This window comes from Haloechinothrix alba, assembly GCF_900188115.1.
Lineage (GTDB): Bacteria > Actinomycetota > Actinomycetes > Mycobacteriales > Pseudonocardiaceae > Haloechinothrix > Haloechinothrix alba.
Window position 1 is genome coordinate 1 of sequence record NZ_FZNW01000001.1, and the last position, 57,671, is coordinate 57,671.

Below are 57,671 nucleotides of genomic sequence, written 5' to 3' on the forward strand. Positions count from 1 at the left end.
AATATAGGTGACCTCGTGACCCGCCTCCAACAAAGCACGAATCTGCCGATACCGAATCCGCGCATCCCGCGGGTTGTGAACCACCGTCACGACCACGACGTGCACCGGAAGGCCTCCTAGGAGTTCTCGTCGAGATAGGCCTGGACGACGGACTCGGCCTCGCCATCCATGCGGATCACGCCTTCGTCCACCCATATCGCCCGGTTACACGTCCGCGTGATCTGCTTCATGCTGTGGCTGACCAGGAACACGGTTCCGGCCTCCTTGCGCAGCTCCTGGATGCGCTTCTCGCTCTTCTGCCGGAAGTCCCTGTCACCGGTGGCCAGCGCCTCGTCGACGATCAGCACGTCGTGGCTCTTGGCGGCGGCGATCGCGAACCGCAGGCGCGCCCCCATACCGGTCGAGTAGGTGCGCATCGGCATCTTGATGGACTCGTCCAGCCCGGAGAACTCCACGATGTCGTCGTGGCGTTCGCGGGCCTCCTCGCGGCTCATCCCCATCGCCAGGCATCCCAGCTCGACGTTGCGCTCCCCGGACAGCCCGCTCATCAGCGCGGCGTTGACGCCGAGGAAGGACGGCTGACCCAGGGCGTACACGGCGCCCTGGCTGGCCGGAAGCAGGCCCGCGATGGCCCGCATCAGGGTGCTCTTGCCGGAGCCGTTCCGGCCGACCACCCCGATGGCATCGCCCTCGTAGGCCGTGAACGAGATCCCGCGGATGGCGTGCACTTCCTTGACCGAGGGCCGCTGCTGGCGGAGCAGGAGGCGTTTCAGCGCGTTCGCCGAGTTGCCCTTGTCCTGGCCGTTGGCGGCCCCGATGACCCGGTAGACGACATGCAGGTCGTCGACGATGACGGTGGGCTGGCCGGTCGCAGGGGTCGCCTCGGTCTCGCTGAGCTCAGCCACGTCCGTACACCTCCTCCTTGCGCCAGAAGAAGATGAAACCACCCACCAGGAACAGCAGGGCCCATCCCGTCGCAGCCTCCCACACGTTCAGACCGAGCGGCAGGTTCAGCGGTTCGTGGCTCTCGATCAGCACCGTGCGGTACAGGTCGAGGAAGACTGCTCCCGGGTTGAGCTTGATGATCGGGAACAGGATCTCTTGCAACCACTGCGGTTCGATCCGCTCGCCGAAGTACTTGATGTTGTAGAACACCCCGGAGCTGTAGAACCAGATCCGGGTCAACACCGGCAGCAGCTGGTTGATGTCCTGGCTAACCGCCCCGATGCGCGCCATGACCAGGCTGATGCCGACGTTGAACAGCATGTGCAGCCCGACAACCGGCACCACGAGGACCCAGCTCCACATGATCGTGTCGCCGGTCCCCTTGATGATCCCGGTCAGCGGGATGATGAGGAACAGCGCGCACATCGAGATCATGATCTGGCGGAGCTCGACGAACACCGAGGACAGCGGCAGCATCGCGCGGGGGAAGTGCAGCGCGCGCACCAGCGCCAGGTTGTCGCCGATGGCCTTCGCGCCGTTGTTCAGCGAGCGCTGCATGAACGTGAACGCGAACACCCCGGTGACCAGGTACGCCGGGAAGTTCGCGATCCCGCGGTCGAGCTGCAGCAGGACACCGAACAGGATGAAGTACACGCCCGCGTTCAGCAGCGGGGTGACGATCTGCCACAGCTGGCCGAGCCGGGACGCGGAGTACTGCGCCGTGGCACGTGCCGAGGAATAGGCTCGGATGAAGTCCCGCCGCTGCCACAGCTGCTGGAGGTAGCCGAGCAGGCTGGGCCGTGCCGTGGTACGGGCGAGCCCGTACCGCGCGGCGAGCTCGGCCGGGTCCGGTTCGCCCGGCTGCTCACCTGTTGTCGAACTGGGCATACCTGCTCCACGAGAACCGTTCACTCGCGATGTCACCGGCTCGGCCCGGCTTCTCGCCCGGCTTGCTCATAGTGCGCACCTTACGGGGTTGATTGGCAAGGTGTGTGCCCACCCGATACTCGTCATGTCACGTCACACACCTCGTAGTAGCGGCGCGCGATGCGCACCCGTTCATCCCGGTACCCTGCACTGGCGCCGCTGATCATGTGCTCGACGGGGTCACCCGCACGGAGCAACTCGCCGTCCAGCCTGTCGGACAGCACCAGCGGCGGCGGCATACCACCGGCCCGATCGGGATCCACGTCACTCTGCTCGACCAGTCGCACCGGCATGGGTCGCGCCGGGCCGGAGCCCGGCCCCCGCCGCAACACGGTGCGTGCCACGGCCGTACCGCGCGGCCCGAGACGGCGCATCGCCGCCATCCGCGCCCGGACCTCCCACTCGCGAACACGCGAACGCGGGCGCGCGTGGCCCCGTACAAGCTCAGCGCCGAGCAGCTCACCGAGATGCTCGGCAGCCGCGGCACCCCCGCCGGGCCTGCCGAGCCCGGCACACGCCGCGGCGAGGTCGGCACGTACCGCTCCGTCCCGCAACCGGCGCACCTGCGCGCGCACACCGTCGAGGTCGCCCTCCTCGGCGTGCAGCGCCATCCCGGCGTCGGCCAGCCACCGCGCGCGTGCTGCCTGGTCATCGGTCCCCGCGGACGGGTTCGGCACGAGCAGGGTCGGCACCCCGGCACAGAGCAGCTCGTGCACCGAATTGTAGCCCGCGGCCGACACGGCCACATCCACGGCACCGAGGTACTTCGCCAGCGGGTACACCCCGGACAGCTCGACACACCGTGAGGTGTCGCCGAGCTCGAGGCCTTCCCGGCTGAGCGCGCTCCGGGTGACGACGACCTGCCACTCGGGGTCCTCCAGCACCGCGCGCACCGCGGCGGATCCGGGCGCGACCACGTCGTTGATCACCCCGCCCGCCAGCGTCACCAGCGCGGTCGGCCGGTCGGGGTCGACGCCGAGGTGGCGCGCTGCCTCCTCCCTCGGCACCGGGTCGATATGTTCCAGCAGCGACACCGGCGGAAGGCGGATCGCGTCGCCTGCGGTCGCGGTCGGCCCGGTATCCCCGGCCGAGGCGATGTCGCCCGGCTCCAGCACCCGGTCGAACAGCGCGGCGGAGCGCAACGGGGCGGTGCGCACCCCCTGCCGCCAGAACCCCCTGCGCATCCAGACGAACGCCACATCGGGCAGGTCGATCCGCGCGCGCAGCAACCCGAGGTAGGGCACGACCCCGTCGAAGACAACGGCGGACGCCCCGGTCTCGGCCACGAACGCGCGCAGCCGGTCGGCGAGGTAGTCGTGCCACCGCACCTCGGGCATCCAGCCACGTTCCCTGCTCGGGCAGTACTCGCCGCGGAAGTCGTAACGACCGAGCACGCCCGCCGCGGCGGACAGCGAGAAGAACACCGGCGCGCTCTCGGTGCGCATCGCCAGCGCGACACACAGCTGCCGGGTCAGGTGCCCCATCCCGGTGCCGTTGCTCGTGGCCAGCACGACCCGGTCGCTCGGGCGCTCAGCACCCACCGCGAGCTCGCTCCTCCGCGCTACAGACGGGCGACGTCACTGTGCTCAACCTTGCCCCTCGTATCGAAAAGCAGCCTCGCCTTCCCCGCGATATCGGCGAGGTCGTACTCGCTGTGCGGCTGCAGCAGCACCGAGATGTCCGCAAAGGCGAGCTCCGCGTCGACATCCTCGGCCCTGCGCACCATCGTGCCGTTCACCGACCACTCCGGCACGTACGGGTCGTGGAACACGACGTCGGCGCCCCACTCCACGAGGTGCCGCGCCACGTGCGCGGCAGGCGACTCGCGCTGGTCGTGCACGTCGGGCTTGTAGGTCACGCCGAGCAGCAGCACCGTTGAGCCGCGCAGTGGCTTGCTGTGCTCGTTGAGCAGGTCCTGGATACGCCGCACGACATAACCGGGCATGCTCTGGTTGATCTCCTGGGCGAGCTCGACGAACCGGAACGAGTAGCCGAGCGTGCGCACCTTGTACGACAGGTAGTTCGGGTCGATCGGGATGCAGTGCCCGCCGACCCCGGGGCCGGGGTAGAAGGCCTGGAACCCGAACGGCTTCGTCGCCGCGCACCGGATGACGTCCCAGATGTCCACGCCGAGCTCCTGGCAGAACTTCGCCATCTCGTTGACCAGGGCGATGTTGACGTGCCGGTAGGTGTTCTCCAGCAGTTTCGCCATCTCGGCCTCACGGGTGCCACGCGCGGTCACGACCGTGTCCACGAACCCGCGGTAGAAGTCGGCGCAGCGCTCGGCACAGGCCCCGGTGTGCCCGCCGACGACCTTCGGGGTGTTCTTCAGGCCGTAGGTGGGGTTGCCCGGGTCGATCCGCTCCGGGGAGAAGGCGAGGTTGAAATCACTGCCCGCGCGCAGCCCGCGACGCTCGAGGATCGGGCGCACGACCTCGTCGGTGGTGCCCGGGTAGGTGGTCGACTCCAGCACGACCAGCGTGCCGGGCCGCAGGTGCTCGGCCATGGACCGCATCGCGGACTCGACCGCGCCGAGGTCGGGGCCGCCGTCGTCGGCCAGCGGCGTGGGCACGCACACCACGACCGTGCCGGCCTCGCCGAGCACGGCTGGATCCGTCGTGGCCCGGAAGCCCTTGGCGACCGCGCTCGCGATGTCGGCATGGGTGATGCCGTCGATGTGCGAGCTGCCCCCGTTGAGCGCGTCGACCGTACCGGCGTCGGAGTCCAGGCCGGTCACCGCGTAGCCGGCGTCGACAGCGCCCATCACCAACGGCAGGCCGACATAGCCGAGACCGATGACGACAACGTCTGTGGATGGCGTGAAAGGCACGGCCGGATACTACCGGTGCCCCGGCAAGCGACGTAGGCGCCAGGGGATGTCTCGCACCGCGCCGTTACTCTGGCGTGTCGTGACCGACCCGGACCGACCCCGCGTGATCCTCGCGACCAGCAACGGCACCGGCATGGGACACCTGGCCCGTGCCGCGGCGACGGCGCTGGCCTGCGAGGACGTGGAACCGATCGTTTTCTCGCTGTCCCAGGCCCTGCCGCTCGTCGGGCGTTTCGGGATCCGCGGCGAGTACTGCCCCGGCCGCCGGCGTACCGGGATGGCCGACTCCCCGTGGCAGCACTACCTCGCCGCGCGGATCCAGGCGCTGGTGACCGAGACCGGCGCCCGCGCGTTCGCCTTCGACGGCGCATGGCCGTACGCGGGCGTTCAGGTCGCGCGGGCACGCCTGCCGCACGTGGCGTTCACCTGGATGCGCCGCGGGATGTGGCAACCGGGCGTCAACCGCGCCGCGCTGGACCAGCGTTCCCTCTTCGACCACGTACTGGAGCCGGGCGAGCTGGCGCATCCGGCCGACAGGGGTGCGACGAGGGAGCTCGGCGACGCGACGCGCGTGAGCCCGATAACGCTGCTGGAGCAGGTCGACCGGCTGCCGAGGGAGGCCGCCGCCGGCCGGCTCGGGCTCGACCCCGACATGCCGACCGCGCTGGTCACGCTGCGAACCACCGAGCCCGGCTCGGCGGAGGCGCGGGCCGAGGCCGACGCGGCGGGCGCGGCGGTGCGCGCGGTACTGGCCGATCCCGACTGGCAGGTCGCGGTGACCAGCACCACGATCTCGCCAGGGGAGCTCGGTGTGCGCAGCGACCGGCTGACGACGCTGCGCGGGGTGTTCCCACTGGCCCGCTATCTCGCCGCAGTCGATGCCGCCGTGGTCGAGGCCGGCTACAACTCCTTCCACGAGGTGCTGCTCGCGGGGCTGCCCGCGGTGATCGTGCCGACCCGCGCCGCCGTCACCGACGACCAGACGGGCCGGGCACGCTGGGCCGCCGAGGAGGGGTTCGCGCTGCACGCCCGCGAGGACGACCCAGACCAGGTCTCGGCGCTGACCGGGGAGCTGCTGCGGCCCGGCACGCGCGAGCGACTGGCCGAGCGGTGCGCCGAGCTGCCCGCGCCACGCGGAGCATCGGAAACCGCCACGGCGCTTGCCGGGCTCGCGGGCACGTTCACCCGGCACCGGCCCGGCCTCGGCGAGCGGGCGCGCACCGCGCGCCTGCACCTGCGGCCAGCCGTGACGCGCGCGGCCTCGCTGCTGCCTGGGGGCCTCGGTGCCCGGCTGACCGGCACCCCGCCGGAGGCGCCGGAGGTCACCGAGGACCTCGAGCGGATCGACACGGACATCGAGCACATCCTGCCCGGCACCTCCGATCGGTACCGCCGCGCCCGCCTGCGCATCGTGGCACGCTTCTACCGCGACGGCGCCTGAGCCACCCCGCCGGGTCCGTGGCCGGGCGCGGCGGGGTGGGCGGCAGAATGACGGCGTGGACAGTGACCCGGCGCAGCGGCACCCGGCGCGGGTGGAGCCAGTACAGCGGGATCCGTCGCCGCACGACCAGGCGCGGGTGCGCGTGTGCGGCAGCCTCGGGCACGCCGCCGACGAGCGGGTCACGGCCATGTCGACGTTGCTCGGCGACCCGCCGACCGTGCTGGACCGCCCGACCGCCGCGCTGCGCGGCACCGCCACCATCCGGTGGAACTCGCCCGGCGCGGAGGCTGCCTCGTGGTCGCCCACTCCGCTGCCGGAGAAGCTGCCGGCCGACGCGCGGCACATCGCCGCGCAACACGACGCGTTCTCCCTGGTCGTCCCCGACTCCGGTGACCCGTACCTGCACGCCGGTATCTCCGGGGCGGCGCCGGTGTACGTGGACACGGCGGGCGAGCCCACCGGCGGCGCGCACGGCACCTACCTGTGCTCGCACGTCGAGCCGCTCGCCCGCACGCGACGCGGGCCGCTGCGCCCCGACTGGGACGCCTGGGCCCAGATCCTCGCCATGGGCGGCCCCCTCGAGGGACGCACGCCGTTCGCCGGGATACGGCGCCTGCCGCCCTACGCGCGGCTGACCGCCACTGCCGGCGGCGCGTGCGAGCTCAGCACGACCGGCTGGCCGTGGCCGGAGGTCACCAGCAGCTCCGAGGCGTCCCTTGACACCGTCCGGGACGCCCTGACCGCCTCGGTCGGCGCGCTGGGTGAGCGCGCGCGGTTCGCTCCGCTGCTCAGCGGCGGCTGGGACTCGCGGATCCTGACGACGCTGGCCGCGCGCACCGAGTGCGCGGGCCTCACGGCGTGGACGACGTCCTCCGACACCGGCACGGTGCTCGAGGAACTGGTCTCCGCACAGGTCGCCGGGACGCTGGGAATCGAGCACGCCATCGTGCCCGCACGCCGCGACCGCTTCTCGCACGACCTCGCGTACTTCACCGAGGCTGTGGAGCACCAGACCTCGTTCCACGTGTGGCTCGTTCCGCTGGCCACCGCGCTCGCGGGCAACGGCGCCACGGTTCTCGACGGGCTGGGCGGTGGCGTGTTCCTCGGCGGCGCCTTCCCCGACTCCGGCGGCGACGGGCCGGTGCTCGACAGGCGGTTCAGCCGGATGGCCAAGTACCTGGACGCGGTGGGCGATGTACTGCACCCGAACGTTGCCGGGCAGGTCGCCGAACGCACGCGCGCGAGCTTCGACACGGTCGCCGAGCCGCTGGCCGACCACCCTTACGGCAACACGTTCACCGCCTACCTGACGCGGACGCTGCCCGGTATCAGTCTCTCGCCGTTCGGGCTGCTCTCCCGAGGCAACCCGGTCGCCACCCCGTTCCTGGACGACTCGGTGGTGCGTGCCGCGCTCGCGATACCGCACGCCGAACACGCGGAAGGGTCCCTGTACGCGCCGCTGCTCCGCCCGCTGGCACCGGAGCTGGCCGAGCTGCCGACCGCCGCGGAGATCCCGCAGGCCCGCCGACACCACCGCAGGCGTGTGGCATCGCCCGAAGCCGCCGAACGGTTCCGCGAGCTGCTGAGCCGCGAGCCGGTGCGTGGCCTGCTCGCACCCGGCTTTGCTGCGGCGAGCACCGAGACCTGGCGGCGCATGCTCGACCGAACCAACCAGCAGCACCTGATCCGGAGCCTGGCCACGATGTCGTTGTGGTTCCAGCGATACGAGGACCTGCTCGGTGACGTGCCGCCCGACGAGCTGCGCGAGCCGGTGACATGACGATGCAGCTATGGCTACGCCCTGCCCACCACTACACCCGGCTGCGGATCGGCGCGCTCGGACCGGTCCCCGGGCCTGCCGGCGAGCTCGTCGACCGCGACCTGCTCGCCGAGGACGGGCAACGAGGCTACGAGGCAAGCGACCCCGGTGTGGACCTGGTGCTGGTCCCCGGGGCGGGCGACGGGGGGCCGGCACGGCTGTCCGGCGCCGTGCTGGACGCGCTGATCCGCTGCGAGCGGTACACGGTACCGACGGTGCTGGTCGCCGCCGGGCACGCCGACCTGGACACGCCCGTCGCCGCGGTGTGCCGCGACATCGCAGGCACGGACGCCGAGGTGCTCGGTGACGCGCGGCGCCGGTTCGGGTCCGACCGGGTGCATCACCTGCCGGAGCCTGCCGGTCGCCGCGTACCGGGTGGCAGTGCCACGAGCGTCGCGGGGCAGGGACGTGCGCGGCACCGGCGCAGGTACCTCCCGTTGCTGAAGGCGCTGGCGCGCGGTGTCGGCCTGTTCACGCCACGGTCCCCGCTGACGTCCCTGCGCACCCGGCTCGGGCTGTCTGGCAGGATGCGCCACCGTTGCGGCACCGCCCGGTAGCGGCGTCACACACGCTCCCACGACGCAGGAAGGTTTCGATGGCACGCACGTCCGCGGCGTTCGACATCCTCATGGTCACCGACTGCCGCTTCCCGGGCGGCAACTCCTCGAGCGTCGTCGAGGAGATCCACGCCCAGCACCGCGCGGGTTACCGCACCGGCATCCTGCACGTACCCTCACCGATCCTGCGTGCCGCGCGGCCGTTCGCCGACAAGATCCGCGACGTCCTCGACGGTGGCCTCGCCGAGCTGGTGGTCGGCGTCGACGAGGTGCACGCGAAACTGCTCCTCGCGCGGCACCCGAGCGTGTTCACCGAGCTTCCGGACGGGCTACCCGAGGTACACGCCGACGAGGTCGTGCTCGCGGTGAACCAGGTGCCCGCGGACGAGCGTGGCCTGCAGCCCTACTACGACGTCCCGCACGTGCAACGCCAGATCGGGCGGCTGGTCGGCAAGGAGGCGACCTGGGCACCGATCGGCCCCCGCACCCGCGACGCGCTCGCCGAGCACCGCGACGCCGTCCCGATGCTGCCCTGGGACTGGGAGAACGTCATCGACGTCGACCAGTGGCGGGTGACACGGCACGGGTTCGTCTCCGACCGTCCCGTACTGGGCAGGCACAGCCGGGGGCACTGGTCGAAGTGGCCCGAGGAGCCCGCTGAGATCCTCGCGGCCTACCCGGAGGATCCGCACTACGACGTGCGCATCCTCGGTGGGGTGGACATCCCCGTCGAGCGGGTCGGGTACCTGCCGGACAACTGGGTCGACTACCCGTTCAACTCGATGCCCGCCCCCGAGTTCCTCGCCTCCGTCGACTTCTTCGTCTACTTCCACCACAGCGGTCTGGTAGAGGCGTTCGGCAGGGTGGTGCTCGAAGCCCTGTCCGCGGGCGCCGTGGCGATCGTGCCGCCGTACCTGGAGCCGCTGTTCGGCGACTCCTGCCTGTACGGCTCGCCGCACGACGTGCGGGGCTACGTCGACCAGCTCCACGGTGACTGGGGGTCCTTCGCAGAACGCTCCCGCGCAGGTGTCGAGCTCGCCCAACGGCGGTTCAGCTACGACACGCACGTCCGGCGCGTCGCCGAGCTGATCGGCCTGCCCGAGGCATCCCGAGCCGAGCAGGCCCGCGAACCCGCGGCCCCGCACGAGCCCGCCTCCGAACCGGCTTCCGAGCCGGCTTCTGGGCCCGCCTCCGGGTGTCCGCTTGTCGTGGACCTGACCCGGCACGGCGCCCCGGAAGGGCTCCTGGCAGGCGTGCTCCGGGCCGCGCGCGGGCAATCGGGGACCTGCGTGGCCGCCGTACCGGGAGCACGTACGGCCGACGTCGGCTCGGGGGCTGTGGAGACGTTCCCGAGGGTGCTCGACGAGCTGGACGACCGGGAGCGCTCGCGCTACCTCACCGCCCGGGTCACCGGCCTCGTGCAGGCACACCGGCCGGCGAGCATCGTGCTGCTCACCGACGGCACCGTCGACGTGCGGGACGTGCTCACCGCGACCGGCAGACCGAACCTCGACGCGGTACACGTGCACCCCGGCGACAGTGCAGGGGCTCCGGAGGGCGACCTGGCTGCCGCCATCGCCGCCGGGCTCCCGGACGGCTGGGTGGCCGCCCCGCCGCCCGGGCGACCGTCCGGAAGTGGCTCGCGCGCACCGCGACCGGTCACGCAGCGGCTGCTCGACCGGCTGCCCGAGTCGTGGCACCTGCACACCCGCGCGCGCCGCAAGATGCGCACGCTGCGCCGGGAGCACCTCGACCGCCTCATGGACACCGCGGAGGACGTCGGTGTGGTGCTGTTCGAGGCCGAGGACGCCGAGCTGAGCCTGCCGGTACCGGCTCGCGTCTCCCACCCGGTACCGCAACGGCTGCCGGTGGCACTGGTCGTGGTGCCGGGCGCGGACCTCGATCCCGTGCCGAACATCCGTGCCCTGCTGCAGCGCCAGCAGATCACCAGCGGGTTCCGGCTCGCCCTGCTGGCGCCACCGCACTGGGAGGCCGAGGCCGCCAGGCACGGTCTCGCCATCGAGACACTTGTCGATGAACCGGGCTGGACCGCGCTGCACGGCACCGGGTGGCCCGCCTACCTGCGGCAGCGGGTACGCGAGGCGAGCACGGCGTTCCAGCCGCACACGGTGGCCTTCGCGGAGTCGCCGATCGGTGGGCCGGACGGCTCGGACAGCGTGCTCGAGGTGCTGGAGGCCGCGCGCGTACGCAGGCGCATGGAAACCCGCCAGCGCAGGCCTCGATAGGCTGGCACAAGGCGGCGGGACTCGCGCGACGTGCGCCGCGGACGGCATCGACCCGCCGAGCGCGGTCCCACCGGCGAGCGAGGCGATGAGGGAAGGAGACAGCGATGACCGGGGTTCGGGCGCGGCTCGCATGGTCGCGGGCCAAGGCGGGCGCTGTCCTCCGGCGGGTCCGCAGGCTGCCGAGGCGCGCGCGGCACAAGGTCCGTGACGCGCGCCTGAAGTGGTCGGCGGTTCGCAAGCTCGCCAAGCGGGAGCGCGAGTGGGATGTGCCGCTGCGTATGCGGCGGCCGCGCTGGTGGCTACGCGGCTTCCTGTCCCGCAGCGTCGTCCTCTACGACCTGGACCGGCGCGGCGCCGGGGAGTACATCTCCGACCTGCAGCGCGTGTTCCGGCTGAAGCGGATGGTGCACCCGCTGCTACAGGACGTGATCAACAACAAGCTCACCACCCACCTGCTGCTCGGCACCCTTGACGTGCGCTCGGCCAAGCTGCTCGGCGTGTTCTGGCGCGGCGCCGTGCACGCCTTCCCGATCGAGGGGCGCGAGCCCATCGACCGGTACCTCAGCGGCCTCGAGGTCGGGCAACCGGTGTTCTTCAAGGTGCTGGCAGGCGCCGAGGGCAAGAACCTGTTCAAGGTGCAGCGCAGCGAGCCGGACGGCTGGGTGGTCAACGGGGAGGTGCTCGACCTGGACGCCGCCTCCCGCGTGCTGAAGGCGCAGGGGCACCCGATGGTCGTCGAGGAGGGCCTCGACCAACACCCCAAGATCAACGAGTTGTTCCCCGACTCGGTCAACACGATCCGCGTGCTCACCATGCTGGACGTGCGGACCCAGCAGCCGTTCATCGTGATGGCGGTGCAGCGTATCGGCACGCGGCGGTCACGGCATGTAGACAACTGGAGCAGGGGTGGGCTGAGCGCGCGCATCGACGTCACCACGGGACAGCTCGGGCAGGCCTCCCGGCTGCCGGACGGCACCGAGCTCGAGTGGTTCGACACCCACCCCGACACGGGCGCGCCGATCCGTGGCGCCGAGGTGCCGTACTGGCCAGAGATCCGGGAGATGGTGCTGCACTCGGCCCGCATCCTGTCGTTCATGGAGTACGTCGGGTGGGACATCGTCGTCACGCCGGACGGCCCGGTCGTCCTGGAGGCGAACATCAACACCGGCATGAATGTGCTGCAGGTTCACCAGCCGTTGCTCTCCGACGCCCGGGCACGCGCCTACTATGTGGAGCGCGGTGTGGCGCCCGAGGCGTCCGATACCGGCCAGCCCGTGACCGACGAACCGGTGTAGCCGGTCGCCCGGCGGGGTCGGCTGACCACGGTGAATAGCCCGACCGATGCATACGGCCGGCGCATCGGCAGGCGACTCGGGCGGCACCGGGGCACCACGAGCTAGCCTGGACACCAGTAGCAGTACGGACAAGCGATTGGAGCGCCGCGTGGTGATGTCGCCGTTGCTCGGCGTGCTGGGCGGTATGGGGCCCGCGGCGGCCAACAGCTTCCTGGCCTCCCTGGTGGAGCACACGCCTGCCGGTCGCGACCAGGATCACATCGCCACGATCGTCTACTCCGACCCCGGGACGCCGGACCGCTCGGACGCCATCCTCGCGGGCGGGCCGAGCCCGGTGCCCGCGATGCGGCGCGGTGTCGAGTTCCTCGACCGCTCCGGATGCGACCTGATCGCCATTCCCTGCAACACCGCGCACCAGTGGTTCGACGAGCTCGCCGCCGCAGGCTCCACACCGATCCTGCACATCGTCGACGCGGTGCTCACCCGAATCACGCACGACGCGCCGCAGGCCGGTGCGGTCGGGATCCTCGCGACCGACGGGACCGTTCACTCCGGCATCTACCAGCGGCGCCTGGCAGCGAGCGGGCACTCCGTACTGGACCTGACCGACCTCGGAGCGGACAACCCGGTCATGGCGGGCATCCGGGCGGTGAAGGCGGGAAAGCTCGACCAGGCACGTGCGTACCTGACCAAGGCGGCGGAGATGTTGGTCACACGGGGCGCTCAGGGGTTGGTCTTCGGCTGCACCGACGTCGCCGCGGCATTAGGGGCCACTGTAGACGGTGTCGATGTGCCCGTTTGGGACTCTTCTGAGGCATTGGCGATCGCCTGCATTGACCGAATTCGCCCCGGCCGCCCTGATCAAGCCCTTACACCTGGTGAGGAGGCTCGCGAGAACCGGTAAGAGGGTCTCTAGAATGTGCTGCCGCGTGCACCCGCAACCGGAGGTAACGACCCGCGCCAGGGCCGCTCCACACCGCGAGCGAGGCTGAGCACGCACAGTACCCGGAGAGAGGAACTGCATGGAGGATCCAGGGCGAGCGCTCACCGTGACTCGCGTACAGGCGACCGCCTTCCAGGCGCGAGCCGGCGGCAAGAAGTCCAACGCGCTCAACCACCTGGTGAAGCTCACCGCGACGACAGGCGACGGCAGGCAGGTCACCGGGGTCGGCGAGGGGCAGCTGCGCACCGCTGCCACCGGCGACCGGAGCGAGGCCTCGTGGGAGTTCCTCGAGGAGTGCCTGCGCCGCCTGCACGGCCGCGGGATCAGCGCCGCTGACCCCGCCACCGCGGCGGACGCCGTACGCAGGCAGATGAGCGAGTTCCACACGCTCGCCGAGGAACACCGCACTGCCGGCAAGATCGACCTGGCCGTGCCCTACCGCGGCACGCTACTCGGCCTCGAGGTTGCCCTGCTGGACCTGGCAGCCCGTGCGTTGCAGATCCCGCTCGCCGAGCTGCTCGGCACCCGGCGCACCTCGATCCCGTGTCACCCGACCGGCGCACCCGCACAGGAGAGCACCAAGGCACTGCGCGGACGCCTGCGGGAGCAGGACACCGCCTTCCCGGTGACCCACCTCAGCGGCCTCGGCACGGTGCAGGAGAACCTCGACCTGCTCACCACGGCCGCCGAGACCAACCGCTCCGGCAAGACCGGCGCGGGCGACCAGCCATTATGGATCAACCTCCAGGGGACGCTCGACACCAAGGACGCAGCCGCGTTCGTCAAGGCGGTCGCACGGTTGTCGAAGGCGGGCACGCTGCCACGGGAGATCTACATCGAGCAGCCGGTCGCCATCCGGGACCGCTACTACCTACCGCTGCTGCAGCGCACGGCCGACAAGGCCGCCGGAATACTCCCCAGGTCCGGAAGCGACATCCGCATCGTGTCCGACCAGGGAGCCTGGAACGTCAGCACCGCGGGGCGCCGTGCGCGGCTGGTCGCCCGGCTCGGCCGGTTCGGCGGGCTGCGCCCGCCTCGGGCCGCGCACATCAAACCCGCACAGGCAGGTGGCCTCGTCGCCAGCGTCGAGATGTCCGAACGAGTGCACAAGTCCTCGCCGCAGGCCCGGATCTACCTGGGCGCGTTCGACGCCGCCACCGAGGTCACCGCTGCCACCCTGCGCCACCTCGGGATGGCCATGCCTCATGTGGACGCTGTGGCCGACGCGACACTGGCATCAGAACCCACGATCGAGGCGCCCACCGAGCCCGGCCTGGGCGTGAACGTCCCGTACAGCGATCTCGTCGGCGACGCGCTGAACACCTTCAGCATCCCGGAACCGACCGTGGCAACGCACGAGGGCAAGTCACCGAACGTCTACCCCGAGGTCACCTACCTCCAGCCGCTGGGTTCGAACGGAACCAAGGGGCACCTGCTCGAGCGGGAAGCCCTGATGCTGGGGCTGTCCACCGTGCGCTACAACAAGGGAGCCTTCGTCGCCGGCGACGGGACCCGGGAACCGCTGAGCTTCAAGTGGAGCCGGTCGCCGCTGTCCAGCGCGGTCTCGCTGGCGCTGTGTACCCACAAGGAAGCGACCCGGCTGCGGCTGCGGCGCGCCGGCGTGCCGGTGCCGAAGGGCAACACGTTCGCCGAGGGCGACTTCGACGGGGCACGGGAGTTCGTACGGCGCATCGGCTACCCCGTCGTGGTCAAACCCGCCATGGGTGTGCGGGGCATCGGTGTCGTCGCCGACATCCGCGACGACGAGGCACTCGAACAGGCCTTCCACCAGCTCTCCGCGAGCACGCTCGGCAACAGCGACTTCATCGTCGAGCAGCACGTCCCCGGCCGCGACTACCGAATCGTGGTGATCGGGGACGAGGTGATCGGCGCGATCCTGCGCGAACCCGGCTCGGTGACCGGGGACGGGGAGAGCACGGTCGCCGAGCTGATGATCGCGAAGAACGTCGCGCGGCGCGGCAACCCGCACCTGTGGGGACGACCCATCAAGTACGACGACACCGCGCGGTTCCTGCTGGACCGTGCCGGGATGAGCCTGCACTCCGTGCCGGAGAAGGACCAGAAGGTGCTGCTGTCCGGCTCGTGCAGCCTGTCGCAGGGTGGCGACTCGATCGACGTACTCGGCGAGATGCACCCGTCGATCAAGGAAGCGTGTGTCCGCGCTGTCAAGGCGGTACCCGGGCTCGCCTTCTGCGGTGTCGACTTCCTCATTGAGGATCACACCAAGCCTCTCGAGGAGCAGCACTCCGGCATCTGCGAGCTCAACGCGCACGCGGCGATCGGCAACTGCGAGTACCCGCTGTACGGCGAGGGCCGTGACGTGGCGCGCACGCTGATCAACGAGTGCGTGTCCCGGTACGACCTCGCCACGACGCAGCGGCAGGACTCGTTGGCGTTGCAGATGCTCGTCCGCGGGCGTGTCACCAACGTCGGCTACCGCGCCTGGCTGCAGCGCCACGCGCGCCAGTTCGGACTGACCGGCTGGGTCCGCAACGTTCACGAGCGCATGGTCGAGATCGTCGCCGAGGGCGACGCGGAGCCCGTCACTGCCCTGGCCGCGCTCGCCGTGCTTGGGCCGCGAGCGGCCGTGCCGACCGACGTGACCACCACCCACATCGAACCGCCCCGCATCGAGGGCTTCGAGAGCGTCTCCGATGCCCCGAAGGAGATCACTCATGTCCGCTGACGTCGCAACGGCCGGGCCTGCCGCGCCTGCTCCCGAGCTGCGTGACGGGTACGAAGTCCACCAGGCGGCGCTGCGCCGTGGCCTGAACGTGATCCAGTTCCCGCGCCAGGTCATGATGGCCACCCCGCCGGACGGCGCGGGGACGGCCGGGGGAACACAGCCGCAGGAGCTGTCCTTCGCGCACGGGGTCCCGCAGACCTCGACGCTGTCCGCGGTGACGTACGCGCAGGACAAGCGGATGCGGCGGGCGCTGCTGACGAACGCGGGGCTGCCGATCCCGAAGGGCGGCGCCTACTCGGTCGGCAAGGGCATGGAGTTCGCCAAGCGGCTCATCGAGCGGATCGGCTACCCCGTGGTGGTCAAGCCCGCGATCGGCGACAACACCATCGAGACCCGCACCGGCCTGCGCGACGAGGACGAGCTGGCGAGCGCCATCGACTACCTGCGGATCCCCACCACGTCCCGCCCCACCTACACCCGTGCGGCGTTCGCGCTCACGCTGCTCAGCGAACCGGAGGAACTGGACGGGCGGGTGATGATGCCGTCCAGCTACCGGTTCCTGCTCGAGAAACACGTCTCCGGGGAGTACCTGCGGTTCCTCGTACTCGGCGACGAGGTGTGCTCGGTGGTGCACTGCCCGGGCGGGCCGTGGGCAGGCGGGGAACGGCAGCACCGCGACGTGACCGGCGAGACCCACACCAGCCTGACCGACCTGGCCCGGCAGGCGGTACGCGCCGTCCCCGGGCTGGCCGTGGCTGCGGTGGATATCGTCACCGGGGACCACACCGCCGATGCCGAGGCGCAGGACCCGCGGATCGTCGAGCTCTCCGAAAGGCCATGGCTGGCGATCCAGGCGGGAGTCTCCGCGCGGCTGAGCCAGGACCTCGGGGACGCCATCCTGCGCTCCCACGCCGCCGAGCTGGATCTCGGCCTCGGCGAGCAGCACGACGAGGTCGCCGTGGACCTGCACATGGAAGGTGTCACGGAGCCGGCCAAGGCGATCGCCGCCGTCGCCGAGGCAGGAAGGAACAACGGGCTGACCGGGCACGTGAGCGTGACCGACCCCGTGGAAGGCATCGCCGACGGTGTCGTGCAGGGCAGGCCGGACGCGATCGCCTTGCTCACCGAGAACCTGCTCGACGCCCGCATCGACGGCGGCTACCGGGCCGCGCTCGTCGAGGAGCGCGGCCGCCCCGTCGAACGGATGGACCCACTGGCGGTACGCGACTGAGGTGGTGGCCCCGCAGGAGGGCACATGGCCATCAGGGGCACGGAACACATCAACAACCCGGGCGAAACCCGGGGCGTCAACCTCGACGAAGCCGAGAAGACATGTGTGCTCCTCAAGGGCCTCGGGGTCCGCAGCGGCTTGGGAACGGCCGTCGTCGTGACTGAAGCGCTCGCCCGCGGCAACAACGTCCACATCGGCATCACGAAACGCCGCGACTTCGTCCGCGCGTTCACGCTGGTGGCCGCCGAGTTCGACGGGGTGCTCATCGACGCGATGTTCCCCGACACGCGCGCCTGATCTCCCGCGATGCCGCGTACGACCACTCCACTCGGCGCGTAATCCGCGGCGTGCGATCCGGTCGGGACGCCTGAACCGCGGAACGACAGCCGAGCATGCTCCCCAGGTCGACCGGCTGGTTCCGGCCGTCGTAACGGCCGTTCACCGCGTTGCCGGCGCCCTCGGCATCGGTGCGATCGGCGCGCGACCCACCGGGCGCTGTCTTACCCCGACCCGTGGATGAGCTGCTCCGGACGAGTGGAACCGACCCGGTCCGCCTGCCCGCAGTGACCGTGCCACGTGCACGGACCGACACAAATCGTCACCGGCGACACGGAGTCGCGACCATGATCGTCATTCCGACGACTCTGCAGTTTCTCAATGAAATTGTGATACACGAAATCGGATTACCAAACACACACTTCGGACATTCGTCGGATACGCTCCGGACAGAGAACGGACCGAGTATCCGGACGACCGACTGGGGCACTGAGCCGACTGGGGCACTGAGCCGGCAGCAGCCTGCCGCAGCCGAACCACCGACACGGCACGGACCACACATGAAACAGTTCACCGTCGTCTTCACAGGCGACACCAGTCTCGGCGACTGGTACGTGCAGCGCGCCGAACCAGACATCCAGCGACGACTGCGCGAGCAGCCCTTGTCCTTCTTCGACGAGGTCGAACCGCTCGTGACAGACAAGGACCTGTTCATCACCAACTTCGAGAGCGTGCTGGCCGACAACCCGACGAGCCCGCTGCAGGGCCAGAAGAACTACCTGGGGTGGGACTCACCCGAACGCTCCGTCGATGCCCTCAAGCGAATCGGGGTCGATGCGGTAAGCCTCGCGAACAACCACACCATGGACTTCGGCCGCGAGATCCTCGCCGACACGGCAGCCAAGCTGACCGACGTGGGCATCCACACCTTCGGCGCGGGTAAGGGCACGAGCAAAGCGGCGGAACCGCTGGTGCGCCGCATACGGATCGGCGACCACGAGAAGAACCTGTACGTACTGGGGGCCTTGAAGAACTCCGCGGTGATGCGCGAGCAGTACAGGTTCTTCGCCACCGAGACCGAATGGGGCCTGCACCCCCTCGCCACCCGTGCCGTCGCCCACCAGATCGCCGAGTTACGCGCCGACGACCCGGACGCACTGATCATCTTGTACCCGCACTGGGGCCAGAACTACCAGTGGGCCTCCGACCTGATGTGGCGCACATCCGAACGGTTCCGCAAGGCCGGCGCAGACCTGATCATCGGGCACGGCGCGCACATGCTCCAGGAGCTCAACGTGAGCCAGCACGGTTCGACCGTGTTCTCCCTCGGCAACTTCGTCTTCAACTCGCGCGGCCGGTACACCTCCCTGAACGCGCCGCCCTACAGCCTGGTCAGCAGGCTCAGCCTCGGCGTCAGTGCCGGACGCTGGCAGGCGGCGTTACGGCTCTACCCGATCGTGACAGACAACGTCGACACCACCTACCGCTCCCGCCCTGTCACCAGGGACGAAGCTCACGCCGTGTTCCACACACTCGCGGCACGTTCGGCAGAACCCTCGGCATTCGGGCGTTCGTACTCGCTGGAGAAGGACGGCCGCGGCTGGCACATCCTGCAGACTCGACCGATCAGTGCTCGTTACGACTCCGCGGCCCGACCGAGCCGTCGAGGGCAGTGGCGGGGCAAAAGGCTGCTGGCGACCCCGCGCGATCACTACCCGGACGCGGGCGCGGATCAGGCGACGCAGGGCGACGCGGCCACCGGTACATCGGCCTCCACGGCCGCGTCCGCGCAGTTTCCCCCCGGATCGGAGCGCTACGGCCCGGGGAGCACGCACGAATGCCTCGCCAAAGCCCTCGCAGCTCGCGGAGTGCCCTACAGCGCCGGTAAGGCAACGATCCGCGACAGGTCGCGGCCTGCGCTACGGTTCACGATCAACGACATTCCCTATGTCAGCAGCGCTGCGATCATCTATCACGCGCGCGATGACGGGTCCACGCGAACAGTCAACCACCGAGCCGCTCGTGTGGCAAAGCGCAAGGATCTCCTCGCGCACATTCTCGATGCACGGTCGTTCGCGGTACCACGCGGTTCGACGTTCGGTTCCGCACGCAAGCGCGACGCACTGCTGTACTTCGATGCACTGAGCACCACGTTCCGGCACGGCTTCTGCGTCAAGCCCGTGGACGGCAGCCTCGGCCGCGATGTGCACACCGGCATCACGACACGCGCCGCGTTCGAGCATGCTTTCGACGCGGTCGCCGCGGCACATGACGAGGTCCTCGTACAGGAAGAGCTACCAGGCGAGGTCTACCGCTTCCTGTATGTCGGCGGGCACGTAGCGGCGATCCGTACCGGCCTTCCCATGAACGTGCGGGGCGACGGTGAGCGGACCATCGCGCAGCTGGTCGCGGACAAGAACAACACGCGCCGCGAGAACCCCATTCACCAGTACTACCCCCTCGAGATCGGCCGGCCCCAGCGCGAGGAGCTCGACCGGCAGGGCAGAACACCGGAGTCGATCCCCGCCGCGGGCGAGACGGTGTACCTGGCACAGACGTCGAACCTACACCGGGGAGCGGACATGGTGGACCGCACCGACGATGTGCACCCGAGTTACAAGGACGAAGTCGCGCGCGCGGTCTCGTCCATACCCGGCATGCACATCTGCGGGGCCGACGTGATCATCCAGGATCACCACGCGCCCGCCGAACCCGGCAACCACGGCATCATCGAGCTCAACACCGGGCCAGGCGTCGGCGGTCACCACTACCCGTGGTCCGGGCAGCCGCGGGACGCGGCGGGAGACATCGTCGACTACCTGCTCACGCTGAAACCCGCCGACCTCGGCCGCTGAACACGGACGCCGTCCCATGCGACCCGGTGTGCGACACGCCGGGGAAATAACGAGACGGTATCGAACTGGTGTTCTATAGTGAAGGTGTGTCGGAGAGCGCGGTGATCGAGCGGGCGCCTGCTGCCGGGTGGTGGCAGGCCGATCGTGACGCGCTGGTGGCGGGGCTGGTGGAGCGGGAGCGGGCGATCCGACGGTTGCGGGCCGAGCAGGACGCGATCCTGGCCGAGGTCACCTCGCGTGGGGTGTTGGCCGAGTTCGGCTACCCCACCGGTGAGGCGTTGTTGCGCGACACCGTCCACGTGGATCGGGGTGAGGCGCGCAAGCGGCTGGCGCGGGCTGTGGCGTGTTATCCCACCCGCGCAGGCACCGTGGAGGCCCCGGCCGCGGGGCGGGCGCACCGGGCCGGGGAGATCGACGGGGAGCATGTCGAGGCGATCGCGGGGGCGTTGGGTGAGCTGCCGGGGGAGGTGCCGGTCGCCGAGCGTGAGGAGGGGGAGCGGATCCTGGTGGAGCTGGCGCAGCGTTCCACCCCGGCGGTGGTGCGGCGGGCGGGGCGGCACCTGGTGGCGCGGCTGGATCCGGACGGCAAGCGGCCCCGGGATGACGAGCCGGCCCGCCCACGGCGCGAGTTGCTGCTGGGGTGGCGTCGCGACGGGCGGCTCGGCTTCTCCGGGGTGCTGGATCGGGAGACCGGCCAGCAGCTGCAGACGGCGTTGAGCCCGCTGGCCAAACCGCGCCCGGCCGAGAACGGCGAGCGAGATGAGCGCAGCACCGGCCAGCGGCACGGGGACGCGTTCGCCGAGATGATCGACCTGGTGCTCGACGAGGGCAAGCTTCCCACCGAGGGCGGGGAGAAACCCCGCCTGATCGTGACCCTGCCCTGGGACGAGCTACGCGACGCGGCCACCAGCAGCACCACCGACACCACCACTGGCGCCAGCGAGGCGGCCGGGGCGTTGGTGAATCACGACATGCCGGTCACCGGCGAGCAGGCCCGCCGCATCGCCTGCGACGCCGGAGTGATCCCGGCCGTGCTCGGCACGCGCGGCGAGGTGCTCGACCTCGGGCGCGAACAGCGACTGGTCTCCACCGCCCAACGCCGCGCCCTGACCCTCCGCGACGGCGGCTGTGTTTTCCCGGGATGTGATCGGCCGCACCGCTGGTGCCACGCTCATCACATCCACCACTGGGCCGACGGCGGCACGACCGACCTGGCCAACCTCGCCCTGCTGTGCGGCGAACACCACCGGCTGATCCACCACAGCGACTGGCAGATCCACCCCGGACCCGACGGCAGGCCCTACTGCACCCCACCCACCTGGCTCACACGAGCATCCCACCACGACCTACCCCCACCCCCAACACACGCAGTAGCCTGAACCAGCTGTGCGACGATAACCGCACAGCTGAAAGTCCCCGGTTCCGTGCCTGTCGCCGGCCTCGCGGATACGACGCGTCCATGCACCGGCGTGGGTCAGCGGTGCTGGGCAGCGCGGAGGAACGCAACGATGAGCGAGCTGGACAGCTTCGAAACACTGATCTCCGCCGCGCTTTCGCGGCTGCCTGCTCTGGATGCCGGCACATACCGTGTCAAGCGATCCGGCCAAGGGCGCCGGTCCTTGGATGCCGCGCTGCTCGCCGATGCCGCACGGGAGCGCGGACTTCCGGTGCTCGCGCTGACCGAGGAACTACAGGTCATCGGCAACGGCACGGCCGCGCTCGGCTTCTTTCAGAACATGTGCCAGACACTCACCTCATTGGACCGCAAGGTCAGCAACGACAAGGAACTGACCAAGCGGCTCCTGCGGGGCGCAGGGCTCCCGGTTGCCAGGGGCGAGGTCGTGAGCTCGCGCGACGGCGCGATCGAGGCGATGCGCCGCATCGGCCAGCCGGTGGTGATCAAGCCATTGACCGGGTCAGGAGGTAAAGGCATCACGGTCGGTGTGCGCGACGAGGACGAGGTGTCCATAGCGATGCGCAGCGCACCCGCACGGACCCGGCGATTCCTCGTCGAGGAGAGCATCCCCTCGATCGACCTGCGGATCATGGTCGTCGCGGGCCGAGCCGTCGCGGCGATGTTGCGCGTACCCGCACACGTGACCGGTGACGGGCACACGAGCATCGGCGAGCTGGTGGACCGGAAGAACGAGCTGCGCCGCGCGAACCCCTACCTGCGGCGTTCGCCCGTGACCATCGATGAGGCCGCTACCCGCAGGCTCGCCGCCCTCGGGCTCAGTCCCGACAGCGTTCCCGAGCACGGCAGGCGCGTGCTCCTGCACTACAAGGCCAACCTCTCCGCCGGAGGGGACAGCGTCGCCGTCACCGACCACGTGCACCCCGGCATCATCGACCTCGCCGAACGTGCCGCGGCCTGCTTCCCCAGCGCGCACCACAGCGGCGTCGACATCCTCGCGCAACGCTTCGACGCGCCGCCCGAGGAGCAGAACTGCATCATCTGTGAGGTCAACTGCAACAACGACACGCCCATGCACGAGTTCCCGCTGTTCGGCACACCGGTGCCTACAGGGGAGCTGGAGATCGACGGCTACTTCGGTGCCGGCCGCGCCCACCTACCGTCCGCGGGCGGCGGTGCCGCCGGAGACCGCCGTGCCGCGCCCGGTCGCCGCGTGTTACGCGGCTGGCGAATCCTGCGCCGTGCCGCGCCCGCACGGATGCCGCGTGCCGATCAACTGGCTACCGAGCTCGCTACCAACCGGCTCCCGACGGAGGGCACCTGCGACGCGGAATCGCCAAGGGCACTCGATCGCCGGTACCTGGCGGATGCGCTCAGCGCGCACGGAGCAGGCGGAGTCCGGTTCCACACGACCTTGGTGCACGCCGACGTCGACGGCCGGGACGTCGTGCTGGAGCGCAGCGGGCGGTCCGTGTTCACCGCTCGCCTGTCCATGCAGCGGGACGCGCTGGAGCGGTTACTCGAGCACGCGGCCGTTCCGTTCTGCCGCCGCACGACCGTCAACGCCGACGCGGCGTCGGCTGCGCGCGACTTCGTCGAGAAGCACGCAGGCCCGTGGAACATCTACGCAGCCGAGCCAGGCTGCCCGCTCCGGGGAGCCTTCCGGCTCAACCGGGCGAGCAGCGTCGAACGGGCACAGCGCCGTCTCCGCGACGTCGCCACCGACCTGGTCATCGAGCAAGCTTCCGAGTCACACGCCTGGCGCCTGCTGGTGGTGAACGGCCGCGTCCGCTCCTGCCTAGCGCTGTACCCGGCCACCGTCACCGGTGACGGGGTCATGACCGTCTCCGAGCTGGTCGAGCAGGCCGCTACCGCGCGCCGTGCACACCCGTACCTGCGCCACCGCCCGCTGCCCGAGGACGTACCCAGCGACGCCTACCTCGCGCGGCACGGTCTCGACGGCGACTCGGTCGTGCCGCACGGTGAACGGCTCACGCTCAACCACGGCACCCTCATCCGTGCCGGTGCCGAAACCGTCGGGTACACCGGGCAGATCGAGGCCGAGCTCGAGCGGCGGGCCCGCGAGGTCGTCTCGCTCATCGGCGACCCACCACTGAGCGCCGTGACGTTCGCGCGGCGCACTCCGGACGGCGACCGCGCGTGGGCGGTGACCGACGTCGACACCGACCCGATCCTCGTGCAGTTCACCCAACCCGCTGCCGGAGACGTTCCCACCGTGTTCGACGACGTGGCCGAGATGCTGCTTACCGGACCGCGCCGCGTACTGGACTCCCGGCCCGCGGATGGGGACACCGGGCAGGACAGCCGAACCGGACACGCCCGAGAGTCACACGGTAGTCCGCTCGCGTAACTCCCGCGCTCCGGTGAGCGACGGCTGACCCGCCGGGCAGTACGCCGGCCGGTCGACGCCGCCGGTCACCGGGCCGTGCCGGTGGCTTTCGCGAACGCCGAGAAATCCGTGCCGGCCAGCACATCCTCGATGATGCGCCCCTCGGCACGCACCCAGCCTTCCGCGAAAGCGCGATCCCACTCGGCGTTGAGCTGCTCGAACCCACCCGGGCGGGGAGTGAACTCCCCGAACACCAGCTCGTCCTCCCCGCGCAGCATGTCGATGCGCATGAACGGCACCGGGATGTGGCGGCTGATCTCGCGCACCAACTCACACTGCTCGGGGGTGGCCCCGCTCGCCTCCGGGAGGGGCTCGTCGGGTATGCCGACGTCCGTCCGCTCGCCGGCGCCTGTCCAGAACTGGACGGCCTGCTTGCCGCCCGGCAGGCGCCGGGACTCCCGGACCAGCAGGACCTCGCCGTAGCAGGCGTAGAACTTGACGTCGGTGGCCAGCCGGTGACTGGCGCTGTCCTCGAGGACCAGCTCCTCGACCATCCACCGGTCCGGGAGCCTGCGCCTGGAGTCCGGAGCCATCAACGTGTCTGCGTGCGCCGCCATCCCCGCCCAGGAGGACATCTCGTCGCCGTCGAAAAGGTGACGGATGCGGTCGGGTGCGAACACCGCGTAGGCCCCTCGGGAACCGGTTCCCCGCACCGGCTTGATCACCACCGGGTGCGCCTCCTCGATCTCGGCGAACCGGTATGTCTTCCTGTCGGAAGCGGGTCGGCGTATCCCGAGCTCGTCCACGAAAGCGTAGGCGTTGGTCTTGTTGTCCAGCAGCCATGCCGGGCGGAACGCACCGAGCCGCCGCGCCTCGGACTGCTCGAACATCAGCGCCGTGAACGACAGGCCCGAGCGCAACGACAGGTCGTTGTTCTCCAGCTCGCGCGCCATCAGGTGCGTCATGTGGCGCGGCTCGGCAATGTCGAGCAGCTCTTGCATCTTCTTGCGATAGGCTGCGTCGGCCTCCCGCATCGCGTTCCGGTGCAGCGTCCGCTTCAGGGCCGCGTGGATCGAGGCATCGACGGACTCCTTTTCGGACCGCAAGGACTCGAGAGCGATCTCGTCCCACACCGCGCTCCACCCGTCGGCGGCACGGTCGGTCGCGGAGTCGAAGCCCCGCACCCGGTAGGGCCGGACGCTCTCGGGCAGCAGTCGCGCACCGAGCCCCGGTGAGGACTGCCCGGCGATGAGGTTGCTGCCCCGCTCCCGGTACGTCACCACCGGGTCGGTGATGCGCGCTTCGGCCCGCACCGGCGGGGACGCGGTCAGGTAGTCGAGCCTCGGCAGTGCCCTGGCGAGGTTGTGCAACGCCCACACCGTGACGTCGCTCGCGCCGAGCAGACCGCCCAGCGCGAGCCGCACGTCACGATCGGCCTCCACCGCCATACGAGCGAGCTCGAGGCCCGCCAGCAGGCCGCCCACCTTCGCGGGCATGATGTTCAGCGCACGGCAGCCACCCAGCTCGTTCAGCCGCCGCAGGTCGGCAGGGCCGCGAATACCTTCATCCGGCATGATCCGGAGGTCGAGCCCGCTGCCGCGGCATGCCTCGTCCGCTTGCCGCTGCAGCCGCGGTAGCTCCGTGACCCGATCCGGCGGCAACACCCCTTCCAACACCACCGAGGCCGGAACGGTGCCTTCCCGCATGCGTGTCACCACACCGTCGACGAACGAGGCGGCCTCGTCGAGGCCGAAGGGCGTAGTGAAGTCCATCCAGACGGGTTTGTCGTCGCCCACCGAACGGTTGGCCTTGGCCGCGGTCTCCAGCCGATCCCAGTCCGTGCCTGCCGAGCCCGCTCCGTTCAGCCGCGTCGTGGGGTACTTGTCCTGCTTGGCCACCCTCTCGGCGATCTCGTCTAGGGTCACGTTCGACGAGATCGCCGAGGCACTGACGCCGAGTTCGTCACGCTGCTTACCGAGCAGCTCCGCGATCTGCAGTCCCAGCGCCCGGGACACCGCGTCCAGTAGCGCCACCTCGATACCCAGCAGCGTGCCTCGGAACGGCAGCTCGCCGTTGTCGACAGTGCCGTGCTCGCCGGCAAGGGCCGCGAGCTCGGCCATCACCTCGCGCACAGCGGCGACCGCGGACTCGCGATCGTGGAAGGACAACGCTCGCGGGCTCACGCGTGCCCCCGCCGAGCGCAGGAAGCTCCACGCGGCGTTGCCCTGCCTGTCGCCGTCGCCGGTCAGTGCGTGCCGCGGCTGGCACTCACCGAGGCCGACGAACTCCCGACCACCCTGACTCAGGGTGACCGTGACCAGGAAGTTGTTACCCGAGCTCGTCGAGCGCCCGCCGGTGCTCGACGGGCGCTGGAACGGCATGCGGTAGTGCTGCGCCTCGACACGTACGAGGCGGAACTCGTGCGGCTCGCCCCCTACCGCCGCACGGTTCCGTCGACTCTGCAACAAACGAAGGAGGCCCATTTCTGAAATGATAGTAGAGGGGGGTGAAATCATGGTTGCCCACACGGGACAGCGGCGCATTCATTACCCGTTGTTTAACCATTCTCGGCACGCATTTTAATTCCCCGTAACGTTGCCTCGATGTTCGCCTGGTTGTTTGCGGCCCTGTCGTCGACGCCGTTGATCACATCCAGCACGCGGCCCAGCCACCGCGGGCGCCGGTCCCAGGCGCTCTCCACCAGCTTGCACCCCTGGTCACCTGGTTCGATGTCGTACTGCCACCGCGCAGCCTTGACCGGCCCGGCCGTGACGTCGAACGCGAACCGCTTACCCCGATCCGCATCGGTGATACGCGCGACCGTCATCCAACGCTGCCAGCCTTTGCGGTTTCGCCCGACAAACCGGGCGCCGACCTCGGAACGGGTCATGCCACCCAGCCAGCGGTAGCCTTCGTACTCCGCGGCACATTCGGCGAGCACGCCGGGGTCGCTGATTATCTCGTACACGCGTTCGGCAGGAGCGTCGATCTGGATCTCCGCGGTCGCGTCGGGCCGTATGTCCGTCATCCTCGTCCTCCACCTCGTTGGTCACGGGCGTCGCTGCGCATACCCCGGGGACGGTCCCCGACGCTCAGAGACCATCGGTACGCGAATTCCCTGTTCAGGCTAGCCGGTCCCGACCGGCCGGTCACAACTCGCCGGGCGACTACTCACGGGCGGCGCAGCGCGCGCGTGACGCCTGCGGCCACCGTCGTGGCCAGCACCCATCCGGACGCGGTGAATCCGGTAGCCACCCACTTGTCCACGCCACCCATGTGCCAGCGACCCTTGTTGCCGAAGTCGACGATCGGAACGAGCAGATCCACCGTGTGGAGTACCGGGTTCCACTCCAGCCCCGTATCGTCTGCGTTGACCACGCACCGCGGCCCGTTGACCTGGAAACGTTCCGGGTGGTTCACACAGTCGTCGATGCCGAGACCGAACCAGAGGCTGCCGGCCACCAGCAACGCGAGCAGCCACGCGAGCGCGCGCACGGGCCGGTAGCCGTAGCCGACCATCGCACGCTGCAGCCAGCTCCACAGCCACACGCCCGGTGCGAACACACCCGCGCCTCTGGCCAGCGCCTCGTAGCGATACTGCTGCTTGCGCATCGACACCGTAGCCGCATGCTCCTCGTTCCCGCTGGCGCGCAACATCGTGGCGAGCTGGTCGTAGGGACCGGGCCGGTAGTCGCGCATCGCACCGCGTAGGCGCCGGAGTCGCCGCTTCACCTCGCCATCGTCCTCGATCTCGATCGGTTCGCGTAACGCGTCGTACTGGAACTCCTCCAGCTCGATCCCTTTGCTGGCCTCCCACAGCTGTGCGTTGTCGTCCAGCGTCCCGCAACGCGCCCGCCGCAGGACCACCCGGCCTTCCGGCGGGTACTGCGGGGTGAGCACGAACTCCTCGGCCACCGCGTCGGTCGCGTCCAGCGCGATACCGCGCGGAGCACGCTGCGTATCGTGCTCACCGTGCGCTCCCGCCTCCGTGGTCACCTCGGCGGTGTTCAGCGCGAGCCCCTGCGAACCCTCGAGCGGACCGTGCCGGACTCGCAGCCGGACCTCGGGCAATGAGCGCAGCCGGGTTGCGTTGAGGTTGATCCGCCGCGTGACCTTCACCCCGTCGAGGTTCACGCCGCCCTCAGCGTCGATGCCCGGCGGATCGGCCTGGCCGAGCAGGAGGTCGCGTCCGATCTGCGCGGTACGCATATCCAGCGAGTACGTGCGAAACCGCCGCTCGGCGGGTTCGGTGAGCCGCGTGCCGACCAGTTCCGCATTCGCCCCGACGACGATGCCCTGCATCTGCACGGTCCCCGCGATCGACGAGCCCGCGAGGTTGATGTTGCCTCCCACACGCGAACGTGGCGCGCAGAAGACGTCCCTGCCCGGGTGCTTCAGTTCCATGCCGGTAGCCAGCAGGTTGCCGCCCACGGTGATGTCGGCGAGCCGGAGCTGCCCTTCGACACGCAACCGGTCCGCCTGGATATCGGCACTGATATTGCTGCCGTCCAGATGCACGGCCCTGTCGTAGAACGGTTCCGCCTCACCGCGCGGCACCGTGATCTCGGCCGCCGTCAAGCGCAACGACCCTCCGATCGCGGCGTTGAGCAACCGCACCGTCCCATTGCCGGACATCGCCCGGCACTCGATGTTGCCGTCCACGCGCAGCCGGTCAGCGGCAATCGACGGGCGCGGATCAATACGTTCGGCGTCGCGGGAGGACGCGAGGCCCGCCCTGCGCTCCAGGCCGGGGCCGTCCGGGTCGACCCAGATATGCGCGTCACGCAGCACCACATCGCCGTTGACCTGAGCGTTCGTGAGATGCACCGAGCCACGCGTCGAGAAGCTGCGAGCCCGGGTGTGCCATGCCACCTGGCGCTTCTCGCAGATGAGCAGCCCGCCGACGTGGGCACCGTCGGCGACGAGCGCTGCCCCGGCCGGGTTGTCCAGGTGCGCCCCGGAGAAGTTGGCATTACCGCCGGTACGCAGACCCGGCATCCTGACCTCACCTTCGACGGCCGTGAGATGTGCCAAGAAAGCACCGGTGACCTGCATACGGTCGGCATGCACCGCGCGGTCTCCCGGGTTCCTGATCACGCTACCGGCCAGCGACACCGAGCTGTCCACGTTCGCGTCGGTCAGGTTCACCGCAGCGGTGTGCACGTCCCGGCCCGGGGGGACCATGTGCGCACCGGCGGTGGCCGTCCCGTCACCTCCGTCGGACCGGGCGTCCACGCAGCTGTTGAGCACCCGCACGTCGTACTTGCTGCGCAGGTTGCGTGCCTTGAGCCCCGGCATCCAGCACCGGTAGAAGCTCAGCCCGAGCAGACCCGCCTCCCGCACGTCGGGCGGATTCTCGAAACGGCAGTTGGTGAACCGCAGCAAGTAGTCCAGCTCGGCGCCCCGCAGGTCGAGCGTACCGGTGATGAAGCAACCCACACGCTGGAAGATCGGCGCATTGGCCCGCTGGCCCCTTCTGCGCAGGATCCCACCGGTCTTCGGGTCGATCAACGCTTCGACGAGCTCGGCCGCGTCGACCTCGAAGCGCGGGTCAGGACCCGCGAACGGGTCGTAGCCGTCGGGCTCGCTCCCTGGCTGGTGCGCCGGACCACCGGCGACGTCGTCACTCGACATACCTGCTCGCCTCCCCATCGCGGCCGTCGGCTCCTCCCCGCGACCGGCCACGGCGCGCCCGCCGTGGCCAGCCGCTGTCTCGAGTCACCGACGATCCCGCCGGCACGCCGGTTCCACCCACACCGCATGTTCCACCGATCGGCCCAGCCCCACCCGGAACGGGTGGGGCCGAATGTCACGTTCGGCTCCTTGGAAGGAACCGCTGTCACCTTCGGTTCCCATCCCGGTGGCGCGGGCCCGGTTACTCGCCTGCGTGGGTCGGGTTCAGCACCCTGGCGAGGAACGTGCGGGTGCGCTCGTGGCGCGGATCGGCGATCACCTGACTCGGCGGGCCCTGCTCGACGAGCATCCCTTCGTCCATGAACAGCACGCGGTCGGCGACCTCACGGGCGAACTGCATCTCGTGGGTGACCACGAGCATGGTCATGCCTTCCTCGGCCAGCTGCCGCATCGCGCCGAGCACGTCCCCGACCAGCTCCGGGTCCAGCGCCGACGTGGGCTCGTCGAACAGCATCACCTCGGGGTTCATCGACAGCGCCCTGGCGATCGCGACCCGCTGCTGCTGCCCCCCGGACAGCTGCGGTGGGTAGGAGCTCTCCTTCTCCGCTACCCCGACCTTGGCGAGGTTCTCCCTGCCGATCCGCTCGGCCTCACCCTTGGTCCTGCGCAGCACGCGGCGCTGAGCGATCGTCACATTGTCCATTACCGACAGGTGACCGAACAGGTTGAACTGCTGGAACACCATCCCGATCATGCGGCGGGCCGCATCGATGTCCACGTCCCTGTGGGTCAGCTCCACACCGGAGACGTGCACGCTGCCGGCCGTCGGTACCTCCAGCATGTTCACGCAACGCAACAAAGTGGACTTGCCGGAACCGGACGGCCCGATCACACAGACGACCTCGCCTGCCTCGACCGTGACGTCGATACCGGAAAGCACCTCGAGATCACCGAACGATTTGGACAGTCCCCGGATCTCGACCATCCGGCCCGATCCATCGCCTGCGGCACTCACCGGCGCTCCTTTGCCTGTCGAGCTTCGAGACGGCGCACTGCGTAGCCGAGCGGCACAGTGATCACCAGGTACGTTGCCCCCGCCAGCAGCAGCGGCGTCGACGTGGCGAACTCGATCGACACGTCGCGTCCGAGCTTGGTCAGCTCGGTCGTGGCCGCGGTCAGCCCCAGCGCGAAGACCAGTGACGAGTCCTTGAACAGCAGGATCAGCTCGTTGGTCAGCGGCGGGATCACGATGCGGATCGCCTGCGGGACGACGATCGTGACCATCGCGCGGGAGTAGGACATGCCGAGCGACCGTGCGGCCTCCATCTGCCCGCGAGGCACAGCCTGGATACCCGCGCGGAACGTCTCGGCGAGGTACGCGGCGGCCACCAGGCCGAGCGCGAGCGCCACGGTTCCGTAGATCCCGAACGGCAACGAGAAGCCCGGGAAGGCGATGGGCAGGCCGAAGCCGATCAGGATGAACACCAGCAGCGCGGGCAGGCCGCGGAACACCTCGATGAACACCAGCGCCACGATGCGGTTCGGAGCCGCCGACGACAGCCGCATCAGCGCGACGACAAGCCCCAGCGCGAAACCGAGAACGTAGCCGGTGATCGTGAAGATCACCGTGTTCTTCATCGCCACGGTGATCAGCTCGGGGAACATCGACGCTGCCGAGGTACCGTCGAAGAATCCCCGCTGCACCCGCTCCCAGTCTGCGACCAGGACCAGCGTGAGCGCCACGGCGACGAACAGCGTGTACTGCACGGCCTGGCTGATCTGGCGACGACGCCGCGGGCTGAAGCGTGCACTCCCGGGAAGTCCGGAGCTGCGCGTCTTGCCGACGGTGGCCGGGCTGTTCATGCCGGCCATGCCGGAACCTTCTTCATCAGTGGGGCCATTCACGTCAACCAATCACCTTCGTCACGCCCGTCCACCCGGCAGCGGTCAGCGAGCACGGACCGCCGACCCGGCCCGTGATCGGCTCTCCGGGGCCTTACTCGGTGGGCGGCGCGCCGAACCACTTCTCGAAGATCTCGGCGTAGGTACCGTCCTCGCGAGCTTCCGCGAGCACGTCGTTGATCACCGAGAGCAGCTCCGGGTTGCCGTCCTTCTGGACACCGAAGCCGTACTGGGCTTCCAGGTCGATGACCTCGGCCAGCTCGTACTCCTCGGCGATGTCCGGGTTCTCCAGCCAGGTGTTCTCCACGACCGGCAGGTCCTGCAGGGCGACGTCGATCGTGCCGGCCTGCAGGGCCTGCAGCTGCGCGCCGGAGTTGGGGAACTCGGCCGGCTCGAAGCCTTCCTCCTCGGCGTGGTCGAGGCTCGTGGTGCCTGCCTGCACACCCAGCGACAGGCCCTGCTCGCGCACGTCGTCGAGGCTCTCCACCCCAGAGCCCTTCTCGACCATGAGCCCGAGGACCTCGTCGAAGTACGGGTCGGAGAAGTCCAGGTTCTCCTCGCGTTCGGGCAGGATCGTCATGGCTGCGGCGCCGACGTCGCACTGGCCGGCGTTGAGCGCCGTGCCGCTCTGGATCACGTCGAACTCGATGTCGACGATCTCCTGCTCGACCCCGAGCTCGTCGGCCACGAGGTCCATCAGGTCGACGTCGAAGCCGACGACCTCACCGTCCTCGGTGAACTGGAACGGCTCGTAGGGAAGGTTGGTGCACACCGTCAGCTTGCCGGGTTCGACGAGGTCGACCTCCTGGGCGGACGCGTCGGCGTCATCGGCTTCATCCGTGTCCGATCCGTTGTCCCCGCATGCGGCCAGGCTGAGGGTCAGCGCGAACGCAGGGACGAAAGCAAGCTTTTTGAGCTTGGGGTGACGTGCCACGGCAGTACTCCTCAACGATGTCAGTCGGGTTCGGTAGCCGGGATCTTTTCACTCGCACGCGCCCCGGAGAAGGATCGTTTCCCAGTCGCAATGTCAGAGGTACTCCCGAGGTCGCAAGGAGCCCGAGGTGACCTCGGTTCCGTAGAAGGAGCCGAGTGTGACACCGGGCTCCTCACCCCAGGGCGTGCGCGTGCAGCAGGTGGGCAACGGCCAGGGTGACGCGCTCGGCCTGCTCGAGGTGCAGCGACTCGTCGGGTACGTGCGCGTTCGAGTCCGGTCCGAGTGCCCCGGTAACCAGGAACTGCGCTTGCGGGTAACGCTTGCCGAGCATCCCCATGAACGGGATCGACCCGCCGAGCCCGGCACCCAGCCACGGCGCGCCGAAGATCGACTCGCTGACCCGCTCCAGCCCCTTGTCGAGCCACCCTGCCGGCGCGGGGGAGTCCCAGCCGTCCGCGTGCTCGGCCCCAGAGATCTCGACCGGTGCCGAGTACGGCACGTCTGTCGTCACGGCCCGCTCGATCGCGGCGAGCGCGGCACCGGAGTCCACCGTGGGCGGCAACCGGAAGCTCAGCGCGAGCGTGGTCGCCGCGCGCAGGACATTGCCCGCATCCGCAGGCGCCGGCAGACCGTCGGCGCCGATCACCGAGAGCGTGGGGCGCCACGTGGTGTTCAGCAGCCGCTCGACCTCGTCGTCCGCGACCAGCCGCATGCCGGCAGCGAGCGGGAACCCGCTACCCGCCCCGCCGGGAGCGATCTCGACGACCCGTTCGGCCTCACTCCTGCGATGCTCCGGGATGTCGGCGTTGAGCTCCGGAACCACGATCTCGCCCGTACTCGCCTGCTCCACACGCTCCAGCAACGCACGGGCCACCCGGAAGGAGTCGGGCACGGCCCCGCTGGCCAACCCGGAGTGCTGCCCGGACTCCAGTACCCGGACGGTCACCGTGAGCTGGGCGAGGCCGCGCAGGCTCGTGGTCAGCCACAGCCGCTCGTAGTCGCTTCCCCCCGAGTCGAGGCAGACCACGAACCGTACGTCGCCCAGCCGGTCACCGAGGTGTTCCAGGTAGGCGGGCAAGTCGGGACTGCCGGACTCCTCACCGGTCTCCAGCAGCACCACCGCACGGCCGTGCTCGCCCCCGGCGTGCCGTATCCCTTCCAGCGCGGTCAACGCCGCGAAGCCGGCATAGCCGTCGTCCGCGGCGCCTCTCCCGTAGAGACGGCCGTCGCGCAACACCGGAGTCCACGGGTCGAGCCCTTCGGACCACTCACCGCCGGGTGGCTGCTTGTCCAGGTGCCCGTACAGCAGCACCGTGCCGGCGCGTTCCGCCTCGGCGCTGGTCGCGGGAACGTCCAGGAGCAGCACCGGGGTCCGCCCGGGTAGCTCGACGATCTCCGCGGTGGCTCCCGGCAGGTCGCGTGTGTCGAACCACGCCCGCACGTGCTCGACTGCGGCCCGCAGGTGACCGTTGCGCGCCCATTCGCCGTCGAACGCGGGCGACAGCGCGGGGATCCGGATCAGGTCGGACAGGCTGGCGACGATGTTGCCGTCCCATACCTGACGTACGTGTGATGCGAGTTCGTCGTGTTTCACAGAGTCGATCCTGCCACGAGAAGCATCTGTGAGTCAGATCACAGACCTCATGAGTCTGAGTCGAACCCGGTCCCGACCGGGCGGGTTCGCGCCACTCGCCCGCGAGAACGCGGACCGTCCCGCGCCAACCGTGAACAGGGATGTTCGTCCCGTGCGGAATTCGGCGGGCCGATGGTGCAAGGGCCGACCCTCGGCACACCCACCGTCGGCACTCCGATTAGTTTGCGCAGCTCAGCACGGATTACCGGCAACGAATCCATGTCAAGTACTGCCCGCGCGGCGGCGCCTCGTGCCAGGATGTGACCACAACAACCGAATACTGCCTCGCCGGCCACCTCGCGGTGGTCGGCACGGCGGCACGTCAGCGTCGACGACCCGTCGACAACCTCCCGGGAACGCTCCGGACCCGGAGCCGAGGGAGGGCTCGAGACACAGTCACAACACCCGCCACAAGCGGGTGTGCGACCGGTGGCAAAGGAGATCATGCATGTCGTCCCCCGAGACGTGGACGCACCCGGAGCCAGGAGCGGTCCCTGCCGCCACAGCGGCTCAACCGACCCCCGAACAGGTGATCGCGGGCTTGCGTGCAACCACAGAAGGTGGCATCGAACTCACACAGCTACTCACTCCGGAAGGGGAACGAGTAGCCTCACCCATTTTCGATGGCTTCGTATCCGACATCGGTGCGGAGCAACTCCGCGGCCTGTACCGCGACATGGTTCTGGTGCGCAGAGCCGACCGGGAAGGCAACGCGCTGCAGCGTCAGGGGCAGCTCGGCATCTGGGTACCGCTGCTCGGCCAGGAAGCCGCCCAGATCGGGTCGGGACGCGCGCTGCGGCCCACCGACATGGCGTTTCCCAGCTACCGGGAGCACGGCGTCGCATGGGCACGCGGTGTCGACCTGAAGGACATTTTCGGCATCTTCCGCTGCACGGACCAGGGCAGCTGGGATTTCCAGGGCAGCAGGCTGCACCCGTACACCATCGTCATCGGCAACCAGGTCGTCAACGCCGTCGGCTACGCCATGGGGCAGAAGTTCGACGGCAAGGTCGGAAACGCCTCCCACGAAGACACGGCCGCCGACTCCGACGAGGCGACCATCACCTACTTCGGAGACGGCGCCACGAGCCAGGGTGACGTGCACGAAGGCTTCGTCTGGTCGTCGGTGTACGACGCACCCGTCGTGTTCTTCTGCCAGAACAACCAGTGGGCCATTTCCGAGCCGACCGAGCGGCAGTCACGCCTTCCGCTCTACCAGCGCGCCCGCGGTTACGGGTTCCCCGGCGTGCGCGTGGACGGCAACGACGTGCTCGCCTGCCTCGCTGTGACGCGGTGGGCGCTGCACACCTGCCGCAACGGCAACGGTCCCGTGCTCATCGAGGCGTTCACCTACCGCATGGACGCGCACACCACCTCGGACGACCCGACGCGTTACCGGCTGTCCGAGGAGCTCGAGGTCTGGCGGCTGAAGGACCCGATCGAGCGGGTGCGCGCGCACCTCACCCGCACCGAGGGCGCCGACCAGGAGTTCTTCGACGCCGTCGACGCCGAGGCCGACGAGTTCGCGGTCGAGCTGCGGGACTACTGCGTGAACATGCCGGATCCGCCTCCGGAGAGGATCTTCTCCAACGTCTACGCCGAGCCGTCGCCCGCACTCGACGCGCAACGCGACAGCTACCTCTCCTACCTGGCCGGCTTCGAGAGCACGGCGGGTGAAGGGTGATGACGGCAACCATGTCACGCGACGCAGAGCAAGCGGGTCAGGGCACGCAGACCCTGACGATCGCCAAGGGCCTCAACCTCGGGCTGCGTGCCGCGATGGAGGCCGACAACAAGGTCATCCTGCTCGGAGAGGACATCGGACGGCTCGGCGGGGTCTTCCGGGTCACCGACGGTCTGCAGAAGGACTTCGGTGAGGAACGGGTGCTGGACACCCCGCTGTCCGAGTCCGGGATCATCGGAGCGGCGATCGGGCTGGCCGTCCGGGGCTACCGGCCGGTGTGCGAGATCCAGTTCGACGGCTTCATCTTCCCCGGCTTCGACCAGATCATCAGCCAGTTGGCCAAGCTGCACTACCGTTCCGAGGGCCGGATCTCGGTCCCGGTCGTCGTGCGCGTGCCGTACGGCGGCGGTATCGGTGCGGTCGAGCATCACTCGGAGTCGCCGGAGTCGCTGTTCTGCCACATCGCCGGGCTGAAGGTGGTGTCCTGCTCGAACGCCACCGATGCGTACTGGATGATGCAGCAGGCGATCGCCTCGGACGACCCGGTGATGTTCTTCGAGCCGAAGCGGCGGTACTGGGAGAAGGCCGACGTGGACACCACCGCCGAGCCCGGCCCGCTGATGGCCTCCCGTCTCGTCCGCCGCGGGGACCAGAACACGACGAAGAGGGCCACGCTCGTCAGCTACGGGCCGCAGATGCGCACCTGCCTGGATGCCGCGACGGCGGCCGCGGAGGACGGCGTCTCGCTGGATGTCATCGACCTGCGTAGCCTGTCGCCGCTGAGCCTCGAGCCGGTGTTCGAGTCGGTGCGCCGCACAGGCAGGCTGGTCATGGTGACCGAAGCGCCGTCCGAGTCCTCGATCAGTTCCGAGGTCGCTGCCCGCGTGCAGCAGGAGTGCTTCTACTCGCTCGAGGCGCCGGTACACCGCGTCACCGGCTTCGACACGCCCTACCCACCGGCCAAGCTCGAGGAGCATTACCTCCCCGATCTCGACCGTGTGCTGTACGCCGTTGATCAGACGCTCGCGTATTGAGGGAGTAGGGAATGTCCGAACTGAAGAGCTTCCCCCTTCCCGACGCGGGCGAGGGGTTGACCGAAGCGGAAATCATCAACTGGCATGTCGCGCCGGGCGACGAGGTAGACGTCAACCAGATCATCGTGGAGATCGAGACGGCCAAGGCCGCCGTGGAGCTGCCGTGCCCGTGGGCGGGGGTGGTGACCGAGCTGCTGGCCGAACCGGGCCAGACCGTCGAGGTCGGCACCCCGATCCTGACCATCGATGTGGACCCGAACGGGGCGGCGCCGTCGCCGGGCGAGCAGGCCCCTGCCGGCGCGGCGGCAGAGCCCACGTCGACGGGAAGCACTGCGGCGAGCACCAACGGCAGCTCGTCCGCCGGTTCCGGCGGGTCCGGCGGTGACGAGTCGGTCGCCACGCTCGTGGGGTACGGCCCGTCCAAGCCCTCCGAGGTCAAACGCCGCCGCCGCACGGACTCCCCGGGCGCGCTGAATGACGCTGTCAGTCCCTCCAGTGGAGGGAACGCGTCATTCAGCTCAACCACGGAGTACGTGCCGCTGGCGAAGCCGCCGGTGCGCAAGCTCGCCAAGGAGCTCGGGGTGGACCTGCGCACCGTCACCGGCCACGGGACCGGTGGGGTGATCACCCGCGAGGACGTGCACCGGGCAGCAGCCGCACCCGTCAACGGCACGACACCGGCGACGGCTCCTGCCGCCGGGGACGAGCCCACCGCGGAGGCCGGGCCGGCCGCCGGGCCGGCCGCCGGTTCCGCCGTGGCACCCTCCGACGCGCGTGAGCACCGGGTTCCGATCCGGAGCGTGCGCAAGGCGACAGCGCAAGCGATGGTGTCCTCGGCGTTCACGGCACCGCACGTCACCGAGTTCCTGACCGTGGACGTCACGCCGATGATGGAGCTACGGGACCGGCTCAAGAACCAGCCGGCCTACTCGGGCGTGCGGCTGACACCGCTCGCCTTCGCCGCCAAGGCCATGTGCATGGCAGCCAAGCGCACACCGGAGGCGAACGCGTCCTGGGACGAGGAGAACGAGGAGATCGTCTACAAGGACTACATCCACCTCGGGGTGGCGGCCGCGACCCAGCGGGGGTTGATCGTGCCGAAGGTGCGTGACGCCGACGCGATGAACCTCGCCGAGCTCGCCGCGGCGATCGACGATCTCACCGACGCGGCACGCGCGGGTACGACACCGCCTGCCGACATGGTCAACGGGACGATCACGATCACCAACGTGGGAGTGTTCGGAGTGGACACCGGCACGCCGATCATCAACCCCGGGGAGTCGGCGATCCTGGCGTTCGGGGCGATCCGCGACACCCCGTGGGTTGTGGACGGTCAGGTCGTGCCACGCAGGGTATGCCAGCTCGCGCTGAGTTTCGACCACCGGCTGGTGGACGGGCAGCAGGGCTCGCAGTTCCTCGCCGACGTCGGCGCGCTGCTGTCCGACCCGGCGGTCGCGATGACGTTCTGACACCCCGTGCTGCGGGGCGGTGCGGCCGTGAAACCGCGCCGCACGGCCCCGCAGCACGACAAGACCGAGAACCGGATCAACAAAGTCACCGGCCTCGATGTCGAGTTCCGCAGCGCCGGCACATTCGTGGACGGACTCATGCACGACAGAAGCCCCGTCGTGCTCCCCAGGAACGACGACGTCGTCCGCATGGCCGGAACGGGGACCACCAGGTCTTCGACGAGGGCGCGGTCCCCTCGGACGTTCCCGGACATCGGCCCCGGCCCCGGACCAAGGTCGCGGACCGGGGCGGCGAGGCAGCAGACTCGCGATCGGATGATCCGCGCGGCGCACAGCGCATCCATTGGTTTACTCAGAACGCAAATTTGCACGACGTGCAAGATCGTGCATACTTGGGGCGTGATCGACGGGACCGAATCCGGGGAAGGCACGACCGGCCTTCGCGCGCGCAAGAAGCACGCGACGCGCGACCTGCTGGAGCGCACCACGTTGCGGCTTGCCTCTCAGCACGGCTACGACGAGGTTACCGTCGAGGGGATCGCGACCGCGGCAGGTGTCTCAACCCGTACGTTCTTCAACTATTTCGCGTCCAAGGAGGACGCGGTTTTCGGTGAGCCGAAACCCGAACTCGGAATGGGCAACCATCAGCGGGTAGTGGAGTCACTACGTACGCAACCGGCAGGCGTTGCAGTTCTGGAGGCGCTGCGTACGGCAGTGAGCGAGACAGTACACGAGATCATGGCCGACAAGGAGCTCGAGCGACTGCGCAAGGACGTGGTGACTGCGCATCCCATGCTGGAGACGCGGCTGGCAGGCGGTTTCCTCGAACGGGAGCAGACCCTCGCCGCCGCGATCGCCGAGCGCACCGGTCTCGATCCCGCCACCGAAGCGTACCCCTCGGTAGCGGCCGGCGCCGTTATCGGCGCCGTCCGCGGCGCGGTCTTCCGCTGGCTGGCCTCCGAATCGGACTCTCAACTGGAAGCGTTCATCAACGAGGCCTTCGAGTTACTCACACGGGGCATGGCACCGCCTGACTAGCACGTTGGCCGGTGCGCCACTCGGGAACGCACCGCGCGCGGTGCCGTACCGGCCCGACCGGAACACGACAGCGACGTAGGAGCACGGCATGGCGAGACTTCTGTATCGGTTGGGGCTGGGTTCGTTCCGTAAACGCGGGTTCGTTCTCGCGGTCTGGCTAGTGCTGCTCGGTACGTTCGGTGCCGGTGCGGCGACCCTGTCCGAACCGACCTCGGACACGTTCTCGCTGCCCGGCACCGAGGCGCAGGATGGCTTCGACTTTCTCGACGATCACTTCCCCGAGATGAGCGCCGACGGCGCCAACGCAAACGTCGTCTTCGCCGCACCGGACGGGCAGGAGCTGTCCGAACCGGAGTTCCAGGACTCAATCGAGAACGTCCTCGCCGAGCTGGCCGAGGACCCTGACGTGGCGGCATTGCAGTCACCATTCGAGGCCGGCACTGTCTCTGAGGACCAAAGCATCGCCTATGCGCAGATCAAGTACACGGTACAGCCCTTCGAACTGAACGAGGACACACGGGACCTGCTCGATGCCATCGGCGGCTCCACCACGGCAGCCGGCGTGCAGGTCGAGGTCGGTGGTTCTGCGATGCAGCCACAGCCGGAGCCACCGCTCACGGAGATCATCGGCCTCATCGTTGCCGCAATCGTGCTGACCGTGGCGCTCGGCTCGCTCGTCGCGGCAGGCCTGCCGTTGGCAACCGGGCTGATAGGTGTGGGCATCGGCGTTGCCGGGGTGACAGCGGCCACCGCGTGGTTCGACCTCGCTTCCGAGACGTACATGCTCGCACTGATGCTCGGCCTGGCAGTGGCAATCGACTACGCACTGTTCATCCTCACCCGATTCCGGCACGAGCGCGCCCAAGGCCACGATCCGGAGACAGCGATCGCGCGCGCCGTGGGTACCGCAGGCAACGCTGTCGTCTTCGCAGGCGCGATCGTGTGCGTCACGCTGGTCGCGCTGTCGGTCGTCGGCATACCGTTCCTGACAGCGATGGCACTGTCCGCCGCGGCCACAGTGGCAGTCGCCGTACTGATCGCCGTAACACTGCTGCCCGCGCTGGCCGGATTCGCCCGGAACCACATCACGCCGTCACGCAACCACAAAACCACCGGTGAGGCGTCGACAGGTACGGCACAGGAGGCGCCTGCTGCCGCGAACGCGCAGGCCGGTCTCGGCGAACGGTGGGGCCGCTTCGTCACCAGGAAGCGATTGCTCGTCCTGGTACTTACCGTCCCCGCGCTCGCCGCGCTGGCATGGCCCGCTACGGATCTGCGGTTGGGCATGCCCGACGGCAGCATGGCCGCGCCGGAGTCGACCGAGAGGCAGGCCTATGAACTCCTCGCCGACGGGTTCGGCCCAGGGGTCAACGGACCCTTGCTCGTCGCCACGGACGTCGGCGAAACCGCCGACCCACAAGCGACAGCGGCAGAGCTCGCGGAGGACATCGCCGCACTTGATGCGACCGCTGCCGTCGAGCGTCCCGTCGTAGATTCGAACGGCGACGCGGCCCTGTTGACCGTGATCCCCACGTCCGGCCCGAGCAGCGAAGGCACCGAGACGCTCGTCAACGACATCCGCGCCCTCGGTGAGACGTTCAACGAACGCTCCGGCACACCGCTGTGGGTTACCGGACAGGCGGCCATGAACATTGATATCTCCGAGCAGCTCGGCGAAGCGATGGTGCCGTATCTGCTCATCGTCGTCGGGCTGGCGCTGCTGCTACTCGGCGTGGTGTTCCGGTCCGTGATCATCCCCGTTGTCGCCGCGAGCGGCTTCCTCCTCACCATCGGCGCCACGTTCGGCGCTGTGGTGGCGGTATTCCAGTGGGGATGGCTGGACTGGCTGCTCTCCGTGGACGAGACCGGACCGATCATCAGTATCATGCCCATCTTCCTCGTCGGGGTCCTGTTCGGCCTGGCGATGGACTATCAGCTGTTCATGGGTACCCGCATGCGGGAAGAGTACGTGCACGGGGCCGATCCGACCGGCGCCGTCGTCGGAGGGTTCCGGCTCGGCGCGCGTGTGGTCACCGCCGCGGCAACCATTATGATCAGCGTCTTCGCCGGGTTCATCGTGTCCGACGAGGACATGATCAAGTCGATGGGTTTCGCGCTGGCCTTCGGAATTCTCATCGACGCCTTCCTTATCCGGATGGCCATCATCCCGGCACTGATGAGCCTGTTCGGCAGGGCGACCTGGTGGATTCCTCGCTGGCTCGCACGCATCCTGCCGGATGCCGACATCGAGGGGGAGCGCCTGGTACACACCGGCGCCCACGCGGCACCGGTTGCGGTTACCGCAAGGCCGCCCGGACCGGAGGTCGGTGGTAACGACGATCAGACGCAGGCCACACGACCGACCCGGACCGCTGGCGCCACGACCCCTGCGGTGAGCACGGACGCGGTCGGCAATCCGGCAGAGTTTGCCGACAGGCGTTCCGCGGCAAGCTCTGCCGAGCTCGCAGTACGCGGCAGGGTGTACCGTTCGGACGGCGTCGCGGTCGGCCATGCCGCACTGACCCTCCTCGATCCGACCGGACGGCAGGCGGACACGGCCCGGTCCGCCGAGGACGGCACGTTCAGCATGGTGGCGCCCGGCCCGGACAGTTACATCCTCGTGGCGGCCACGGAAACGCTACCGCCACGAGCACTGCCTGTACTCGTATCCGGCGAGCCGATCGAGATAGATGTCATGCTCTCAGGTGGTGGTGGCGTGACCGGAACCGTGACGGATGCGCTCGACGCGAGGCCCCTTCCGAGGGCGCTGGTCGTTCTCACCGGCAGCGACGGCCGCGTCGCCGGTTCGTCCTTCACGGACGGCGACGGGGTTTTCACCATCACGCAGTTGACCTCGGGCACCTATACGTTGGTGGCGAGCGCCGACAATCACAGACCCCGCGCGAGCATCGTCACGGTTCCCGCACACGACCATGCCGCGGCGGACGTGCAGCTGGAGGCATTCGGCCAGGTTCACGGCTTCGCGCGGGTGGCCGGTAACGGGCGGCCAGCAGCGGATGCCCGTGTCACGCTGCTCGATCCGGACGGAACCGTGCTCGACCAGACCGTGACCGGCCAGGACGGCGAGTACCAGTTCCGTGATCTGCCGGAAGGGGAATACACGCTGTTGGCCACCGGGTACCGACCCGTTCGCAGCGTCCTGCGTGTCAGCGCGGGCAGGAAGGCCCGACATGAGCTACGGCTCGACTACCCGGGCAACGGGACCGCCGGTCTGGACGGCGCACCCGGGTGACGTTGCCGACCCGTGGGGAACGCAGCGCGCCGGAAGTACGTTGGTCACAATATGGCTGTCGTACTGCTGCTCTACCTCATCGCCGAGATCGCCGCGATCTGGGCTGTCGCCTCCGCTGTCGGCGCGCTCTGGACCGTCCTGCTGCTGCTCGGCGGCGCCTTCGTGGGCTCCTGGCTTGCCCGCAGGGAAGGAGGCAAGGTAGCCAGGGAGCTGTTCACCGCGACACGGGAGGGCCGGTCCGGCCACCGCGAGATCACCGACGGGATGCTCGTGGCCCTCGGCGGACTGCTCATCCTGTTGCCCGGCTTCCTCACCGACATCGCGGGCTTCCTGGTCATGCTGCCGCCCGCCCGCGGTTACCTGCGGAAGCAGTGGCTGCGCAAGATGGAGCGCGCAGGGTCCGCGTCGACGTTCCGGTACCGGCACCGCACCGTCGTCGACGGGGAGGTGGTCGACGAGAGCTGGGACGACAACGAGGGCCCCGGCCCCGACGGGCCCAGAACCATCAACCCCTAGCGCCTGCCGGCTTGGGGATGTCGAAGTAACCGCTGAACATCGCCGCCAGCGAGTAGTCGCCCTTGACCTTGACGCGGCCCGTGATGAACATCGGCGCCACGGCAGCACTACCGGTAGCCATGCGGATGAAGTCGAACGCGGACAGGGTCAGCGTCGTATCCGGCAGCCGCCCGAGGTCCTCCCCGGAGACACAGACACCGTCTTCGATCACGGTCTGGTACCGGGCGAACTCCTCCTCGTCGGTGCCGTCGGTGAACCGCCACGAGACGACGAGGCTGACGTTCCTCGCCTTGTGCTCGATCAGGTGGTCCGACATCCGGCTGAGTATCTCCTCGATGAAGAACGTCCGCAGCACGGGGTCGTCGACGATCACCTTGAGCTGGTCCTTGGACGCATCGGCGACGAGCGTGACGAACGTGTCCGTGTTGATCGAGCTCAGCTCCACACCCGAGCCGGTCTCACCGAGCATGTACAGGGTCCGGATCAGCTGCCCGAACTGTTCCGCGCTCAGCTTGCGCAGGTCGATGGCGCCGGCCAGCGAGTCCAGTGCCCCGCCGTCGGCAACCCGCGTCCGGGTACCGCGCTGTGCGAACGCCGGCACGCGCATTCGGCGGAGCCACGCCATCCGCGAGAACCTGGAAGCCACGACAACCGATGCTAGCAAATAACCTACCGATGAGTAGGGTCGTGACGCCATCGCGTTCGCGGCGGGGACGAGGCCGGTGCCGGCAGCCGCCCGGTGACTACCCTGTGGCGCGCCGCCACCGCGGCCGCGCTACCTACTGGCGCGTAAACTTACTGGCAAGTAGATTCTGCCGTGGAACCATGCACGGTGTCCCACCAGGAGGTGTGCGTGAGCCGGAGTACCCAGCAGCCGCGAGCACGGCGGCTTCCCCGTGACGTTCGGGAGCGCCAGATCCTGGACGCGGCCGTCCAGGTCTTTTCCCAGCACGGCTTCCACGCGGCGTCGATGGACGAGGTCGCGGACGTCGCAGGCGTATCGAAGCCGATGGTCTACACCTACCTCGGCTCGAAGGAGGACCTGTTCTCCGAGTGCATCCGGCGGGAGGCGAAACGGCTCATCGACGCGGTCACCGAGGGAGTGTCCACCGATGACGAGCTGGCCCCGGACATGCTGCTGTGGCTGGGGCTGCGGTCGTTCTTCCGGTACGTCGGGAGCAACCGCGACTCCTGGACGGTGCTGCACCGGCAGGCGCTGTCCGTCGGCGGCACCTTCGCCGACGAGATCTCCGAGATGCGCACCCGCTCGATCGAGCTGGTGGCCTCCGTGGTCGTGTCCACGGGAACCAAGCAGGGGATCGGCGAGCAGGCTGAGAAGTCAGGGGCAGGCCTGGCGGCAGCGCTCGTCGGCGCCGCCGAGTCACTGGCCGACTGGTGGATCGATCATCCCGACGTCGAGGAAGGCACCCTCGCGTCGTGGCTGATGAACCTGGTCTGGCTCGGGTTCGGCGACCTCGTGCAGGGAGCCGTGTGGCGCCCCCGGTGAGCGGTGGCCGGGTCACCGGCGGGTGACCCGGCCACCACGCTCAGGCCAGTGTGCTGATCGTGCCGTCCATATGCGGCTTGGGCTTGCGGGCGTTCCACAACTCGAACGCGTAGCCGCCCTCTGTCGTCCACGTGGTGAACGCGGCCTTGCCCGGCAACAGCACCGGTTGCTTGAAGCCGACCGACACGGTGTAGGCGGCCGGCAGCTTGCCCTCGAACGCGGAGAGGGCGTGCGCCTTGGTCCACATACCGTGCGCGATGGCCTTCGGGAAGCCGAAGAGCTTGGCAGTGGCCGCGTACAGGTGGATCGGGTTGTGGTCGCCGGAGACCTCCGCGTAGCGCCGCCCGATATCGCCGGGCACCTGCCACACGGCGGTCGGGGTCGGTGCGGAGAGCTGCTCCCGCTTGCCGCCCGAACCGCTGCCGCCACCCCTGCGCAGGTAGGTGCTGATGTCGGTCCAGACCGGCTCGTCCTGCCCCTCGACCACGGCCTCACTGATCACGTCGAACTGCCTGCCCTTCTCGTGCGGGCGCAGGTCGCTGACCCGCACCCGTACCGAGAACCGTTCGGTGACCAGCAGCGGCCTGCGCTGCGTGATCGTGTTCGCGACGTGCACCAGCCCCGGTAACGGGAACGGGAAGCTCGGCTCCGCCATGAGCTTGACCTGCAACGGGAACGCCAGCACATGGGGGTATGTCGCGGGAAGCTCGTCGGACAGCCGGAACCCGCACACCTCGTTGTAGGCGGCGAGATGATCCGGGTCGACCTGCACACCGGAGCGCACCAGCTCCTCGTCGGGCAGCTCCGCTGCGCGCCGCCCCCCGGGCAACAGCCCGGAAACCAGCGCCTTCGGGTACAGCGCCGCGAGGTTCGGTGCCGAGTCGAGTTCGGTGACAGCCATGGTTCTCCCCTCACGCACCGATCATGGCCTGGCCGCACACGCGGACGACGTTGCCGTTGACGGCTGCCGAGGCCGGGTTGGCGTACCAGGCGATCGTCTCGGCGACGTCGACCGGAAGCCCACCCTGCGCGAGGGTGGACAGCCTGCGCGCGGGCTCGCGGATCGTGACCGGGATCGCCGCGGTCATCCGCGTCTCGATGAAGCCGGGAGCCACCGCGTTGAAGGTCGCTCCCCGCTCCGCGAGCACGGGTGCGGTGCCCTCCACCATGCCGATCACGGCTGCCTTGCTCGTCCCGTAGTTCGTCTGGCCGAGGTTGCCCGCGATGCCCGCGATCGAGGACACGCCGATGAAGCGGGCATTGTCCCGCAGCACGCTGGACTCCAGCAGCGCGTCGTTGATCGCCAGCTGCGAGTCGATGTTCACCGAGATCACCGAGTCCCAGCGCGCGGAGTCCATGTTCGCGAGCTTCTTGTCCCTGGTGATCCCCGCGTTGTGGACGACGATGTCCAGGCCGTCGTGCCGCTCGGAGAAGTACTCCACGAGCTTGGCGGGGGTGTCCTCGGCGGTGACGTCGAGCTGCAGCGCCGAGCCACCCACCGCGTTCGCCACTGCCGACAGGTCCGCGCCCTGCGCCGGGATGTCCACGGCGACCACGTGCGCACCGTCCCTGGCGAGCACCTCGGCGATCGACGCGCCGATCCCGCGCGAGGCTCCCGTCACCAGGGCGACCTTGCCGTCGAGGGGCTTGTCCCAGTCGGCGGGCGTTGTGCCCGTGGCACCGCCCGCTCCCGCTGTGCCGACCCGGATGACCTGACCGTCCACGAACGCCGACTTCGCAGACAGCACGAACCGCAACGTCGACTCGGTGGTCCCCTCACTGCCGGGCGCCACATAGACCAGCTGTGCGGTAGCCCCGTTGCGAAGCTCCTTGGCAACCGAACGGGTGAAACCTTCCAGGCCGCGCTGCGCGACGCGCTCGCGCGTGGACTTCGTCAGCTCGGGCGGCGTTCCCAGCACCACGACCCGGCCACAGGTCCCGACTTGCTTGATCGTGGACTGGAAGAACGAGTGCAGCTCACGGAGCTGTTTCGGGTCGCTGATCCCGGTCGCGTCGAAGACGAGCGCGCTGTAGGAGGAACCGGCCGTCGCCGATGTGGCGATCTCGACCCCTGCGCCACGCAGCTGCTCGGTGACCGTCTTCTCCAGCCGCCCACCGGGCGCGGCGCCGACCAGCGCGGGACCCTCCAGCAGCGGCCGGCCCGGCCGGTACCTGCGCAGCGGGGTGGGGCTAGGTAGGCCGAGCTTGGGTACGACGAACTTCCCGACCGGGGAGTTGGTGAATTGCTGATACCTGTCGGCCATACCTGCTTCCTCCTGGGATGTCGAGTACGTTCGGTGCCCTACTGCACGACGAAGTGGGACTCACCGCACAGCCTAACCTACTCGCGGGTAGGTTAGTATCGCACCAGGAGATGCACCAGATACTAGGTCGTTCGTCACGGCCACGCCGTCCGCACGGCCGGAACGATCACCAGGTGAGCGTACGGGAGGACACGATGGCCACATCCAGCAAGTCAGCAGCGAGCTCGTCCGGCACGAGCGGCCGGAAGGCGGCACAGCGACCCACGGTCCGCCGCGTCGCCATCATCGGCGGGAACCGCATCCCCTTCGCGCGTTCCAACGGTCCCTACGCGCGGGCGTCGAACCAGGACATGCTGACCAGCGCACTGGACGGCCTCGTCAGCCGGTTCAGCCTCCAGGGTGAGCGGATCGGCGAGTTCGCCGCGGGTGCGGTGCTCAAGCACTCGCGGGACTTCAACCTCGCCAGGGAGGTCGTGCTCGGCAGCAAGCTGTCCCCCGAGAGCCCGGCCTCCGACGTGCAGATGGCCTGCGGAACCGGCCTGCAGTCGATCATCAACGTGGCGAACAAGATCGCCCTCGGCCAGATGGACTCGGCCATCGCCGGTGGTGTGGACACCACAAGCGACGCCCCGCTCGCGCTCAACGACGACCTGCGCAAGATCCTGGTGCAGCTCAACGCCGCGAAGTCCAACGCGGAGCGGCTCAAGCTCGTCGGCAAGCTGCGCCCCGGCCAGATCGTGCCCGAGATGCCGCGCAACGCCGAGCCCCGGACGGGGCTGTCCATGGGCGAGCACGCCGCGCGGACCGCCAAGGCCTGGGAGCTCACGCGGGAGGAACAGGACGAGCTCGCCGCGAGCAGCCATCAGCGCCTCGCCGCCGCGTACGACCGCGGCTTCTACGACGACCTGGTGACGCCGTTCCAGCGGCTGACCCGTGACCAGAACCTGCGCGCCGACTCGACCGCGGAGAAGCTGGCCAAGCTCAAGCCCGTGTTCGGCGGCGAGGACGGCACGATGACCGCGGCCAACTCCACCCCGCTGTCCGACGGGGCGTCGGTCGTGCTGCTGGGCACCGAGGAGTGGGCCAAGGCACGCAAGCTTCCCGTGCTCGGCTACCTGACCTTCAGCCAGACCGCGGCCGTCGACTACGTGCACGGGGACGAGGGGTTGCTCATGGCACCCGCCTACGCCGTCCCCCGGATGCTCGAGCGTGCGGAGCTGAGCCTGCAGGACTTCGACTACTACGAGATCCACGAGGCGTTCGCCTCGCAGGTGCTGTGCACGCTCAAGGCCTGGGAGGACGCCGGGTTCGCCAAGGAACGGCTCGGTCTCGAGGCGCCGCTCGGCTCGATCGACAGGGACAAGCTCAACGTCAACGGTGGCTCGCTCGCCGCAGGGCACCCGTTCGCCGCGACCGGTGCGCGCATCGTGGCCACGCTCGCCAAGCAGCTTGCCGAGAAGGGCTCCGGGCGGGGCCTCATCTCGATCTGCGCCGCGGGCGGGCAGGGCGTCACCGCCATCGTCGAGAAGTAACCTTCACCACACCGGAAGCGGCCGCCACGGTCCGAATCCACGCCTGTTCCAGGCGATGGATGACCGTGGCGGCCGTTTCGCTGTCAGGAAAACCGCACGACAGTGTCGGTGCTTGTCCCTAGCATGGACATGACTGAAGTGGCGCCGGAGTCGCGCCGCTCGATCTGGAGGGATAATGACACCGCCACACAATCCTGTTGCGGTGCGCGCTGAACAACTGACGAAGTCGTTCGGGGGAACACGCGCGCTGGACGGTATCGACCTGGAGATTCCCGCTGGCCAGGTGCTCGGCCTGCTCGGCCCGAACGGGGCGGGCAAGACCACGACGGTCCGCATCCTGACGACGCTGCTCAAGCCGGACTCCGGGCACGCGGAGGTCGCGGGGCACGACGTACGGACCAACCCCCAAGGCGTGCGGCAGTCGATCGGAGTGTCCGGCCAGTACGCCGCGGTGGACGAGAACCTCACCGGTTTCGAGAACCTGTACATGGTCGGCCGGCTGTACGGAATGGACCGCAAGGCCGCGCGGGAACGCGCACGGGAGCTGCTGGCGCGCTTCCATCTCACCGAGGACGGCGACCGGCCTTCCAAGGGGTACTCCGGGGGGATGCGACGCAGGCTCGATCTCGCAGGCGCGCTGGTCGCCCGGCCGTCGGTTGTCGTGCTGGACGAGCCGACCACCGGCCTCGACCCGCGTGGCCGGATGGAGACCTGGGACGTGGTCTCCGGCCTGGTCGCCGACGGCACGACCGTCCTGCTGACCACCCAGTACCTGGAGGAGGCCGACTACCTCGCCGACACCATCGTGGTGATCGACAAGGGCAAGGTGATCGCGCGCGGCACGGCCGACGAGCTCAAGTCGCGCGTCGGCGGCGTACGCCTCGAGCTGGTGGTCACCGACACCGCCGAGCTGTCGGCGGCCGCGGACGTGCTGCGCGAGGTCGGTGCGGGCGAGCCGAGTACCGACCCGCGGACGTGCAAGGTGGACGTGCTCGTCGACACCGGGCCCAAGGCGCTGATCGAGTCGTTGCGCAGGCTCGACGCGCAGGGCATCACCCCGGTCGACGTGGGGCTGCACCGGCCGACGCTCGATGACGTGTTCCTCGCCCTTACCGGGCACGCGGCCGAGGAGGTGCAGGCATGAACGCCGCTGTGAAGGTGCTTTCCGACGGGGGCGTGGTCACGTGGCGCAACCTCATGAACGTCCGGCGCAACCCGGAGTGGCTCATGGGGGCCACGCTGATGCCGATCATGTTCGTGCTGATGTTCGCCTACGTCTTCGGCGAGTCGATCGGGACGGCGCTCGCAGGCCCGGGCGAGGCCGACGCCGGGGCGGCCTACCGCGAGTTCCTGATCGCCGGGATCTTCGCCCAGACCGTGGCGTTCAACTCCTCGTACACGGTGATCGGGTTCGCAAGCGACCTGCAGAAGGGCATCATCGACCGGTTCCGGTCCCTGCCGATGTCCCGGCTGTCGGTGATCCTCGGCCGAACCACGGCCGACCAGGCGTTGAGCCTGATCGTGCTGGTGGTGATGACGGCGGCAGGGTTGCTGGTCGGGTGGCGGATCCACAGCTCGTTCGCCGAGGCCGCCCTCGCGTACCTGGTGATCCTGTTCTTCGCGTTCGCGATGTCGTGGATCGGCGCCTACATCGGGCTGATCGCGCGCAGTGTGGAGGTCGCCAACAGCGCGGGTCTGATGTGGATGTTCCCGCTGACGTTCGTGTCCTCTGCCTTCGTCCCGCAGCAGACACTGCCGGGGGTGCTGGGCACGATCGCGGACTGGAACCCGTTCACGGCCGTGGTCAACACTGCGCGCGAGCTGTTCGGCAACACGCACGGCCCCCCGGTGACGGGCTGGCCCGCGGAGAACGCCGCGCTGTACGCGGTGCTCAGCTGCCTCGCGATCATCGTGATCTTCGCGCCGCTGTCCGCGGCGCAGTACCGCAAGGTCGCCGCACGGTAGCCGTGCCGTAGTCCTGCGGTCGAGCACCGACCGTGCCATCCGACCTCGACTCGGGAACGCGCGTCACGGCCGGTGCCGCACCGCTGCCCGAGCGGGGCGAGGCGGCATTCCCCTCGCCCCGCTCTTCCCCTGTCTTGTCGCGTATATAATAATCTCTAGACAGAGCTAGAAATCACTAGCGCCTGCAGCGCTCGATGTCGGTGCTCGCGCCGGTGTCGAAGTCGGTGTTCGTGGTGTACTCCTGCCGTACGTGGCAGGTCACGACATCGCCTTCCGCCACATCGCCGAGATCCTCCGCCGAGGCCGTTCCGTTCATCCATTGCTCGTCGCGCAGCGCATCCTCGGTGTCCTGACCGGGTATCACCTCGACCCTGACGTACGACCTGTCAGGGGAGTCCTCGTGGACGCCGACGACCTCGAAGCGTAGTTCCGCCTCCCAGGTCTCGGTGCGGTACAGCAGGTAACGTCCGCACGCCCCGACCACGGGGAGCAGGCCGGCCAGTACGCCGCCGGTGATCGCGCACCCCTTTTTCATGGACGCATCATGCACCAGAACGCGCCGCGCCGCGGGCGAACGGCGAATCTCGAACCGTCTCAGACTATATAGCGATTGCGCTATACAGATACATATTTCGCTCGACGGCGGGCTCCGCAAGGAGCCGAAGGTGACCTCGGTTCCATAGAAGAAGCCCGATGTCACCTTCGGCTCCTACGGGCGCGGGCACGATCATTGACCTTGACGTAACGTCAAGCTCTAACCTCGTTGGTACCGGCATGACCAGGGGATCCGGATGAACGGAACGGCACCGAGCGAATGGTCCATCCAGGAAGTGGCACGGCTTGCGGGCACCACGAGCCGCACGCTGCGCCACTACGACGCGGTCGGGCTGCTCGCACCGAGCCGCATCGGCGCGAACGGGTACCGCTACTACGACCAGGACCGCATCGTGCGACTGCAGCGCATCCTGTTGCTGCGCGAACTGGGCCTTGGTCTGCCCGCCATCGCCGAGGTCCTGGACGGCCAGCAGGACACGGTGAGTGCGTTGCGCACCCACCTGCACTGGCTGGAGCAGGAACGTGACCGGATCGGCCGCCAGATCGAGTCGGTACGGACCACTCTTCGGAAGACGGAACGAGGTGAACGGGTAATGGCAGCCGAAGCACTCGACGGGTTCGACCACACGCACTACCGGGACGAGGTGATCGGCCGGTGGGGACGCCAGGCTTGGGAACGGGGCGACCAGTGGTGGCGCTCGCTGAGCGAGTCGGACAAGCAGGACTTCCAGCAGCGGCAGCAGGACATCGCGGCGGACTTCGCGGCCGCCAACCAGGCAGGCGAGGACCCCGCGGGTGAGCGGGCACAGGCCATCGCCCGGCGCCACTACGAATGGGTCCGCCAGGGCTGGCAGGGCACCGACCCCACGGCGGAGCAGTTCACCGGGCTCGGCGAGATGTACGTGGCCGACTCCCGGTTTGCCGAACACTACGACCGGCACGGCACGGGCACCGCGGCATTCATCCGCGATGCCATGGCGGTCTACGCCGAGCGACACCTGCGCTAACGAGGGAGCCGAAGGTGACCTCGGTTCCGTAGAAGGAGCCCGATGTCACCTTCGGCTCCAAACCCCCGTGCGCCATCGCGGCGAAATATTGGGTTCACACTAGAAGTCCCGATACGGTGCCAGACATGGATCCTGTGCGGAACCCGTTCGCCCCCGGTGCCGGTCAGCGCCCGCCCGAGCTGGCGGGCAGGCAGCGGGAGCTCAAGGCCTTCGAGGTCGTCCTCGAGCGGGTGGCCAAGGGACGCCCGGAACGGAGCCTGGTCCTCATCGGGCTGCGCGGGGTCGGCAAGACCGTCCTGCTCAGTGAGCTGCGCTCGATGGCCATGCGCCGCGGGTGGGGGACGGGCAAGATCGAGGCGCGGCCCGACGCCGACCTGCGCAGGCCGCTGTCCGCAGCCCTGCACCGGGCGATCCGCGACCTGGCCGTACGCCACCGCGCGCCGGAACGCATCGACGAGGTACTCGGCGTTCTCAAGGCTTTCGCCCTGCGCGCCAACCGGTCCGACGCGCGTATGCGCGACCGCTGGCAACCCGGCATCGACGTTCCCCCCGCCCAGGGGCGGGCCGACTCCGGCGACATCGAGATCGACCTCGTGGAGCTGCTCACCGACGTCGCTGAGCTGGGCGCCGATGTCGGCACGGGGGTGGCCGTGCTCGTCGACGAGATGCAGGACCTCGGCCCGGGGGACGTCTCCGCGCTGTGCGCGGCCTGCCACGAGCTCTCCCAGTCCGGCGCGCCGCTGGTCGTGGTCGGCGCGGGGCTGCCACACGTGCCGACCGTGCTGTCGGCGTCGAAGTCCTACTCCGAACGGCTGTTCCGCTACACCCGCATCGACCGCCTCGACCGGGACGACGCCGACCTCGCCGTGCTCGCGCCCATCGAACGGGAGGAAGCAGGAATCCGGGAGGACGCCCTGGACACCCTGTTCGACATGTCGGGCGGGTACCCGTACTTCGTGCAGGCCTACGGCAAGGCCGCATGGGACGCCGCCCCTGCCGACCCGATCACCGTCGAGGACGTCCGGGTGGCGGCCCCGGAGGCCGAGGCGGAGCTGGCGGTGGGGTTCTTCGGCTCGCGCTACGAGCGCGCCACGCCGGCCGAGCGCGAGTACCTCCGCGCGATGGCCGAGCTGACCGAGGGGCGGGACGAGCCCGCCAGCAGCGCCGACGTAGCCGTCTACCTGGGACGCAAGCCGTCCTCGCTCTCCCCGGCAAGGGACAGCCTGATGAAGAAGGGGCTGGTCTACTCCTCCGAGCGCGGCCACATCGCCTTCACGGTGCCGCACTTCGGCCACTACCTGCGTACCCGGGCCGAAGAGTAGCCACACGGCGCATCGCGGACCACCGCGCCGACGGGTCGCAGGCACGGCACCTCACGGCGAAACTGTGATCCACCAAATATTGTCCGGGTCACATACAATTTGACCGATGATTCATCAGTCAGTGCTTGATATCACCGGACAAAAGCTGGAACCTCCGCGCGAAGGACCGGATAATAGTAGGTGTCGGAAACAACCACAACTGCATACAAGGGGGCAGTAACCGATGAACCTCGCAGCCCAGCTACGCGCGCGTCGCGCACGCAAGCGCACCCAGCGGGCCGCCGACCGGTCGATCAACTTCGCCGCGACAGCCACGGTACGCCAGGAGCTCCTCGCGGCAGCCGAGTCACGACCCCGGCGTGGGCAGCCCAGGAGAGTGATCTAGATCACATAATCCTCAGCGTGTAACGCGAGCGCGACCGGCGTCGATATTCAGGATAACCCCGTGGTGCTGGCGGACCCCCGACCTGGCAGCGTCACGGGGTTTCCCATGTCTTGGGGGCGTCCCGCGATGCCGGGCCCGGCAACGAGGCGACCCGAGTTGCCCGCCGGGTCCGTCCCGATGCGTAAGGTGACCACCTGACCGCGCGCAGTTGATCACCTTCGCAGCGAGGACCCATGCCCCGACGCAGCCCCGCCGTCCTGATCTCGCTCGGCTCCGTGGGCGCCCTTCTCTCGGCCACGGTGCCCGCCGTGGCCACACCGGCGGTACCGGACACCGGTCAGCCGCCGGTGCCGCAGCGGTACACGGCACAGGCACTCGACTGGCGCCCCTGCTCCGAGGAGGACCTGCCGGACGCACGCCAGGAGGCGAGGGAGCTGCTGGAGTGCGCCGAGTACACCGCGCCACAGGACTGGACGGCGCCCGCCGAGGGCGACGACGTCACCATCGCCGTCAGCAGGCTCCCGTCCCCGGGCGGCGATGCGGACCGGTCACTGCTGACCAACCCGGGTGGCCCCGGCGGGCCGGGTCGCGCGTTCCCTGCACACTTCGCCGACCGGGACACGCTGCGGGCCGAGTACAACGTGGTCGGGTTCGACCCACGGGGTACCGGCATGAGCACCAACATCACGTGTAACGGCGCCACGGCCGACCTGGACCCGCTCGACCCGAGGGACCGCAGCCCGGCCAACATCGACCGCATCCTGCGGGCGACCGAGGACGCGGCCGAGGCGTGCCAGCGACACTCCGGCGAGCTCGGCCCGCTGGTCAACACCCGGCAGACGGTCCGCGACATCGACCTCCTCCGCGAGCTGCTGGACAGGGACCGGATCAGCTGGATCGGGTACTCCGCGGGCACCTGGCTCGGGGCCCACTACACCGAAGCCTTCCCGGAACGGGCCGACCGGTTCGTCCTGGACTCCAGCGTGGAGTTCACCGCCGACTGGCAGGAGTCGTTCCGGCGGCAGCCACGCGGCTTCGAGCGGCGCTGGCGGCAGGACTTCCTGCCGTGGATCGCCGAACACCACGACGTGTACGGGTACGGCCGCTCCGCGGAGGAGGCCAGGGCGATCTACGAGCGCGTACGTGCCCAGCTCGAGGACGAACCGGTCGAGATCGACGGCACCACGGTGGGACCGGCCAGGTTCGACGAGCGCATCATCGGGTCGATGTACGGCAAGAGCGCCTTCCCCGGGCTCGCCGAGTTCCTCACCGCGACACGCACGCTGACCGGAGAGCAGGCAGGGCCCGGCGAGCGCGCGGAGGCGCGCCGCACGCTCGCCTCCGTACGCATCCCCAACCCGCCACGCGGCCCGCGCCCGCTCACGGTGCACCCAGAGACCTCGCCGGACGGAGACAACGCGGCGAACCCGGGCGAGTACGACGACGCGGCCACCGCGAGTTTCTGGAGCATCCCGTGCAACGAGACGGACTGGAAGGGCGACCGCGACAGCGTGCGGCAGGAGTCCGCGCGGCTCGGTGAGCAGTACCCGCTACTCGGCTGGGGATGGCTGAGCCAGCCATGCATCTTCTGGGACGGCGAGCCCGTCGACCTGCCCACCCCGACCGGCGAGGGAGTCCCACCGGTGTTGATGGTGCAGTCCACAACCGACCCGGCCACCCCGATCGAGGGCGCGCGCCGCGCGCACCGCGCCTTCGAGGGTTCCGCCATGCTCACCGTGGTCGACGAGGGTGACCACGGGCTCTACGCGAGCGGCAACCGGTGTGTGGACCGCACTGTGGAGGACTACCTCGTCCACGACGCCACCCCGCAGGACTCGGTCTGCAAGGGGACCCCGCTCCCCGAACCCCGCGCGGCACGGTGACCGCCGGGCACCACGCCGCGAGCTGCGAGGAAAGGGAACGTGACGCACGTCATCGAGCACGCGCCACTCGCCATCCCAACAGAGTAGTGCCTCCACCCCTTGTGCACAGAATTATCCACAAGGGGTGGACAACTCGATCCGCGCTACCCACAGCACCCGGGGCCGCCGCCTGCCGGGCCCGACACACGTGTGGGCCCGGGGACGCGTCCCCGGGCCCACACCGTGTCAGCCGGCTCAGCCGAGGCGCTGCTTCAGCGCCTCCAGCTCGTCCCGCAACGACGTCGGCAGCCGGTCGCCGATCTTGTCGAACCATTCCTCGATCAGCGGGATCTCCGCACGCCACTCGTCCCGGTCGACCTCGAGGCAGGCCTCGATATCCTCGATCGGGTCATCCAGACCGGAGAGATCGAGCTGGTCGGCGCTGGGCACCCAGCCGATCGGCGTCTCGGTCGCCGCGGCCTTACCCTCGATCCGCTCGATGATCCACTTCAGCACGCGGCAGTTCTCGCCGAAGCCCGGCCACAGGATCCGCCGGTCCTCGCCGCGACGGAACCAGTTGACGTAGAAGATCTTCGGCAGCTTCGTGGCATCGGCGCTCTTGCCGGTGTCGATCCAGTGCTGGAAGTAGTCCCCTGCGTTGTAACCGATGAACGGCAGCATGGCCATCGGGTCACGCCGCACCTCACCGACCTTGCCTGCGGCGGCCGCGGTCTTCTCGCTGGACAGCGTGGCGCCGAGGAACGTGCCGTGCTGCCAGTCCCGCGCCTCGTTGACCAGCGGCACCGTGGTCGCGCGGCGACCACCGAACAGGATCGCCGAGATCGGCACGCCGTTGGGGTCGTCCCACTCGGGAGCCAGGATGGGGCACTGCGACATCGGCGTGCAGTACCGCGAGTTCGGGTGAGCCGCAGGCTCCTCGGAGTCCGGGGTCCAGTCCTGCTTCTTCCACGAGGTGGCGTGGGAGGGCATGTTCTCCATCTCCTCCCACCACACGTCGCCGTCGTCGGTCAGCGCGACGTTGGTGAAGACCGAGTTGCCCTTCTCGATGGTGCGCATCGCGTTCGGGTTGGTCTTCCAGTTGGTACCCGGCGCGACACCGAAGAACCCCGCCTCCGGGTTGACGGCGTAGAGGCGGCCGTCCGAGCCGAACCGCATCCACGCGATGTCGTCGCCGAGCGTCTCCACCCGCCAGCCGGGGATGGTGGACTCGAGCATCGCCAGGTTCGTCTTGCCACACGCCGAGGGGAACGCCGCGGCGATGTAGTAGACCTTGTTCTCCGGCGAGATCAGCTTGAGGATCAGCATGTGCTCGGCGAGCCAGCCCTCGTCGCGCCCGATCGCCGAAGCGATACGCAGCGAGAAGCACTTCTTGCCGAGCAGCGCGTTACCACCGTAGCCGGAGCCGAAGCTCCAGATCAGGCGCTCCTCGGGGAAGTGCGTGATGTACTTCGTGTCGTTGCACGGCCATGGCACGTCGGCCTGCCCTGGCTCGAGCGGCGCACCAAGGGAGTGCAACGCGCGGACGAAGCCACGCTCGCTGCCGTCGTCGGCATAGAACTTCTCCAGTGCCGCCGACCCCATGCGCGTCATGATACGCATCGACGCGACCACGTACTCCGAGTCGGTGAGCTCGATGCCGAGCTTGGGGTTGTCGTCGCTGAGCGGGCCCATGCAGAACGGGATCACGTACATGGTCCGGCCGCGCATCGAGCCCCGGTAGAGCTCGGTCATCGTCGCCTTCATCTGGTCCGGGTGCATCCAGTTGTTCGTCGGCCCGGCATCAGCCTCGGACTGCGAACAGATGAAGGTCCGCTCCTCGACACGCGCCACATCGCTGGAGTCGGACGCGGCCCAGTAGGAGTTCGGCTTGCCCTCCAGCGGGACGAACGTGCCGGCGTCGACAAGCTTCTTGTTGATTCGCTCCGACTCCTCGTCCGAGCCGTCGATCCACACCACGCGATCAGGCGTGGTGAGCTCCGCGACCTCACGCACCCACTCCAGCACCTGGCTGTGTGTCGTGGGAGCGCTGTCCAGTCCCGGGATGGCTACAGCAGTCATCTCGTTCAATCTCCTGACTCCGACGCGATAAGCCCGCCCCAGGACGTCTCTGTCCTGGCGCGGGCTTCGTTGCCGGCGACCGAATAACTTCGCGCCCCCGTCGAAGGTCGGTTACCGCGACGGGGTGCTCGATTGCGGGATCCTTCGAGACTAGCCGGATTAAGCGCCGATGGCTGGGGGGTGTCCTGTCGGTTCTCTCACAAGAACGATAAGGGAATCGATTCAGATTGCTCCAACTCGCTGAACGGGTGACACCGCAC

At 69.2% G+C, this 57,671-nt stretch carries 42 protein-coding genes; 26 read left to right on the forward strand and 16 right to left on the reverse strand.

All coding sequences use genetic code 11. The features are described from left to right. Nucleotides 1–116 precede the first annotated feature (116 nt). The 4 genes from CHB84_RS00005 to CHB84_RS00020 form a co-directional block, all read right to left on the reverse strand. On the reverse strand, nt 117–905 hold the full coding sequence (locus CHB84_RS00005; protein WP_089299369.1) for an ABC transporter ATP-binding protein: 789 nt from the start codon (nt 903–905) through the stop codon (nt 117–119). Continuing rightward, nucleotides 898–1,833, reverse strand: a complete 936-nt coding sequence (locus CHB84_RS00010) for an ABC transporter permease (RefSeq protein ID WP_089299370.1) — start codon at nt 1,831–1,833, stop codon at nt 898–900. The genes CHB84_RS00005 and CHB84_RS00010 overlap by 8 nt, the downstream gene beginning before the upstream one ends. Nucleotides 1,834–1,955: 122 nt before the next feature. After that, nucleotides 1,956–3,413, reverse strand: a complete 1,458-nt coding sequence (locus tag CHB84_RS00015; protein ID WP_089299371.1) for a glycosyltransferase — start codon at nt 3,411–3,413, stop codon at nt 1,956–1,958. A gap of 20 nt (nt 3,414–3,433) precedes the next feature. Further along, nucleotides 3,434–4,702 carry a nucleotide sugar dehydrogenase gene (locus CHB84_RS00020; protein WP_245818462.1) on the reverse strand — a complete coding sequence of 423 codons (1,269 nt, stop codon included), beginning with the start codon at nt 4,700–4,702 and terminating at the stop codon, nt 3,434–3,436. Nucleotides 4,703–4,781: 79 nt separating this feature from the next. Between CHB84_RS00020 and CHB84_RS00025 the strand changes: the two genes are divergently transcribed. The 12 genes from CHB84_RS00025 (at nt 4,782) to CHB84_RS00080 (ending at nt 23,857) form a co-directional block, all read left to right on the forward strand. Continuing rightward, nucleotides 4,782–6,143: a UDP-N-acetylglucosamine--N-acetylmuramyl-(pentapeptide) pyrophosphoryl-undecaprenol N-acetylglucosamine transferase gene (locus CHB84_RS00025; protein WP_141134530.1), complete on the forward strand. Its 1,362-nt coding sequence runs from the start codon at nt 4,782–4,784 to the stop codon at nt 6,141–6,143. Nucleotides 6,144–6,198: 55 nt separating this feature from the next. Further along, entirely contained in the window at nt 6,199–7,923 is a 1,725-nt protein-coding gene (locus CHB84_RS00030; RefSeq protein ID WP_089299373.1) for an asparagine synthase-related protein, read from the forward strand. After that, nucleotides 7,920–8,519 (forward strand): hypothetical protein, encoded by a 600-nt coding sequence (locus CHB84_RS00035; RefSeq protein ID WP_089299374.1) that lies wholly within the window; start codon nt 7,920–7,922, stop codon nt 8,517–8,519. The genes CHB84_RS00030 and CHB84_RS00035 overlap by 4 nt, the downstream gene beginning before the upstream one ends. Before the next feature lie 38 nt (nt 8,520–8,557). Then, nucleotides 8,558–10,765: a glycosyltransferase gene (locus tag CHB84_RS00040; protein ID WP_089299375.1), complete on the forward strand. Its 2,208-nt coding sequence runs from the start codon at nt 8,558–8,560 to the stop codon at nt 10,763–10,765. 104 nt (nt 10,766–10,869) lie between these two features. After that, nucleotides 10,870–12,060: a sugar-transfer associated ATP-grasp domain-containing protein gene (locus CHB84_RS00045; protein ID WP_089299376.1), complete on the forward strand. Its 1,191-nt coding sequence runs from the start codon at nt 10,870–10,872 to the stop codon at nt 12,058–12,060. Nucleotides 12,061–12,106: 46 nt separating this feature from the next. After that, a complete protein-coding gene (gene cuyB / locus CHB84_RS00050; protein WP_089299377.1) occupies nt 12,107–12,964 on the forward strand; it encodes a cysteate racemase in 858 nt (285 codons plus the stop codon). A 118-nt stretch (nt 12,965–13,082) separates the two neighbouring features. Continuing rightward, nucleotides 13,083–15,710, forward strand: coding sequence for an acylphosphatase (locus CHB84_RS00055; RefSeq protein ID WP_089299378.1), 2,628 nt, complete (start codon nt 13,083–13,085; stop codon nt 15,708–15,710). Next, on the forward strand, nt 15,700–16,941 hold the full coding sequence (locus tag CHB84_RS00060) for an ATP-grasp domain-containing protein (RefSeq protein WP_089299379.1): 1,242 nt from the start codon (nt 15,700–15,702) through the stop codon (nt 16,939–16,941). Before CHB84_RS00055 ends, CHB84_RS00060 begins: the two co-directional genes overlap by 11 nt. Nucleotides 16,942–16,965: 24 nt before the next feature. After that, nucleotides 16,966–17,238 (forward strand): hypothetical protein, encoded by a 273-nt coding sequence (locus CHB84_RS00065; protein ID WP_089299380.1) that lies wholly within the window; start codon nt 16,966–16,968, stop codon nt 17,236–17,238. A 539-nt stretch (nt 17,239–17,777) separates the two neighbouring features. Beyond that, nucleotides 17,778–20,072: a CapA family protein gene (locus CHB84_RS00070; RefSeq protein WP_176439715.1), complete on the forward strand. Its 2,295-nt coding sequence runs from the start codon at nt 17,778–17,780 to the stop codon at nt 20,070–20,072. A gap of 86 nt (nt 20,073–20,158) precedes the next feature. Then, entirely contained in the window at nt 20,159–21,451 is a 1,293-nt protein-coding gene (locus tag CHB84_RS00075; protein ID WP_141134531.1) for an HNH endonuclease signature motif containing protein, read from the forward strand. 129 nt (nt 21,452–21,580) lie between these two features. After that, on the forward strand, nt 21,581–23,857 hold the full coding sequence (locus CHB84_RS00080; RefSeq protein ID WP_089299383.1) for an ATP-grasp domain-containing protein: 2,277 nt from the start codon (nt 21,581–21,583) through the stop codon (nt 23,855–23,857). A 65-nt stretch (nt 23,858–23,922) separates the two neighbouring features. Here CHB84_RS00080 and CHB84_RS00085 read toward each other — a convergent pair whose 3' ends face one another. From CHB84_RS00085 to CHB84_RS00115, 7 genes are all read right to left on the reverse strand, one after another. Further along, nucleotides 23,923–26,319, reverse strand: a complete 2,397-nt coding sequence (locus CHB84_RS00085) for an ATP-grasp fold amidoligase family protein (protein WP_176439716.1) — start codon at nt 26,317–26,319, stop codon at nt 23,923–23,925. Nucleotides 26,320–26,393: 74 nt separating this feature from the next. Then, nucleotides 26,394–26,864, reverse strand: coding sequence for an SRPBCC family protein (locus tag CHB84_RS00090; protein ID WP_089299385.1), 471 nt, complete (start codon nt 26,862–26,864; stop codon nt 26,394–26,396). A 143-nt stretch (nt 26,865–27,007) separates the two neighbouring features. Continuing rightward, nucleotides 27,008–29,470, reverse strand: coding sequence for an oxidoreductase (locus tag CHB84_RS00095; protein ID WP_176439717.1), 2,463 nt, complete (start codon nt 29,468–29,470; stop codon nt 27,008–27,010). A 241-nt stretch (nt 29,471–29,711) separates the two neighbouring features. Then, a complete protein-coding gene (locus CHB84_RS00100) occupies nt 29,712–30,455 on the reverse strand; it encodes an amino acid ABC transporter ATP-binding protein (protein ID WP_089299636.1) in 744 nt (247 codons plus the stop codon). A 26-nt stretch (nt 30,456–30,481) separates the two neighbouring features. Further along, complete coding sequence (locus CHB84_RS00105) at nt 30,482–31,342, reverse strand: amino acid ABC transporter permease (RefSeq protein ID WP_245818463.1); 861 nt, start codon at nt 31,340–31,342, stop codon at nt 30,482–30,484. A gap of 124 nt (nt 31,343–31,466) precedes the next feature. Continuing rightward, a complete protein-coding gene (locus CHB84_RS00110) occupies nt 31,467–32,306 on the reverse strand; it encodes an ABC transporter substrate-binding protein (protein ID WP_089299386.1) in 840 nt (279 codons plus the stop codon). Nucleotides 32,307–32,478: 172 nt separating this feature from the next. Continuing rightward, the gene (locus tag CHB84_RS00115) at nt 32,479–33,909 is read right to left on the reverse strand and encodes a M20/M25/M40 family metallo-hydrolase (RefSeq protein ID WP_089299387.1); all 1,431 of its coding nucleotides are present in this window, start codon (nt 33,907–33,909) and stop codon (nt 32,479–32,481) included. Nucleotides 33,910–34,387: 478 nt separating this feature from the next. Between CHB84_RS00115 and pdhA the strand changes: the two genes are divergently transcribed. From pdhA to CHB84_RS00145, 6 genes are all read left to right on the forward strand, one after another. Further along, nucleotides 34,388–35,623: a pyruvate dehydrogenase (acetyl-transferring) E1 component subunit alpha gene (pdhA, locus tag CHB84_RS00120; protein WP_089299388.1), complete on the forward strand. Its 1,236-nt coding sequence runs from the start codon at nt 34,388–34,390 to the stop codon at nt 35,621–35,623. Between the two features lie 11 nt (nt 35,624–35,634). Then, a complete protein-coding gene (locus CHB84_RS00125) occupies nt 35,635–36,657 on the forward strand; it encodes an alpha-ketoacid dehydrogenase subunit beta (RefSeq protein ID WP_089299637.1) in 1,023 nt (340 codons plus the stop codon). 11 nt (nt 36,658–36,668) lie between these two features. Beyond that, on the forward strand, nt 36,669–38,126 hold the full coding sequence (locus tag CHB84_RS00130; RefSeq protein ID WP_089299389.1) for a dihydrolipoamide acetyltransferase family protein: 1,458 nt from the start codon (nt 36,669–36,671) through the stop codon (nt 38,124–38,126). Between the two features lie 399 nt (nt 38,127–38,525). Then, nucleotides 38,526–39,164: a TetR/AcrR family transcriptional regulator gene (locus CHB84_RS00135; RefSeq protein ID WP_217898433.1), complete on the forward strand. Its 639-nt coding sequence runs from the start codon at nt 38,526–38,528 to the stop codon at nt 39,162–39,164. A gap of 88 nt (nt 39,165–39,252) precedes the next feature. Beyond that, nucleotides 39,253–42,417, forward strand: a complete 3,165-nt coding sequence (locus CHB84_RS00140) for an MMPL family transporter (protein WP_089299391.1) — start codon at nt 39,253–39,255, stop codon at nt 42,415–42,417. A 51-nt stretch (nt 42,418–42,468) separates the two neighbouring features. Further along, on the forward strand, nt 42,469–42,933 hold the full coding sequence (locus CHB84_RS00145; protein ID WP_089299392.1) for an FxsA family protein: 465 nt from the start codon (nt 42,469–42,471) through the stop codon (nt 42,931–42,933). On the opposite strand, the gene CHB84_RS00150 is transcribed toward CHB84_RS00145, so the two are convergent. Further along, nucleotides 42,923–43,579 carry an SCP2 sterol-binding domain-containing protein gene (locus CHB84_RS00150; protein ID WP_425432246.1) on the reverse strand — a complete coding sequence of 219 codons (657 nt, stop codon included), beginning with the start codon at nt 43,577–43,579 and terminating at the stop codon, nt 42,923–42,925. The two genes, CHB84_RS00145 and CHB84_RS00150, sit on opposite strands and share 11 nt — an antisense overlap. A gap of 207 nt (nt 43,580–43,786) precedes the next feature. Between CHB84_RS00150 and CHB84_RS00155 the strand changes: the two genes are divergently transcribed. After that, entirely contained in the window at nt 43,787–44,440 is a 654-nt protein-coding gene (locus CHB84_RS00155; protein ID WP_089299393.1) for a TetR/AcrR family transcriptional regulator, read from the forward strand. 40 nt (nt 44,441–44,480) lie between these two features. On the opposite strand, the gene CHB84_RS00160 is transcribed toward CHB84_RS00155, so the two are convergent. Both CHB84_RS00160 and CHB84_RS00165 read right to left on the reverse strand, forming a co-directional pair. Further along, nucleotides 44,481–45,341, reverse strand: coding sequence for a MaoC family dehydratase (locus CHB84_RS00160; RefSeq protein WP_089299394.1), 861 nt, complete (start codon nt 45,339–45,341; stop codon nt 44,481–44,483). 10 nt (nt 45,342–45,351) lie between these two features. Then, the gene (locus tag CHB84_RS00165) at nt 45,352–46,704 is read right to left on the reverse strand and encodes a 3-oxoacyl-ACP reductase (protein WP_089299395.1); all 1,353 of its coding nucleotides are present in this window, start codon (nt 46,702–46,704) and stop codon (nt 45,352–45,354) included. Between the two features lie 173 nt (nt 46,705–46,877). Here CHB84_RS00165 and CHB84_RS00170 point away from each other — a divergent pair, with 173 nt between their 5' ends. From CHB84_RS00170 to CHB84_RS00180, 3 genes are all read left to right on the forward strand, one after another. Then, nucleotides 46,878–48,236 carry an acetyl-CoA C-acetyltransferase gene (locus tag CHB84_RS00170; protein WP_245818464.1) on the forward strand — a complete coding sequence of 453 codons (1,359 nt, stop codon included), beginning with the start codon at nt 46,878–46,880 and terminating at the stop codon, nt 48,234–48,236. A gap of 175 nt (nt 48,237–48,411) precedes the next feature. Next, a complete protein-coding gene (locus CHB84_RS00175; protein ID WP_089299396.1) occupies nt 48,412–49,380 on the forward strand; it encodes an ATP-binding cassette domain-containing protein in 969 nt (322 codons plus the stop codon). Then, on the forward strand, nt 49,377–50,201 hold the full coding sequence (locus tag CHB84_RS00180) for an ABC transporter permease (RefSeq protein WP_089299397.1): 825 nt from the start codon (nt 49,377–49,379) through the stop codon (nt 50,199–50,201). The genes CHB84_RS00175 and CHB84_RS00180 overlap by 4 nt, the downstream gene beginning before the upstream one ends. Before the next feature lie 175 nt (nt 50,202–50,376). Here CHB84_RS00180 and CHB84_RS00185 read toward each other — a convergent pair whose 3' ends face one another. Continuing rightward, entirely contained in the window at nt 50,377–50,736 is a 360-nt protein-coding gene (locus CHB84_RS00185) for a hypothetical protein (protein ID WP_089299398.1), read from the reverse strand. A gap of 256 nt (nt 50,737–50,992) precedes the next feature. On the opposite strand from CHB84_RS00185, the gene CHB84_RS00190 reads away from it, so the two are divergent. From CHB84_RS00190 to CHB84_RS00200, 4 genes are all read left to right on the forward strand, one after another. Beyond that, a complete protein-coding gene (locus CHB84_RS00190; RefSeq protein ID WP_089299399.1) occupies nt 50,993–51,763 on the forward strand; it encodes a MerR family transcriptional regulator in 771 nt (256 codons plus the stop codon). A 125-nt stretch (nt 51,764–51,888) separates the two neighbouring features. After that, nucleotides 51,889–53,085: an ATP-binding protein gene (locus CHB84_RS00195; protein ID WP_089299400.1), complete on the forward strand. Its 1,197-nt coding sequence runs from the start codon at nt 51,889–51,891 to the stop codon at nt 53,083–53,085. Nucleotides 53,086–53,308: 223 nt separating this feature from the next. Further along, nucleotides 53,309–53,470 carry a hypothetical protein gene (locus CHB84_RS22640; RefSeq protein ID WP_176439720.1) on the forward strand — a complete coding sequence of 54 codons (162 nt, stop codon included), beginning with the start codon at nt 53,309–53,311 and terminating at the stop codon, nt 53,468–53,470. Nucleotides 53,471–53,703: 233 nt separating this feature from the next. Beyond that, nucleotides 53,704–55,353 carry an alpha/beta hydrolase gene (locus tag CHB84_RS00200; protein ID WP_089299401.1) on the forward strand — a complete coding sequence of 550 codons (1,650 nt, stop codon included), beginning with the start codon at nt 53,704–53,706 and terminating at the stop codon, nt 55,351–55,353. Nucleotides 55,354–55,587: 234 nt separating this feature from the next. Here the strand turns inward: CHB84_RS00200 and CHB84_RS00205 are convergent, their stop codons facing one another. Then, a complete protein-coding gene (locus CHB84_RS00205) occupies nt 55,588–57,411 on the reverse strand; it encodes a phosphoenolpyruvate carboxykinase (GTP) (protein ID WP_089299402.1) in 1,824 nt (607 codons plus the stop codon). Nucleotides 57,412–57,671: the final 260 nt, after the last annotated feature.

Excerpts from the sequence above, each read along its gene's own strand:
- cuyB (WP_089299377.1), top strand. The coding sequence starts at position 12,107 with ATGCATACGGCCGGCGCATCGGCAGGCGACTCGGGCGGCACCGGGGCA.
- CHB84_RS00195 (WP_089299400.1), top strand. The coding sequence starts at position 51,889 with ATGGATCCTGTGCGGAACCCGTTCGCCCCCGGTGCCGGTCAGCGCCCG.
- CHB84_RS00065 (WP_089299380.1), top strand. The coding sequence starts at position 16,966 with ATGGCCATCAGGGGCACGGAACACATCAACAACCCGGGCGAAACCCGG.
- CHB84_RS00145 (WP_089299392.1), top strand. The coding sequence starts at position 42,469 with ATGGCTGTCGTACTGCTGCTCTACCTCATCGCCGAGATCGCCGCGATC.
- CHB84_RS00035 (WP_089299374.1), top strand. The coding sequence starts at position 7,920 with ATGACGATGCAGCTATGGCTACGCCCTGCCCACCACTACACCCGGCTG.
- CHB84_RS00090 (WP_089299385.1), bottom strand. The coding sequence starts at position 26,864 with ATGACGGACATACGGCCCGACGCGACCGCGGAGATCCAGATCGACGCT.
- CHB84_RS00190 (WP_089299399.1), top strand. The coding sequence starts at position 50,993 with ATGAACGGAACGGCACCGAGCGAATGGTCCATCCAGGAAGTGGCACGG.
- CHB84_RS00105 (WP_245818463.1), bottom strand. The coding sequence starts at position 31,342 with ATGGCCGGCATGAACAGCCCGGCCACCGTCGGCAAGACGCGCAGCTCC.
- CHB84_RS00180 (WP_089299397.1), top strand. The coding sequence starts at position 49,377 with ATGAACGCCGCTGTGAAGGTGCTTTCCGACGGGGGCGTGGTCACGTGG.
- CHB84_RS00165 (WP_089299395.1), bottom strand. The coding sequence starts at position 46,704 with ATGGCCGACAGGTATCAGCAATTCACCAACTCCCCGGTCGGGAAGTTC.
- CHB84_RS00125 (WP_089299637.1), top strand. The coding sequence starts at position 35,635 with ATGTCACGCGACGCAGAGCAAGCGGGTCAGGGCACGCAGACCCTGACG.
- CHB84_RS00140 (WP_089299391.1), top strand. The coding sequence starts at position 39,253 with ATGGCGAGACTTCTGTATCGGTTGGGGCTGGGTTCGTTCCGTAAACGC.
- pdhA (WP_089299388.1), top strand. The coding sequence starts at position 34,388 with ATGTCGTCCCCCGAGACGTGGACGCACCCGGAGCCAGGAGCGGTCCCT.
- CHB84_RS00160 (WP_089299394.1), bottom strand. The coding sequence starts at position 45,341 with ATGGCTGTCACCGAACTCGACTCGGCACCGAACCTCGCGGCGCTGTAC.
- CHB84_RS00045 (WP_089299376.1), top strand. The coding sequence starts at position 10,870 with ATGACCGGGGTTCGGGCGCGGCTCGCATGGTCGCGGGCCAAGGCGGGC.
- CHB84_RS00095 (WP_176439717.1), bottom strand. The coding sequence starts at position 29,470 with ATGTCGAGTGACGACGTCGCCGGTGGTCCGGCGCACCAGCCAGGGAGC.
- CHB84_RS00130 (WP_089299389.1), top strand. The coding sequence starts at position 36,669 with ATGTCCGAACTGAAGAGCTTCCCCCTTCCCGACGCGGGCGAGGGGTTG.
- CHB84_RS00080 (WP_089299383.1), top strand. The coding sequence starts at position 21,581 with ATGAGCGAGCTGGACAGCTTCGAAACACTGATCTCCGCCGCGCTTTCG.
- CHB84_RS00060 (WP_089299379.1), top strand. The coding sequence starts at position 15,700 with ATGTCCGCTGACGTCGCAACGGCCGGGCCTGCCGCGCCTGCTCCCGAG.
- CHB84_RS00010 (WP_089299370.1), bottom strand. The coding sequence starts at position 1,833 with ATGCCCAGTTCGACAACAGGTGAGCAGCCGGGCGAACCGGACCCGGCC.
- CHB84_RS00055 (WP_089299378.1), top strand. The coding sequence starts at position 13,083 with ATGGAGGATCCAGGGCGAGCGCTCACCGTGACTCGCGTACAGGCGACC.
- CHB84_RS22640 (WP_176439720.1), top strand. The coding sequence starts at position 53,309 with ATGAACCTCGCAGCCCAGCTACGCGCGCGTCGCGCACGCAAGCGCACC.
- CHB84_RS00070 (WP_176439715.1), top strand. The coding sequence starts at position 17,778 with ATGAAACAGTTCACCGTCGTCTTCACAGGCGACACCAGTCTCGGCGAC.
- CHB84_RS00100 (WP_089299636.1), bottom strand. The coding sequence starts at position 30,455 with ATGGTCGAGATCCGGGGACTGTCCAAATCGTTCGGTGATCTCGAGGTG.
- CHB84_RS00085 (WP_176439716.1), bottom strand. The coding sequence starts at position 26,319 with ATGGGCCTCCTTCGTTTGTTGCAGAGTCGACGGAACCGTGCGGCGGTA.
- CHB84_RS00185 (WP_089299398.1), bottom strand. The coding sequence starts at position 50,736 with ATGAAAAAGGGGTGCGCGATCACCGGCGGCGTACTGGCCGGCCTGCTC.
- CHB84_RS00200 (WP_089299401.1), top strand. The coding sequence starts at position 53,704 with ATGCCCCGACGCAGCCCCGCCGTCCTGATCTCGCTCGGCTCCGTGGGC.
- CHB84_RS00040 (WP_089299375.1), top strand. The coding sequence starts at position 8,558 with ATGGCACGCACGTCCGCGGCGTTCGACATCCTCATGGTCACCGACTGC.
- CHB84_RS00205 (WP_089299402.1), bottom strand. The coding sequence starts at position 57,411 with ATGACTGCTGTAGCCATCCCGGGACTGGACAGCGCTCCCACGACACAC.
- CHB84_RS00175 (WP_089299396.1), top strand. The coding sequence starts at position 48,412 with ATGACACCGCCACACAATCCTGTTGCGGTGCGCGCTGAACAACTGACG.